The sequence below is a fragment of the Pseudooceanicola algae genome (assembly GCF_003590145.2).
Classification (GTDB): Bacteria; Pseudomonadota; Alphaproteobacteria; order Rhodobacterales; family Rhodobacteraceae; genus Pseudooceanicola; species Pseudooceanicola algae.
Window position 1 is genome coordinate 112762 of record NZ_CP060436.1, and the last position, 53863, is coordinate 166624.

Consider the following 53863-nt stretch of genomic DNA (forward strand, 5'->3'; position numbering starts at 1 on the left):
CGCGCAGCCCGATCCCGGTGCCATGGCCGCGCTTGGCGAGATGCGCGAGATCCGCGCCCAGATGACTGGCATGGCCGACCGTCTGGCGCTATTGGAAAAGCGTCTCAGGACCGTGCTGAAGGAAACCGCCGAATGACCGAACCCTTTCCCGTCGGAGAGCCCCGCGAAACCCGTGTGAAACGGATGCGCATGCGCTCCATGCGGCGCGGCATCAAGGAAATGGACATCATCCTGATGCGCTTTGCCGATGCCGAACTGGACGGGCTGTCGGCTGCGGAACTGGACGCCTATGACGCGGTGCTGTCGCAGAACGATCAGGACCTCTACCAATGGGTCTCGGGTCAGCAGGAGGCCCCGGCCAACCTGGCGCCCATGCTGGCACGGATCGCCGCAGTCTCCGGCTGACAGGGCGCCAGTCGCGGGCGGAGCGCGGAGAGGCATGTTGCATGGGATGTTAACCATGGAACGGCCTATCCATTTGGAATTAACGCAATTTTCGCGAATCTAGGTCAATTTCTGCCCAAGTTGTTTTGGACGGAGACTTGGATGAGCATTCAGAACGCGATCGGACCCCGGCCGGTGCCGCCGGACTACCTGGTGGGCTACCTGGATACGCTGGCGATGGTCGAACGGCTGCACCGGCTTCTGCTGGATGTCATCAAGGATGAATTCGAACGTGTCGGCGTGTTGGAGATCAATGCGGTACAGGCGCTGCTGCTGTTCAACGTCGGCGATAACGAGGTGACGGCAGGCGAGCTGAAAAGCCGCGGCTATTACCAGGGCAGCAATGTCAGCTACAACCTCAAGAAACTGGTCGAGATGGGGTTCATGCACCATGAACGCTGCGAAATCGACCGGCGCTCGGTCCGCGTCCGGCTGACGCAGAAGGGCCGCGAGATCCGCGATATCGTCGCCGGGCTGTTCGAACGGCAATCCGAAGGGATCGAAAGCCGCAACGTGATGGATTTCGGCACGATGGAATCGGTGAACGGCTCTCTGCGACGGCTGGAGCGGTACTGGACGGATCAGATCCGCTACATCTACTAGGGGGCGTGTCCCTGCTGCGCCGAAGGCAGCCGGATGGCGCGACCCGGTGGCGGGGCTTGCGGCCTAATGGTGCCCGTTCAGGGTTCAGTAACTTGCGAGACGGCCAGCACCTGAAGCTCTCTGAGCAGTTTGCGCGCCATGGCGGCATGATAGCCCTCAAAGCCCAGGGCGGTTTCCACGAAGGCATCCGGTCCCCGCAACACATAGGCGCGAAAATAGGCAGAAAGCTTCTGGATCCCCATGCTCTCACCACCGCGCCCTGTGCCGTCCCCCGACCCGATGGCGAGCGCATTCACGGTGATCCGCCCCATATCGACGCTGGCAGGGTGGGGGCGGGTATTGTGGACCCCATCGCCCGAGACATCCAGAACCAGGCTCCAGCAGTCGTCCTGTGCATCCAACTCGCGCCGGGCAAAATTCATCGCCGCGCCGAGCGCCGTCGAAGGCTCCATCGCTTGCCGTTGGGTGTGTCGCAACTGGTCCTGCAGGGCGGCGATATCCCCCGGCGACCGGATGCTGCGCCAGGGGGCCAGGACGCGCTGATCCGCCGGGCCGCTCCATTCAAAGACCATCAGGCGGGCCGGGGCCCCGGGTATGTCCAGCAGCGCGCGCCGAACCTCGGACTCGCCCAGGGCTGCTGCCAACCCATCCAGCTGCAACCGGTATTCGTCCGCGTCGACAGAGCCGGAGACATCCAGCCCGAGCGCCAAAGCCTTGCGGCAGCTTTCGGCACTGGCAGGGGCCACACTGGCGGCAAGGGTCGCCAGCAGCAGGGCTATCCGCAGCATCCGGGCGCCTTGATCTGGTCCGATCCGATCTGCAGATCGTTGATTTCGCGGAAAAGCTTCAATCCCATTGCCTGGCCGAAATCCTCGAACCCCCGGGCGATTTCCAAAAAGGCGCCAGGGCCGTGCAGAACCTGATCGCGATAGAAATCATACACCCCGTCATCGGGCCCGAGGATCGCCAACCCATTGACCACCACACCGGCAAAGGGGAAATTCGCATAGGCCAGATCAGGCCCGAAGCCTTCGTTGTTGATGCCATCCCCCGACAGGTCCAGCACCGCGCGGTCACATTGCGGGGCACGGGTCAGCATCCCGGCCCCGAAGCCAAGCGCATAGCCCGAGGCCGTCGGAAACCCGGTATGGCTGCGCTGCGCCGAGGCGATTTGGCTGGCGGCCCGCATCAGGTCGCCTTCGCTTCGAAGAAGGGTCCAGGGCAGGATGATTGCCTGTTGTTGCCGCCCGCTCCATTCATAGGCCGCCAGCGCCACGGGACCGCCACCGTTCAGCACCGCCTGACGGATTTCCGGCAACAGCAGCGCGGCCGCCAGCCCGTCGCGTTGCAGGACGTATTCTTCGGCATCAACCGACGCCGAGACATCCAGCGCCAGTACCAGGGCAAGGCGGCAAGGCGCCTCGCCTGTCTGTTCCTGCGCCTGCACGCCATGCGAGCACAGCATGGCCAGACAGCCGCCCACCAGTGCCAGCCCGGCCCGCGCCAGGCATGGCAGGGGCCGGGTCCGACGGGGCGCGCCGCTTACCAGTGGCCGGTGTTTTCCATGCTCACCCACGGTTCTGCCGGTTCAAGATTCCCCTCCTGCAGCAGTTCGATCGAAATATTGTCCGGTGAGCGCACAAAGGCCATGTGGCCATCGCGCGGCGGCCGGTTGATCGTCACACCTGCGTCCATAAGTTTCTGACAAGTCTCGTAGATATTCGCGACCCGGTAGGCGAGGTGGCCGAAATGCCGGCTGTCGCTGGGCAGTTCGTCGTCACCGTCCCAATTCCACGTCAGTTCGACCGGGCAGTCCTCCTGCCCTTCGGGGGCCATGAAAACCAGCGTAAAGCGCCCGCCTTCGTTTTCAACCCGGCGGATTTCCTTCAGGCCGAGCAAGTCGTAGAAGGCCATGTTCTCTTCCAGGTTCTTGACCCGGACCATCGTGTGCAGATACCGCAGCATTCCCGATTTTCCTTTCCAGTCTTTCGTCCCTCGGGCGGCTTGGCCTGCGGGACGTTTTGGTCTCTGAAAGCAAAGGTAGCAGCCCGACCGGCCATGTCGATACGTCAAAATTCGGCGCTGGCGGCCCTGTCGATGCCGTGCGCGGTTTTGCCTTGCGACCTTACAAGATAACGTAGCCCGAAATGTGACGTGAAAGGATTCGCCCATGCCGCTTTCCCCCGAACAGCAGGCCGAAATCGACGCCTTGCGGGCCGAACCGATGCCCACCCTGCGCGCCACCGTGCCGGGGATCGAGGCGCATCTTTACAAGGCGGTGCCGCTGCTCGACCATGGGTTCGTGCGGGTCATCGACTACATGGGCGACGATTCCGCGATCTGTCAGGCGGCGCGGGTGTCCTACGGCAAGGGCACCAAGTCGGTGCAGAACGACGAAGGGCTGATCCGTTACCTGATGCGGCACTGGCATTCGACCCCCTTCGAGATGTGCGAGCTGAAGCTGCACGTGAAACTGCCGGTCTTCGTCGCGCGCCAGTGGATCCGCCACCGCACGGCCAATGTGAACGAATATTCCGCGCGCTATTCGATCCTCGACCGGGAATTCTACATTCCTGAACCCGATGCCCTGGCCGCGCAGTCGGCGATCAACAACCAGGGGCGCGGCGAGGCATTGCAAGGCGAAGAGGCCGCCCGCGTGCTGGAATGGCTGAAGACCGACGCGATGCGCAGCTATGACCACTACGCCGAGATGATTTCCCAGGACGGCCAGCAGGGTCTTGCGCGCGAACTGGCGCGAATGAACCTGCCGGCGAATATCTATACACAATGGTACTGGAAGGTCGATCTGCACAACCTGTTCCATTTCCTGCGCCTGCGCGCGGATTCCCATGCGCAATACGAGATCCGCGTCTATGCGGATGAGATCTGCAAGCTGGTCGCCGATTGGGTCCCCTTCGCCTACAAGGCCTTCGAGGATTACCGCCTGGGCGCGGTCACCATGTCGGCCCAGATGGTCGATTGCCTGCGTCGGATGCTGGCCGGTGAAGAGGTCACCGAAGAAAACTGCGAGATGAGCAAGCGCGAGTTCCGCGAATTCAAGGCGATGCTCGGCTAGGCCCGCGCGGGGCGGCTAGCCTGATCCGGCCCGGAAATTCGGGTCGAAGTGATCCGGGGCTCTCCTTGTCGCGTAGTCTCTGAAACATCCGGAGACAGCCATGCAGATCCTGACCCTATATCTATCCACGGCCATCCTTTTTCTTGGTCTTGATGCCGTGATGCTGAAACTGGTCATGCGACCCTTGTTCGAGGCCCGTCTCGGCAATCAGCTTCTGGAGGATCCCAGGCTCGGTCCGGCGGGGATCTTCTACCTGTTCTATGTGGCCGGGCTGCTGTGGTTCGTGTCGCTGCCCGCCTTGGCCGAAGGTGGCATGGCGCGGGCCTTCTGGGGTGGGGCGCTGCTGGGGGCCATGGCCTATGGCACCTACGAGTTCACCAATTTCGCGACGCTGCGGGCCTGGGACTGGCGCATGGTGATGGTCGATCTGACCTGGGGCACGTTGTTGACCGGCCTGTCGGCAGCCCTTGGTGTCGGCCTGGTGGGGCGGTTGTTCCCCTGAGCTATTCATGCGGGACACGACCGACCCGGGTCGCTTTTGGCAGTTCCGCGATTCCCGTTCGGTAAATTGTCATGAATCTGTTACACTGCTGGGAAACTAGATCCGAGCAGACGAGCAGACATGTGAAACGCCTTCTGATCCCGATCCTTTGCGGCCTCTGGGCCGCGCCGGTGTTTGCCGCCTCGCCGATCGCCGAGGTGGTCTGCGACAGCCGCGCCGCGATGGAACAACGTCTTGTCACGCGGCTGGGCAGCACGCGTCAGGCCACCGGCCTGCGTGGTCCTGAACAGGTGATGGAGGTCTGGACGGATCGCAGTGGCGATTGGACGCTGGTGGTCAGCTATGCCAGCGGGACCTCCTGCATCGTCGCCATGGGCGAGGCCTGGGAAAACACGGCGCAGACATCGGCAGAGAAGACATCCGTGGCGGAACCGGGTGCGGATGACGCGTCAGATAGGCTGCCGGTCGAAAAGGATCCGGCCTGACGGCCCGGGATCCGTGGTTGGCCCCCAAACCGCCCTGGGGCGGAAGGATCTGAATCAGGGGCGCGTGAACGCCCCTGCGCAAAGCTGTGCGGGATTGCCGGAAAAGCCGGTTTCCGGCGGGATCGGGGCGCGTCAGGGCCGCTACGCGCCGAAATCTTGCAGGCCGTGACCAGAGCCGCCGGGACAGCACGCCGCCTGCCGCCGTTTCAGGACCCCCCGTTCAATATGAGGCGCCCCTGACTTGACCTGACGGGGGTCAGAGCAGTTTCAGATCTCCGGCCATCTGGCGACCGTCGCGACCTTCTGTCAGTTCGTAATCCACCTTCTGATTGTCCGCGAGACCGGTCAGCCCCGACCTTTCGACTGCGGAAATATGGACGAAAACATCCTTGCCGCCGGTTTCGGGTTCGATGAAACCGTACCCTTTCGTCGTATTGAACCATTTTACGGTGCCTACAGGCATTCCGTCTCTCCTCTTGCCGTTTTTCCCTGCAATTCAGGGCACTTGCCGCAGGGTGCGCGGGGTCCCGCCGAACCGGAACCGGGCGACCTTGCCACATGGTCAGGATTGCATTGCATTTGTAAAAAGCAAGCAAAACACGGGTAATGCTGCAGCACAGCACATGATTTGGGCGAAGTGATGCAATGGGGGCAAGAATGATTATCTACGGCATCAAGAATTGTGACACCTGCCGCAAGGCACTGAAAGAGCTTGGTAATCCAGAGCTTGTTGATATTCGGCACGATGGGCTGCCGGAAAACCTGTTGCGCCGCGCTGCCGAAACATTCGGCAACGACTTGCTGAACCGGCGATCCACGACGTGGCGTGGCCTGTCCGAAGACGAACGCGCCGCGCCGATGGAAGACCTGTTGCGCGCGCATCCGCTGTTGATGAAGCGGCCGCTGATAGAGGCGGGGGACAGGCTCTACCTCGGCTGGACGCCACAGGTGCGGGCGGCTCTGCTCGGGTAGGGGATTGCTGACCCCATGGCAGACTGTCCTGCGAAGATGCGGGACACGCGCGGGCCCGGGACAGTCCTAGCGGGCGGGCTGCGCCTTTGGCACATGGCGGAACAGCAGCCGGTCCAGCGACAGGGCACCGCCGCCCAGGATGCCGGGCACCAGCAACAGCATGACCCAGAGCGCACGCTGGTCAAGGATGATGCTGCCGGGATCGCGGTCGAACCATGCCCCGAGACTGGGCGCATCGGCGATCAACCCGTGGCCGTAGAGGTCGGTCAGGGTCTGCACCAGGATGAACCCGATCATCGCCAGGCTGGCAGGACGGCTCAGCAATCCCAGCAGGATCAGCATGGGCAGCAGGAATTCCGCCCAGGTGCCGCCGAGGGCAATGGCGCCTTGCAGCCAGCTCATCTGGCTGGCGTCGTAGCCGACCGCTTCGAAGGCTCGCGGAAAGATCTGCCCGTAGGCGCCGGCGCTCAGGTGCAGGAAGCCAAAACTCCCGTCGCCGATCTTGGTCAGGGCCGAGGCCCAGAAATAGCGCAGCAGTACGGCGGCAAACAGGAAGCGCGCCAGAAGCGGCAGCAGCGGGGTCAGCCGGGCAAGCGGGGCGGTGGGGTCGGTCATGGCAGGGTCTCCGCATTTTGGGGATGCTCGATGGTCACCCCGGTCACCGCCCTGGCGGCCAGCAGGCGGGACAGGAGGTCGGTGAACGCGGCAACCTCGGCATCATCTGTCAGCGCGACGCCGGCGGGGGCCCCGTCCAGCAGGGCGCGCAGCAGGCGGCTGGCCGATGGCGTCAGCGGCGTCGGGACGGGGTCGAAATCGGGGCGGGTGATCAGGATGTGCTGGGCGGCCGCGCCCGGTTGCGGCGCATCGGCTTGCCAGGCCTTGCGCCAGATGTCGTGCAGCGGCCAATCCGAGGTCAGCAGCCGAAGCGACGGGGCAAAGTGCAGGCGGGCGCTGGCCAGATCCTCGGGCGACAGGGCGGCCAGGTGCGCCGGGTCAATGGGCGCCGCATCGGCGGCGTGATAGGCACTGCGCAACGCGAGGTCGAGCCGGGCGATATCGGGCAGCCAGGGCATGCTGTCCAAGGCCCGCTGCGCTGCCAGATAGTCGGGCAGCGCCGCGCCGTAGCGAAAGATCCGTTGGTCGCGGGGCGGGTGGGCGCGTAGGAACGGCTGGGCCAGACGATGCAGATTGGCCTCTCCGATCAGGCGGCACAGGGTCGGAAAGCCTTCGACCAGTGCTCCGGCAAGGCTGCTGGCGACATTGTTGCGATAGACGTCGAAACGCCGCCCCGCAGCGCCGCCGCGTCCATCCCCCAGCCCTTCGGGCACCGGACAGGTGGGGTCCAGCAGGGCCGCGCGAAAGGCGGATTGTTCCGGTGCGCTCATGACAGGCACAACGCCGGCGTGGGCGCGGCAAGGGGACGGACCTGCGCCAGCGCCGCCTCTGCGCGCTGCGCCTCTGCCAGCAGTGCGGGCCAGTCGGGCACATCGTTGTCCCATTCAATCAGCAGCGGTTTGGGTCCCGACGCCGCGAGCACCCGGTCGAGCAGCGCCCAGACCGGGTCCGCGACGGGGCAACCGTGGCTGTCGATCAACAGGGGGTGGCCCGCTCCGTCGTCCTGCGTGTCATGGCCGCCAAGGTGGATTTCGCCCACGGCCTCCATCGGGATCGCGTCGACATAGGCTTGCGGGTCGAGATCGAGGTTCACCGCCGAGACAAAGACATTGTTCACGTCCAGCAACAGCCCACAGCCGGTGCGACGGGTCACTTCGCGCAGGAAATCGGTTTCCGACATCTCGCTGGCCTTGAAGGCAAGGTAGGAAGACGGATTTTCCAGCAGGACCGTCCGGCCAAGCGCCTCTTGCAGCTGGTCGATGTGGTGGGCGACGCGGGTCAGGGTCGCCTCGGTATAGGGCAGGGGCAGCAGGTCGTTCAGAAAGGCGCTGTCATGGCTCGACCAGGCCAGGTGTTCGGAAAAGCTGGCCGGTTGCAGCCAGTCGCACAGATGGCGCAGGCGGGCCAGGTGGTCGCGATCCAGCGGGGCTTCGCCGCCGATCGACAGGCCGACACCATGCACCGAGATCGGGAAATCCTCGGCCAGCTGGCGCAGTTGGGCCAGTGGGCGGCCACCGTCGCCAAGGTAGTTCTCGGCGTGGATCTCCAGCCAGCCGACCGGGGCGGGCCCGGCCAGGATGTCGCGGTAGTGCTGCGCCTTGTAACCGACGCCGGGGGTGGCGGGCAGGGCATTGCGGCGGGGATCGGACATGGCGGGCTTCCTTGCGGATGGGACGACCGGGTGGGTGGCAGGTCGGGGCAGAGTGTCGAGTAGGGATAAAGGTGGGGGCGCGGCGCGCGCAGGTGCGGTGCCCGCGCCGCGCCCCCTGGCGGGCTTAGCCCTCCATCGGCAGATCGCGATCCAGGGCGTCCATGGACCCCATGCGGGCATGGCCATCAGCCATCGCGGGCAGTTCGATGTCCATGCAGGTGCCGGCGTCGACCAGGGTCCAGGCATTGCCCTGGTAGTCAACTTTGGAGGTGCCGGCGCAGGTGGTGCCGGGACCGGCGGCGCAATCGTTTTCGCCTGCCAGGGAAACGCCGTAGCATTTTTCCTTGGCCATATCCTGGGCGTGGACGGCGGTGGTGCCGGCCAGAGCGGTGGCAAAGGCGCCTGCGACGGCGGCGAACTTGAGGGTGTTGGACATGGTAATGCTCCCTTTGGGGGTCAATGGTTTTGGCAGGACGACCGTCATGGCCTCCGTGCTTCTCCATTCGCGGCGGAGCGGAAAAAATTACAGCCGTCACGAAACCGTGAATGAATTGCGGAAAATCCCACTATCGCTGTAACGTCCGGCCAGAGTTCCGCGAATGGAGCAGGGAATGAGCGAACGTAATGCCCTCTGGGGTGACCTTCTGAGACGTGCGAACCGGGGCGATGCTGCGGCCTATGCGCGTTTCCTGACCGAGGTCGCGCCGGTGATGCGCAACATCGTGCGCGCGCGCAGCCCCGGTGCTGGCGTGGAAGAGGTCGAGGATATCGTCCAGGAGGTGCTGCTGGCCCTGCATGCCAAGCGCCATACCTGGCGGGACAGCGACCCGGTGACGCCCTGGCTGTATGCCATCGCGCGCTACAAGACCGCCGATGCGGCGCGGCGGCGGCGCGGGGGCGGGGCCCATGTGCCGATCGATGACCTCGCCGAGGTCCTGCCCGATGAAAATTCGGGTGATGGGACGGCGGCGGGGGATCTGACCCGGTTGCTGGACGGGATCGACGACCGGTCGGCCGGGATCGTGCGCGGAATGGGGGTGGAAGGCGAAAGCGCCGGTACCATCGGCGCCCGGCTGGGGATGAGCGAAGGCGCGGTGCGCGTCGCCTATCACCGCGCGCTGCAACGGCTGCGCCTGCGGGCAACCGGGCAGGACCCGCCGGGAGGGGCCCAGACCGGGGTCGCGGCAAATGCCGTCCCGCCCCGCGACGGGATCAAGAGAAGGAAGATGCGGCGCCCGCGGCCCGATCATTTGGACGAAAGAGGCAGATGAACACCGAAGACCTGATCCAGAGCCTAGCCGCCGAACCGGCCGCACAGCGCGGCGCCGGGCCCGAAGGCCGTCTGCTTCCCTTGCTTCTGGCCGGGCTGGCAATGACGGCGGCGATCTACTTTTCCTTTTACGGACCGCGCCCCGGCCTGATGGCCGTGCTGGGCGATCCGATGATCTCGGCCAAGACACTGCTGCCGCTGCTGCTGGGCCTTCTGGCGCTGGCGCTCGCGCTGCGCTCGGCGCGACCCGCGCAGCCCTTCGGCCTGCCCGGCGCGGTGATCTGGGCGGTGCCCATGGCGGCGGCGGCGTTGTTCGTGCTGGCCTATCTGACGACGGATCCCGCGCAGCGGATGACCGGGTTCATCGGCGGGTCCATCATGGTCTGCCTGCCCTCGATCCCGCTGCTTTCGCTGCCCATCCTTGCGGGGATGATCGCCGCCCTGCGGCGCGGGGCACCGGTGCATCCGGTGCGGTCCGGGGCGCTGGCCGGGCTGGCGGCGGCTGGTCTGGCCGCGGCGATCTATTCGACCTTCTGCACCGAGGACACGCCGCTGTTCTACGCGGTCTGGTACAGCACCGCCATCGGCATCGCGACCGGGATCGGCGCACTGGCCGGGGCACGCTGGCTGCGCTGGTAAGGCCCTGGACTGAGACACCAAAAAAGGCGCCCGGTGGGGCGCCTTTTTCATATGGTTCGCAAGGGTCTCAGCGCAGGTCCGGCGGTGTGATCTCGGCGGCGATCTGGGCGACAATTTCATCCAGCGTCTGGATCTTCGTCTGCTTCTCGCCAAGACGACGGGTCGAGACGGTGCGATCCTCGACCTCCTTCATCCCGCAGGCCAGGATATAGGGCACCTTGCCGACCGAATGTTCGCGGACCTTGTAATTGATCTTTTCGTTGCGCAGGTCGGCTTCGGCGCGGATGCCACGGGCCTTCAGGGCCGCGACGACCTCGAGGCAGTAGTCATTCGCATCGGTCACGATCCCGGCGACAACCACCTGTCGCGGTGCCAGCCAGAGCGGCAGCTTGCCGGCGTGTTCCTCGATCAGGATGCCGATGAAGCGCTCGAACGACCCCACCACGGCGCGGTGCAGCATGATCGGGTGGTGCTTTTCACCGTCCTGCCCGATGTAATGCGCCTCGAGCCGCTCGGGCAGGTTCGGGTCGACTTGCAGCGTGCCGCACTGCCAGTCGCGCCCGATGGCATCGGTCAGCACGAACTCCAGCTTCGGGCCATAGAAAGCCCCTTCGCCGGGGTTCAGCGTGTAGTCGTACCCGGCCGCCTTGCAGGCATTGCCAAGCGCGGCTTCGACCTGATCCCAGCTTTCCTCGGTGCCGACGCGCTTTTCGGGGCGGGTCGACAGCTTGACGCTCCAGCTTTCGAAACCGAGGTCGGCGTAAATCTTGGCGAGGAATTCGATGAACTTCTTCGATTCCGCCTCGATCTGGTCGACGGTGCAGAAGATATGCGCGTCGTCCTGCGTGAAGCCGCGCACCCGCATGATGCCATGCAGCGCGCCCGAGGGTTCGTAGCGCGCGCAGGAGCCGAACTCGGCCATCCGCAGCGGCAGGTCGCGATAACTTTTCAGGCCGTGGTTGAAGATCTGCACGTGGCAAGGGCAGTTCATCGGCTTCAGCGCGTTGATGGTCTTTTCGCGCGCGTGATCCTCGTCCACTTCGACGATGAACATGTTCTCCTGATAGTTGCCCCAGTGGCCGGATTGTTCCCAGAGCTTGCGGTTCACCACCTGCGGGGTGTTGACCTCGACATAGCCATCCACCCGCTGCTGGCGGCGCATGTAATCCTGCAGCTCGGTATATATGGTCCAGCCGTTGGGGTGCCAGAAGATCTGGCCGGGGGCCTCTTCCTGCATGTGGAACAGGTCCATCTCGCGGCCCAGCTTGCGGTGATCGCGCTTGGCGGCCTCTTCCAGCATCAGCAGGTGGGCCTTCAGCTTTTCCTTGCCGGTGAAGGCCACGCCGTAGATCCGTTGCAGCATGGGGCGGTCGCTGTCACCGCGCCAGTAGGCACCGGCGACCGACATCAGCTTGAAGGCATCGGCGGGCACCTGGCCGGTGTGCTGCAGGTGCGGGCCGCGGCACAGGTCCTGCCAGTCGCCGTGCCAGTACATCCGCAGCGGCTCGTCGCCGGGGATGCTTTCGATCAGCTCGACCTTGTAGGGTTCACCGCGGTCCTCGTAGTACCTGATTGCAACATCGCGATCCCAGACTTCCGTGCGAACCGGATCGCGAAGATTGATGATCTCCTTCATCTTCTTCTCGATCTCGCCAAGGTCCTCGGGCGTGAAGGGCTCGGCCCGGTCGAAATCGTAGTACCAGCCGTCCTTGATCACCGGGCCGATGGTGACCTTCACGTCCGGCCACAGCTCCTGCACGGCGCGGGCCATGATATGGGCAAGGTCGTGGCGCACCAGTTCGTTCGCGGGGCCGTCGTCCTTCATCGTGTGGATGGCGATCTGCGCGTCGGCCTCGATAGGCCATTGCAGGTCCCAGTGCTGGCCATTCACGCTGGCGGAGATCGCCTTCTTGGCCAGTGACGTGGAAATGCCGGCGGCCACTTCGGCAGGCGTCACGCCAGCCGCGTAGTCGCGCGCATTGCCATCGGGAAAGGTGAGTGAGATCTGGGACATGTCTGTCCTCCTCGTCAGTTTGGCGCCCACGGAACGCCCGGTTGCGGGTTATGTGTGAAAGGCGAATTGGCAGAGGAGGGGACCCAAGTCAAGCTTTCGGGGGTTGGGATCAGGCAGTGGCGCGGCCTGCGCCGGTGTCCAAGGATGATGTCAGCCCATAGCGGAGCCCATGAGCCAAGCCGAACACACCCCCCGCAGCCGTGAAACCACCCTGTTCGCCCGCCTCTCGGGTGGCGGAGACCCCGACGCCACCGAATCCGCCAACGGGCTGCGCATCGCCGCCTCGCTGTCGATGACCAAGATCAGCGACGGGCTGATCGACCCGAAGCTGGTGCTGAGCTGGTTGCTGTCGGCACTTGGTGCACCGGCGGTCTTTGCCGGGGCGCTGGTGCCGATCCGCGAAGCCGGCGCGCTCTTGCCGCAGATCCTGCTGGCCGGGGCGATGGGGCGTCTGGCGCGCAAGAAATGGATGTGGGTGGCGGGCGCGGCCCTTCAGGGCGTCGCGGCGTTGCTGATCGCCCTTGCCGGTCTGGGGCTTGAGGGCAGCACAGCCGGGGCCGCCATCTGTGCCGCGCTGGCCCTTCTGGCGCTGGCGCGGTCGGCCTGTTCGGTTTCCTTCAAGGTTGTTCTGGGGCGCAGCGTCGAAAAGACCCGACGCGGGGCGATCACCGGGATCGCGGGGTCGCTGGCCTCGGGTGCGGTGGTGATCTTTGCACTGCTGCTGATCTCGGGTCTGTTCGAGGCGCGCGGTCCGGTCCTTGCCGCAATCACCCTGGCCGGAGTCCTTTGGCTGGCGGCGGCGGGCCTTTTCGCCACCCTGGACGAAGAGCCGGGCAAGACCGGCGACAGCGCCCCGCCCCCCATCCTGGGGACCCTGCGCGAAGACCCCATGCTGCGGCGTTTCATCCTGGCGCGGGGGCTTCTGGTCACGACCGCTCTGGCCCCGCCCTATATCGTGATGATCGCGGGCGGAGAGGGCGGTGCGGTGCTGGGCCAGTTGGGCGCGCTTGTGCTGGCCTCGGCGGCGGCAAGCTTTCTGGCCTCCTACGTCTGGGGGCGCCTGGCCGACCGGTCGTCCCGCTGGGTGCTGGTCATTGCCGGGGGGCTCGGGGGGCTGGCCATGGCAGCCATGCCGGTGTTGGGCCTTCTGGGACAAGCTGATAACGCCTGGGTCGGACCGGCGGTGCTGTTCGTGCTGATGCTGGCCTATCACGGCGTGCGGCAGGGGCGATCCACCTACCTTGTCGACATGGCTCCGGAGGATAAGCGCGCGGCCTATTCCGCGGTCGCCAATACGCTGATCGGCTGCATCCTGTTGCTGGCCGGGGCGCTTGGCGGCAGCCTGTCCCTGCTGGGGCCAGAGGCCGCGCTGGCGGGCTTCGCCGCGCTATCGGCCCTTGGCGGCGGACTGTGCCTTGGCCTGCGCGAGGTCGAGACGGCCTGATATTGCGCGCCTCCTGCTGCCATGCCATGCAGGGGCGGCAAGCAGGAAAGAGGCCCGGATCATATGAGCGACGCAGAACGGATCACCACGCCCCAGGGACGCGAACTGGCTTATCACAAGACCGGAGGCGCGGGCGACACCCGCCCCGGCGTGGTCTTTCTGGGCGGGTTCAAATCCGACATGCAGGGCACCAAGGCGATCTTTCTGGAAAGCTGGTGCGCCGGGCTGGGCCTGCCGTTTCTGCGGTTCGATTACTCCGGGCATGGCGAAAGCTCCGGTGCCTTTCTGGACGGCTGCATCGGGGATTGGGCCGAGGACGCCGAATTCGCGATTTCCGAATTGACGACCGGGCCGCAGATCCTTGTCGGGTCCTCCATGGGGGGCTGGATCTCGCTGCTGATGGCGCGACGGTTGGCAGACCGGGTTGCCGGGCTGGTGACCATCGCCGCCGCCCCCGATTTCACCGAAGACAGCATGTGGGCCGGCTTCGACAAGGCGCAGCGGCTGGCACTGGAAATGGTGCAACAGGTCTCGCTGCCCTCGGATTACGGTGAACCTTACGTGATCACCCGCCGCCTGATCGAGGACGGGCGCGATCATCTGGTCCTGCGCGACCCGGTGCCGCTGGGCTTCCCGGTGCGCCTGCTGCATGGCACGGCGGATACGGATGTGGCGATGTCGGTGGCCCTGCGCTTGCTGGACAAGGCGGTGGGCGAGGACATCCACCTGCGCTTCGTCAAGGGCGCCGATCACCGCTTTTCGACGCCGGAATGCCTGTCGCTGATCGGCTCGGCCATCGAAGAGGTCCTCGCGCGGCAGTGATCCGCCGCGCGGCCTGCGCCAGACGTATTTATCCCGACTAGGCTGTGCGTTTGCGCTCGGGAATGATTTGCTGGGCGATACCGACGACCAGAAGGTAGAGGCTGACCAGGATCAGCGCGCCTTCGATCCAGCCTGGGGTGGCGAAATTCATCAGCGTCGCCACAAGCGCCAGCACGACCCAAAGCGTGGCCAGCGGCAGCGACAGCTTGCGCCAGCGCCGCGTACGTACGGGGTGGATGAATTTCAGCGGCAGGAACATGGCGACGGTCAGCAGCAGGATCAGCCCGACCATCGTCGGCCAGGGCGGTTCCACCGCGAAAAAGACCAGCACAACCATGTTCCAACACCCCGGAAAGCCGGAAAAGCTGTTGTCGGCGGTCTTCATCCGCGTATCGGCGAAATAGATCGACGAGGCGAAGGCGATGACCAGCACGCCGAACCAACCGGTCCAGCCCGGCAGCAGCCCGGATTGATAAAGCGCGAAGGCCGGGATGAAGACGTAGGTCAGGAAGTCGATGATCAGGTCCAGCAGCACGCCGTCGATCTGCCCTGCGTGGGTCTTGACGTCGTAGCGGCGGGCCAGCGGCCCGTCGATCCCGTCGACGGCGAAGGCGACCACCAGCCAGAGATACATGACCTCCCAGGCTTCGTTGGCGGCGGCGATGATAGCCAGCATGGAAAAGATCGCCCCGGTCGCCGTCAGAAGATGGACCGAGAATGCACTGAGGATCTGCTTGTTCATGGCGCGACTAACGCACAGGCGGTCAGTGGGTGCAAGCATGCCTACAGTTCAGCCGCGGGGATGCGCCTTTCGGTAGACATCCATCAGGCGGGCGGAATCCACCGCCGTATAGGCCTGTGTGGTGGCCAGGCTGGCATGTCCCAGCAGCTCCTGTATCGCGCGCAGGTCGCCGCCGGCGTTCAGCAGGTGTGTGGCGAAACTGTGGCGCAGCGCATGGGGCGTGGCCGAAGCCGGCAGGCCCATCTGTGCACGGGCCTTGGCCATGGCGGCCTGAATGGTCCGGGGGGCAAGTGCACCGCCCTTGACGGCGCGAAACACCGGCGCGCCCGGTTCCATGGGCCAGGGGCAGAGGTCGAGATAGACCTCGACCGCGCGGCGGGCCGGGGCGATCACAGGCACCACGCGTTCCTTCTGACCCTTGCCGAGAATGCGCAGACTTTCGCCAAGCGGCAGGGCCTCGGCCGTCAGGGAAAGTGCCTCGGAAATACGCAGGCCGCAGCCGTAGAGCAGGGTGACCACGGCGATGTCACGGGCCGAGATCCATTGCCGCGCATCCTGTTCGCCGACCTGCGCCAGTATCTGCGCGGCATCCGCTTCGGCCAGCGGGCGGGGCAGCTTGCGCTGATATTTCGGGGATCGTGCCGACAGCACCGCCGTCGCGTCGAACCCTTCGCGATCCGCCAGCCAGCGATAAAAGCTCTTGACCGCGCTCAGCTTGCGGGCAAGGGAGCGCGGCCCGACGCCGGAGGCACGGGACCGGGCCATCCAGGCGCGCATGTCACTGACCCCGACACGGGCCAGCGCCGCCATGCCCTGTGTCCCGCCTTCATGCAGGGCGATGAAGGCCAGAAATTCGCCCAGGTCACCGCGATAGGCCTCGACCGTGCGGTCGGACCAGTCCATCAGGGCGCTTTGCGTCTCCAGCCAGGTTTGCAGCGCATCCCGTGCCGCCGGAGAAATCGCAAGGCTGCCTTCGGCGCTCATGCCGCGCAGTTCTTGGGATGGGCAGGGCATTGGGTCATGTCAGGAAACGACGCATGCTCCGTTCGATCATGCCACCGAAGAAGCCCAGCAGTTCGGTCCCCTGCGAGGGCGAGAACTGATCGTCGTCGATCGAGCCGAGCACCAGCAGGCCCGGCAGGCGTTCAGACCCGAAATCAAGCCGCAGGCAGGCTTCGGACCGCATCGCGGCGGCTTGCGAACCATAAAGCCGCTCTGGCGCCTGCGACAGATGCCGCAGGACCACACGCCGCTCGGCAGAGCTGCGCGGGCCTTCGATGTAATCGGCGACGAAACCGGGTTTCACGATCTTCAGCACCTCGCCCAGACGGCGGATATTGGGATCTTCTTCCTCGTGGCGCACGGTTTCCACCACCAGCTTGATGAAATCCACGTCCAGCGTCTTGGCCACGTCACTGCCCAGGGCGCGCAGGAAGCCGTCGAATGTTTCCTCTTCCAGCAGGCGCAGGGTGGCGCGGTGGATCAGGTTGGTGCCCGCGACGTTTTCATAGGCGGCGGCGATGACGGTGCGATGGGCGTCCTCCAGCCGGTCGAGGCGCGCTTCGAGCCGTTCCATCGCGACGCCGCGCAGGTCGACGATATTGCTGCCCATGGCCTTGTCGTTGGCCGCGATCAGGGCGCCCATGATGTCACGGTCTTCGATGATGTCCTCGGGGCGCGCCAGGATACGGTCACGCAGGGTCTGGTCCAGTTCGGGAGTGCTGCTCATCTCTGCCTCTTTGTGCATTTTCACCAGATTAGCAGAGATTGTTCATATGTTGGGGGTTTTTTGACCGCCCCCTGCGCGGCGTCACTTTTTCGCCACCCAAATCAGTTGGCCAGACGCAAAAAAGGCCCGGCCTTTCAGCCGGACCTTTCCCATTTTGCAAAGCCTGCGGGATCAGAGGATCTTGATGCCCGCATCCTTGATGTCGGCCAGGAAGGTGGCCAGGCCCTTGTCGGTCAGCGGGTGGTTGGCCAGCGACTTGATGACGGCGGGCGGGGCGGTCATCACGTCGGCACCGACGCGGGCGCAGTCCAGCACGTGGTTCGGCGTGCGGATCGACGCGGCCAGGATCTCGGTGTCGTAGCCGTAGTTGTCGTAGATGATCCGAATGTCCTCGATCAGCTCCATGCCGTCGATGTGGATATCGTCAAGCCGGCCGATGAAGGGGCTGATGAAGGTCGCGCCCGCCTTGGCCGCCAGCAGCGCCTGGTTGCCCGAGAAGCAGAGCGTCACGTTGACCATCGCGCCGCCGTCCGACAGCACCTTGCAGGCCTTCAGCCCGTCGAAGGTCAGCGGCACCTTCACGGCGATGTTCTCGGCGATCTCAAGCAGCTTGCGGCCCTCGGCGATCATCGTCTCGGCATCGGTTGCGGTGACTTCGGCGGAAACCGGCCCGTCGACCAGGTCGCAGATCTCCTTGGTGACTTCCAGGATGTTGCGGCCCGATTTCTTGATCAGCGACGGGTTGGTCGTCACGCCGTCCACCATGCCAAGGGCGTTGAGCTCGGCGATGGCCTCGATATCGGCGGTATCTACAAAGAACTTCATGGGGACCTCATCCAGCTGGGGGGATTTATGGGATTGGAATTTCCTTGCCCCGGATTTACCCGATAGGGTGAGCCTCCGAAACCCCTATCCGTTACCGCAATCACTACCGGACATGAGCGCCTTGGCCGATCACCCGACAGATTCGCAACCTGCCTACGCCGCCCCGCAACCGCAGGGCTGGTACGACGAAGGCACGCTGGTCGCGGTGCTGACCACCCAGCCGCTGGACCGTACGCTGGATTACCGCGCGCCCGAAGGCGGCGTGGCGGCAGGGGCCTTCGTGCAGGTGCCGCTGGGGCCGCGGCAGGTGATCGGCGTAGTCTGGGGCAAGGGGCAGGGCGGTTTCGACCTGAAGAAGGCGCGCGCCATCACGCGCATCCTCGATGTGGCCCCGATGCGCGAGGAAATGCAGGATTTCCTGATCCGCGCCGGGGAATACACCCTGACCCCGCTGCCGACCATGCTGCGTCTGGCGACCCGCGCGCCGGGCCTGTCGGACCCGCCTTCGATGCGCAAGGTCTATGGCCTTGGCCCCGCGACGCCCGACCGCATGACAGAGGCCCGGACCCGGGTGCTGGCCGTGCTCGAGGATTTCGGCGGCGCGGGGTTCACGCTGAAGGAGCTGGCCGAGGCGGCCGAGGTCAGTGCCTCTGTCATCAAGGGGATGGTGGCGCAGGATGCGGTGCTCGAACTCGAAGCGCCGCGCGACACCGCCTATCCGCGCCTTGATCCGTCCCTGCCAGGCAAGCCCCTGACCGACAGCCAGACCCGGGCGGCCGATCAGCTGCGCACCGCCATTCAGGGCGGGACCTATGGCACCACACTGCTGCGCGGCGTCACCGGATCGGGCAAGACCGAGGTCTACCTGGAGGCCGTGGCCGCCTGCCTTGCCAAGGGCCGTCAGGCGCTGGTCCTGCTTCCCGAGATTGCCCTGTCGGCGGAATTCCTGACGCGGGTCGAACAGCGTTTCGGCGCCAAGCCGGTGGAATGGCATTCCGGGGTCACCATGACTGAACGGCGCCGGGCCTGGAAGATGATCGGGCAGGGTGGTGCGCAACTGGTGGTGGGCGCGCGGTCGGCGCTTTTCCTGCCGTTCCGCGACCTTGGGCTGATCGTCGTGGATGAAGAGCACGACAGTTCCTACAAGCAGGAAGACGGCGCGCTCTACAATGCGCGCGACATGTCGGTGCTGCGCGCCTCGCTCGCCGGGGCGCAGGTGGTGCTGGCCTCGGCGACGCCCAGCCTGGAAACCTGGGTGAATGCGAAGGCCGGGAAATACGCCCGCATCGACATGACCGACCGCTTCGGTGCCGCGGTCCTGCCAGAGATGCGCGCCATCGACATGCGGGCCGAGGCCCTTTCGCCGGGGCGCTGGATCTCGCCCACCCTGCAACAGGCGGTGCGCGACCGCATGGCGGCGGGCGAACAGGCGCTGCTGTTTCTGAACCGGCGCGGCTATGCGCCCGTCACGATCTGCCGGGCTTGCGGGCATCAGGTGCAATGCGATCATTGCGACGCGCGGATGGTCGAACACCGGTTCCTGAAACGCCTCGTCTGCCACCAATGCGGCGAAAGCAAACCGATGCCCACCGAATGCCCGTCCTGCAAGGTGGAAGGCAAGCTTTCGGCCGTCGGCCCCGGCGTCGAACGCCTGACAGAAGAGGCGGCAGAGGTCTTTCCCGAGGCCCGCATCGCGACGCTGTCCTCGGATCTCTTCGGTTCGGCCCGGGCGCTGAAGCAGGCGGTCGGGGTGATCGCCAATGGCGGCGCGGATATCGTCGTGGGCACACAGTTGGTGGCCAAGGGGCACAACTTTCCGCTGCTGACCCTGGTCGGGGTGATCGATGCGGACCTTGGCCTGCACGGGTCGGATATGCGTGCGGCCGAGCGGACCTTTCAGCTGATGCGCCAGGTCTCGGGGCGGGCAGGCCGGGCGGATCGGCCGGGGCAGGCGCTGCTGCAGACCTGTCAACCCGACCACCCGGTGATCCGCGCCATCCTGTCCGGCGCCGAAGAGGATTTCTGGAACGCCGAGGCCGAGGGGCGCGCGGCCGCCGGGATGCCGCCCTTCGGGCGCATGGCCGGGATCATCCTGTCGGCGGAAAAGGAAGATGTGGCGATGGCGGCGGGCGTGGCGCTGGCGCGGGCCGATCAGCCGCTGCGCCTTGCGGGCGCGGTGGTTTACGGCCCCGCACTGGCCCCGATTGCGCGGGTGCGCGGCTGGCACCGGGTGCGGATGTTGGTGAAGGCCCCCAAGGGGGTCGCGCTGCAACGCGCCCTGGGCGAATGGATCGCCGGGGTGCGCCTGCCCAAGGGGCTGCGCCTGTCGGTGGATGTCGATCCGCAAAGCTTCTACTGACGGCCAGGGCCTTGCGCGGGTCTTACGGTTTGCGCGACAGGATCGGCGCCATGGCCGCGACGCAAAGCGCGACACCCCCCAGCAATCCGAAGGCCAGCCGCAGCGAGGCCCATTCCGAGATCTGCCCGATCAGCGTCGGCCCCAGCAGCATCGCGCCATAACCCAGGGTCGAGACACCGGCGATGGCCTGTCCAGTCGGCACCTCCGGGTCGGCGGCGGCGCGGCTGAAGGCCAGCGGGATCAGCGCGGCATAGCCCAGCCCGGTCAGCACGAAGCCCAACAGCGCCGCTGGCCCCGTCGCGACCCCCACCGCCAGCGCCAGCCCGAGGGCGGCGGTCAGCGCGCTGGCACGGGCCACGATCACGGGGCCGGCGCGGGTGATCAAGCGGTCCACCACCAGACGCATCGCCACCATGGCCAGCGCGAACAGCGCATAGCCCAGAGCGGCCGGCGCCTCCGCCATGCCGGTGACTTCGTGCAGGAAGACCGCGCTCCAATCGGCCATGGCGCCTTCGCCAAGGCCTGCGGCCAGCGCAAAGATCCCGACCGGCACCAGGGCACCACGTGGCACGGCGAAGACCGGCGGGCGGCGACGAGGGCCGGTTTCGGGCGCTGGTGTGCGGCGCACTCCGACCGCGCCGCGCATCATCGGCCAGAGTGAAGCGAGGGCCAGGGCCGAGACCAGCGCGAAATGCGCCGCCACCGACAGGCCAAGCGCCGTCGCCCCGAAGCCGAGCGCCGCACCCGCCCCGGCCCCAAAGCTCCACATCGCATGGATCGAGGACAGGACCGACCGTCCCATCTGCTTTTCCACCTCGGTCGCCCAGGCGTTCATCGTGACATCCATCGACCCGTGGCTGGCCCCGAACAGCGCCAGAATGACCGCCAGGCCCCAGGGTCCCGGTGCCAGACCGATCAGCACCAGCGTCGCAAGGTAGGCCAGCGCGCACCAGGAGGTGACCCGCGCCGCGCCCAGCCGGTCGGACAGCCGTCCGGCCAGCGGAAAGGACAGCAGCGCACCGATGCCCATCACAAGCAGGTATAGGCCGAAGCGACCATTGCTCAGCTCATGGGTCTGCATCACAGCCGGCACCCGCGCCGCCCAGGATCCGATGAGCATCCCGTTCAGGGCAAATGCCGCAGCCGCGCTGCGCCAGGGGGTCAGAAAAGATGTCATTGGGGCTCCGTTGCCCGCGAAATCGGGGCTGATCTCTGGTGACGGTTTGTCGCCCCGGGCCGATGCCGGGCGCAAAAGGGGTGGGTCGATGTCAGGCTAGCGGGTTTTGCCGCCTGCCGAAATCCGAGACCCGGATGTTCATTTTTGTGCGAAGAATTATCTGTGCCTGTCCTTGTCCTGTCGCTAATGGAAAAGGATGAGAATGTCCCGCCCCCTGTCCGAAGCCCATGCCCAGCCGTTCTGGCGCCGTCCGGTCGCCCTGCTGGTGCTGATGGCCGTGGCACAGCCGATTTCCTTTGCCACCTGGTCGGCGCTGCTGAACAACTTCGTCATCGGCGCGGTGGGGTTCGACGGCCATGATATCGGCTGGTTGCATACAGTTCGTGAAATTCCGGGCTTTCTGTCCTTCGGGGTGATCTTCGTGCTGCTTTTCGTGCGCGAACAGGTGCTGGCGGTGGCTTCGCTGTGCCTGCTGGGGATCTCGACGGCGCTGACGGCCTATTTCCCTTCGCTCGGCGGCATTCTGACGATCACCTTCTTCAGCTCGATCGGCTTTCACTACTACGAGGCGGTGAACCAGTCGTTGCAGCTGCAATGGCTCAGTCGGGCCGAAGCACCGCGGGTGCTGGGCAAGCTGATGGCGGTGGGATCGGCCGCGACGCTGGTCAGCTATGGGCTGATCGTGCTGTTCTGGGATGCGCTGGGGCTAAGCTACAATATCGTCTTCATGACCGCCGGGGTGGTCACCACGCTGCTGGCCGTTGCCGCCTATTTCATCTACCCGCAATATGAGGCCCCCAATCCGCAGCGCCGCGAGCTGGTCCTGCGGCGGCGCTACTGGCTGTATTACCTGCTGCAATTCATGGCGGGCGCACGGCGGCAGATCTTTGTCGTCTTCGCGGGCTTCATGCTGGTCGAACGCTTCGGCTTCGACGTGCATCAGGTGACATCGCTGTTCCTGATCACGCTGGTGGCCAACATGGTGACCGCGCCGATGATCGGCCGCGCCGTGGGCCGGTTCGGGGAACGCCGGGTCCTGGTCTTCGAATACACCGGGCTGGTCATCGTCTTTGCGCTTTACGGGGGCATCTATGCCTTCGGCTGGGGGCTGCTGCTGGCCTCGGTGCTCTACGTGATCGACAACCTGTTCTTCGCCATGGCCATGGCGCTGAAGACCTATTTCCAGAAGATTGCCGACCCCGGCGATATCGCCCCCACGGCGGCGGTCGCCTTCACGATCAACCATATCGCGGCGGTCTTCCTGCCGGCGGCACTCGGCTACCTCTGGCTGGTGTCGCCCGGTGGGGTCTTCTTCCTGGCGACGGGCATGGCGGCGGTGTCGCTGCTGCTGGCGTTGCTGGTGCCGCGCCATCCCGAACCTGGGCATGAAACCGTGCTCTCCCCGTTGCTGGCGCGGATCAAACCGGCCGAGTGAGGCCCCAGGGGCGCGTTCCGGCGCGCCCGTCCCCGATCAACGCCGATCAGGCGCTGCCCATGCTGTCCAGCTTGACGCCCGGCATGCTTGTCTCTACCCCGCACGGGATCCCGTCCCTGCGAGGTAAGCCATGCCCACCTATACCGCCTATACAACCCTGACGAACAAGGCCGATGCCGAAGCTCTGGGCGAGGCGATGGATCGCCTGATGCCCGAACCCTACGGCATCGGGGTCTTCGAGATGGAAGATGGCTCCGGTCTGTGGGAGGTCGGCGGCTACTTCCACGAAGCGCCCGATCCCGCTGGTCTGGCGCTGCTGTCGGTGATGAACAATGCCAAACCCTTCGTGGTATCGGAGCTGCCGGAAACCGATTGGGTCGCCAAGGTGCGCCGCGATCTGGCGCCTGTCGAGGCAGGCCGCTTCTTTGTCTATGGCTCGCATGATGCCGACAAGATCCCGCATGGCGCGGTACCGTTGCTGATCGAGGCCGCGATGGCCTTCGGGACCGGCCACCATGGCACCACCCTGGGCTGCCTGAAGGCGCTGGACCGCTTGGACAACGAAGGCTTCCAGACCGAACGCACCGCCGACATCGGCTGCGGCACGGCGGTTCTGGCGATGGGGGCGGCGGCGATCTGGCCGGGCAAGCCCGTGGCCAGCGACATCGACCCGGTTGCGGTCGACGTGGCGGTGGCGAACCTGACGGCCAATGGCATGGAGGGATCGGTCACATGCATCGAGGCCACCGGCTTCGATCACCCGGAGCTTGCCGCCGGCGCGCCCTATGGCCTGATCTTCGCCAATATCCTGATGGCGCCGCTGATCGGGCTGGCGCCGGATATCGCCGCCCATCTGGAACCGGGCGGCTATACCATCCTGTCCGGCCTGCTGAACGAACAGGCCCCTTCAGTGCTGGAGGCCTACCAGGCCCAGGGGTTCAAGCTGCATTATTCCGAACAGATCCGGGAATGGACCACGCTGACCCTGCAAAAGGCCGTCTGATCACACAGATCCCGGCGCTTTCCCCGCCCTCCGGACAAGAAAAAACCGCCCCGGCCTGGCCGGAGCGGTTCTTTCCGTTCCCCTTGCGACCTTTCGGCCGCAGCAGCCGTCAGCGGCCGACGACGGAGTCGATATCGCCGCGGACGAGGCCGATGTCGTTCAGTTCGCGGTCGGTCAGGCGGGACAGGGCCTTGCGGGTGGCGCGGGCGTCGTTCCAGTTGATGACGGCGGTCATCACGCGGTAGACGGCGCTGGCGGCCGACAAGTGCAGGGAAGAATTCGGGTTTGTATGGGTCGCGGTCATCAGAGTTTCCTTTCAAGGGGAACCGGGTCAGGAATGTCGTTCGGCATAGGCCGTATCGGTCTGTTCTGAGCCGCAGGTAGAGTTTTCATTTCGCCCAATCAAGCGCCATTTTTTGCATGGCCGCATGCATTTTTTGCATGCCTGTGGCGATCTTCAGGAAATTGTAACAGATCCGAAGATTTCCCTTCACAGGCAGGTGAATTCGCGTCGCGAATCGCCTGTTTTCGACATGGATTTGTCTGTCCGCGACATCTCGTGACGCTTTGGTTCAAATTCCAAATTGCTTGGCGCATGTTCTTGCTTCGTGCTATTCCGTAAAAAAGTCCCCTCAGAACGGGAAAAATCGACGAAAGGGCAGGGCAGAGCATGCGGATTTTGGGCATCGACCCCGGATTGCAGAACCTCGGATGGGGTGTGATTCGTGTCGAAGGCAGCCGGATCAGCCATATCGGCAATGGCGTCTGTCACGGAACCGGGCCGGATCTGCCGCGCCGCCTGCTGGCGCTGCATGACCAGCTGAGCGAGGTTGTCGCGCAATATGAACCCGATGCGGCGGCGGTCGAACATGTCTTCGTCAACCGCGACGGGGCCGGCACGCTGAAGCTGGGTCAGGCCCGGGGCGTGGCACTTCTGGTGCCGGCGCGCTTCGGGCTGGAGGTCGGTGAATATGCTCCCAACAAGATCAAGAAGACCGTGGTCGGGGTCGGCCATGCGGACAAGGTACAGGTGCAGCATATGGTGAAACTGCAATTGCCGGGCGTGAAGCTGGCCGGGCCGGACTCGGCGGATGCACTGGCCGTGGCCCTGTGCCATGCGCATTACATGGCCTCTTCCCTGGCGGAAGCGATCCGGAGGCAGGCATGATCGGCAAGATTTCCGGCATTCTCGATTACAAGGCGCTGGATCACGTGCTGATCGACGTGCGCGGGGTCGGCTATATCGTGCATTGCTCGGACCGGACCCTCGCCGCCCTTGCCGGGCCGGGCCAGCCGGTCGCGCTTTATACCGACATGCTGGTGCGCGAGGACCTGCAACAGCTGTTCGGCTTCCCGACGCTGGTGGAAAAGGAATGGCACCGTCTGCTGACCTCGGTTCAGGGGGTGGGGGCCAAGGCGTCGCTTGCCATCCTCGGGGCACTGGGGCCGGATGGCGTCGGGCGGGCCATCGCGCTTGGCGACTGGAATTCGGTGAAGGCGGCCAAGGGCGTCGGGCCGAAGATCGCACAGCGCGTGGTGACCGAGTTGAAGGACAAGGCCCCCGGCGTGATGGCCATGGGCGCCGGGCCAACGGCCATCGGCGATGCGGTGGTCGAACCCGAGGCCCCGGTCGCCCCCGCGCCGCGCAAAGCTGCCCCAGCGCCGGCGGTCCCGGTGGTGAACGCGCAGGGGGATGCCCTGTCGGCGCTGACCAACCTGGGCTATCAGCCGGGCGAGGCGGCCTCGGCCGTGGCGACGGCGCTTGGGGACACGCCCGATCTCGATACCTCTGGGCTGATCCGCGCCGCCCTGCGCCTGCTTGCGCCCAAGGACTAGGCCCCGCAGATTGACGACAGCGGGGCCCAGCCCCGTTCGCCCCTCCGAAGGCCCCCATGAAAGGCCCCCATGACCGAGCCCGATCCCACCCTGCGTGCCGACCCGCTGCCCGAAGATGCGGCGGCGGATACGCGTGCCCTGCGGCCCCAGCACCTTGAGAATTTCATCGGGCAGGCCGAGGCGCGGGCCAACCTGTCGGTCTTCATCCAATCCGCGCGCCAGCGCGGCGAGGCGATGGACCACACGCTGTTCCACGGTCCGCCGGGCCTTGGCAAGACGACCCTGGCGCAGATCATGGCCCGCGAATTGGGGGTGAATTTCCGCATGACCTCGGGCCCGGTGCTGGCCAAGGCCGGGGATCTGGCTGCCATCCTGACCAACCTCGAAGCCCGCGACGTGTTGTTCATCGACGAGATCCACCGTCTGAACCCCGTGGTCGAAGAGGTCCTGTATCCTGCGCTCGAGGATTTCGAGCTCGACCTCGTGATCGGCGAAGGCCCCGCCGCCCGCACCGTCCGGATCGAGCTTCAGCCCTTTACCCTTGTCGGGGCGACCACGCGCCTTGGCCTGCTGACCACGCCGCTGCGCGACCGGTTCGGCATCCCGACGCGGCTGCAATTCTACACGGTGGATGAATTGCACGAGATCGTGACCCGCAATGCCCGGCTGATGGGCGTGCCCGCCGATCCAGATGGCGCGCGCGAAATCGCCCGGCGCGCCCGGGGCACGCCGCGGATCGCCGGGCGTCTGCTGCGCCGGGTGGTGGATTTCGCCGTGGTCGAGGGAGATGGCCGGATTTCGCGCGAACTGGCGGATTCCTCGTTGACCCGCCTTGGCGTTGATCACCTAGGCCTCGACGGCGCCGACCGGCGCTATCTGAACATGATCGGCGAGGGGTATCAGGGTGGCCCCGTGGGGATCGAGACCATGTCGGCCGCCCTGTCGGAAAGCCGCGATGCGTTGGAAGAGGTGATCGAGCCCTACCTGCTGCAGCAAACCCTGATCCAGCGCACCCCGCGCGGGCGGATGCTGACGCAGCGCGCCTGGCAGCACCTTGGCCTGACCCCGCCGCGCGCAGCGGGCCGAGCGGGCGAGGCCGATGGCCCGGACCTGTTCGGCGGGTAAGGGCGCGCGCTTTCACCTTGATCTCCGCCCCTCGGCCTGTGAAGCAGGGGCGCCACGAAAGGAGCCCCCAATGGCCGGATTTGCCCCAGACGCCCCCCGGATCGAAACGCTGTTCACCGACGAGCAGGGTCAGTTCCGCTTTGCCCGCTGGTCGCGGCCCATCGTGCCGGTGATCTTCGGGGCGGCCGACGAAAGCCTGCCGCCGCTGAAGGGCGCGATCGAGACCGTCGTCATGGCTGCGGGGCACAAGATGTCGGACAATGACGCGGACCTGGGCGCCAATCTGATGATCTTCTTCCTGAAGGACTGGCACGAACTGGCCGAGGTGCAGAACATGGATCAGCTGGTGCCGAACCTGCCGGATCTGCTGCCCCGCCTGCAGCGCGAGGATGCCGATCAATACCGGTTCTTCCGCTTTGATGCGGATAATTCCATCAAGGCGGGCTTTGTCTTTCTGCGGATGCGGGGGGCGCTGGTAAAGATGTCGGCAGCGGACCTGGGGCTGGAACAGATGCTGAAGGCGATGCTGCTCTGGGCGCCGGACGCCTTTGCCGAAAGCTCTGCCCTGGTGCGGGATGGGGAAACCGGGCAGGGGCTGCTGCGGCCCGACCTCGCCGCGATCCTGAATGCGGCCTATGATCCGGTGTTGCCCGGCTTCAGCGACGACGCCAGCCTGGCGCTGCGCCTGGCGGCAAGGGCGCAGCGGTTCTACAACTGACCGGGCAGGGGGGGGCCGGCTGGCGGGCAGTCCGCAAAGAGCGATGACCCCTCTTGCGGGGTCTGTTCCGGAATGGTTCACTGTGCCCGAACCCGGCCAAAGGACACCCGATGACCCATCGTTTCAGCCTGCGAGTCTATTACGAGGACACCGATCTTGCCGGTATCGTCTATTACGCGAACTACCTGAAATTCATCGAAAGAGCGCGCAGCGAATGGGTCCGCAGCCTTGGTATCGACCAGGCTGTAATGAAGTCCCGCGACGGCATCGTCTTTGCCGTCCGCCATATCGAGGCCGATTATCTGTCTCCGGCGAAATTCGACGATGAACTGGTCGTCGAAACCACGCCCGAAGCGGTGACCGGCGCGCGGATCGTCCTGAAGCAGGAGGTGCTGTGCGGCGGCGACATCCTGTTTTCCTCGCACATCACCCTTGTCGCCCTGTCGGACACCGGCCATCCGGTCCGTTTGCCGGCAGATATCCGCCTGATGCTGCACTAGCGAGGCGCAAGCGACAGCGCAGAAAGGGCGATCAACGGCAATTCATTGGCCTTTCGTCGCGGGCTGCTGTAATTTGCCGGGCAATCAGGCTGCAAGAGACAGCCGACACGGCAAAGAGCAGGCATATGGATCCAACTACCCTCGCAGCGGCGCAGGAGCTCGACTTCTCGATGCTCGGCCTGGTGGCCCGCGCCACACCGACCGTCAAGATCGTCATGGCCCTGCTGGTCCTGTCGTCTTTCTGGAGCTGGTCGATCATCATCCAGAAGTTCATCTCCTACCGCCGGGCCCGGCGCGAGGCGACGCATTTCGACCGGGCCTTCTGGTCGGGCGAACCGCTGGACGAGCTTTTCGACGAAATCGGGCCCGACCCTTCGGGACGCTCGCAGCGGATCTTCGCGGCCGGCATGACCGAATGGCGGCGCTCGCAACGCAATGACGGCCAGATGATCGCCGGGGCGCAGGCCCGCATCGACCGCAGCATGGATGTCGCCATCGCCAAGGAGGCCGAGGCGCTGCAATCCGGGCTGCCGGTGCTGGCGACAGTTGGCTCTACCACCCCCTTCGTCGGGCTGTTCGGCACGGTCTGGGGCATCATGCATGCCTTCGTCGGCATCGCCGAAAGCCAGAACACCAACCTGGCCGTCGTCGCCCCCGGTATCGCCGAGGCGCTTCTGGCCACGGCCCTTGGCCTGTTGGCTGCCATCCCGGCGGTGATCTTCTACAACAAGTTCTCGACCGATTCCGATCGCATCGTCGGCGGCTACGAAGCCTTCGCGGACGAATTTTCCACCATCCTCAACCGCCAGCTGGAGAGCTGAGCATGGGGGCCGCGATGCAATCTTCGGGCGGTGGCAAGGCGGGGCGCCGGGGGCGGCGTCGCGGTGGCCGCGCCCGTCCCATGGCCGAGATCAACATCACGCCCTTCGTCGATGTCATGCTGGTGCTGCTGATCATCTTTATGGTCGCCGCGCCGCTGATGGTCGTCGGGGTGCCGGTCGAATTGCCCAAGACCGCGGCCACGTCGCTGCCCTCCGAGCAGGAAGAGCCGCTGACCGTCACCGTCACGGCCGATGGCGGCGTGCTGATCCAGACCACCGAAACCGCCCGCGAGGACCTCGTGGCCAAGCTGCGTGCTGTTGCGGCGGAACGCAGCTCCGACCGGATCTACCTGCGCGCCGATGGCGCCGTTTCCTATGAACAGGTGGTGCAGATCATGGGTGCGCTGAACGGCGCGGGCTTTGCCAACATCGGGCTGGTCACGGATACCGGCGGCCCGGATCTGGGGGCTGAATCCGGTGCGGGGGCGCCGGGGACCGGCGCAGAAAATTAGATCGCCATGAACGCAGGACAAGTCATATCCGGGGCGGGCCATATCGGCCTGATCGGCTGGCTGCTGTTCAGCGGCCTGTTCCAGTCGACCCCGCCCGAGGTCGAGGTGACCCCGGTCTCCATCGTCACGGCCGAGGAATTCGCGGCGCTGCAAAACCCGCAGCAACCGCCGCCCGCGCCGGAACCGCAGATGCCCCGGCAGGAAACCCTGCAAGAGGCCGAGCCAGAGCCGCTGCCCCCCGAGGCGCTGACCGAAACCACCCAGCCCGATATGCCCGCGCCGGAACCAGAACCCACCGTCACGCCGCCGCAAACACCGCCCGAACCGCGCCCCCCGCAGGCGCGCCCGGAACCGCTGGTCCCGGTGCAGCCCGATACGCCCACGCCCCGGACGTAACCGCCGCGCTGCCCCCGAGCCGGCGCCGACACGGCCCGAAGCCCCGCCCGCCCCGCAGGATGCGCCCTGTGTGACCCCGAGCCGGTCGAGCGGCCGGATACCGACGTCCCGGTCGAAGATGTCGCCCGTGAAGAGGTCGCGCCATCCGACACGCCGGCCGAGATCGTGCAGCCCGAACAAGAGGCCGCCGCCCCGGAAGAAAGCACCACCCGCATCGTGACCGAAGCGGATGAACCTGCCGCCGCGCCGGAACCGGCGCCGCGCGCCCCGGAGCAATCCGTGCGGCCCAGGACCCGGCCCGCGCCGGTCATCGCGGCCGAGCCTGAACCCGAACCGCAACAGGCCCCGGCGAGCGATACCGCGACCGCGACCCCGGAACCTGAGCCCACGCCCACACCTGACCCCGCGCCCACGCCCGAACCCAAGCCGACCCCGGCCCCCACGCCCGCACCGGAACCGACCCCGAAGCCGATCCCGACACCCAGCAGGCGCTGATCGATCAGGCCCTGGCAGAGGCGCTTGGCGGACAGGGCAGCGATTCTCAGGCTCAGCCCCTGACGGCCGGAGAGATGAACAACCTCCGCCTGTCGGTCGAATCCTGCTGGTCGGTCGATCCGGGTTCACCGGCGGCGCAGGTGACCGTGACGCTGGCCTTCTCGATGGACCGCGAAGGCCGTGTTCTGCCCAATTCGATTGAAATGGTGGCGGCAACCGGTGGCGAAGCCTCGGCGGCGCGGACGGCCTTCTTGGATGCGCGCCGTGCCGTGCTAGCTTGCCAGAGAGAAGGCTATCCTCTGCCGGCTGAAAAGTACGACCAATGGCAGAACATCGAAATGACTTTTAACCCGGAAAACATGCGGAATCTGTAATGATCTCATCGCAACGAACCCGATCCCTTCTGACCTCTGCCGCAGCGGTTCTCGCCCTCATGGGGGCGGCCCTGCTGCCAGGGCTCGCCGCGGCGCAATCCTCCGGACCACTGAGGATCGAGATCACCGAGGGCGTGATCGAACCGATGCCCTTCGCGGTGCCCGATTTCGTCGTCGAAGGCGGACAGGCCGGTGATCTTGCCGCGCAGATCAGCCGCGTCGTTGCCTCGGATCTGGCCGGCACCGGCCTGTTCCGCGAAATCCCGCAAAGCGCGCAGATCGGGCGCGTGACCTCCTTTGGCGCGCCGGTGCAATTCCCCGACTGGAAGGCCGTCAACGCCGAGGCCCTGATCACCGGCGCGGTTGCCGTGCAGGGAAGTCAGGTCAATGTGAAATTCCGCCTGTTCGATGTCTTCGCAGGGCAGGAAATGGGCACCGGGCTGCAGTTCTCCGGCACCACGGACGGCTGGCGGCGCATGGCCCACAAGGTCGCGGACGAGGTCTATTCCCGGATCACCGGAGAAGGCCCCTATTTCGACAGCCGAGTCGTCTATGTCGCGGAAACCGGCCCCAAGGACGACCGGCGCAAGCGGCTGGCGATCATGGACTACGACGGTGCCAACACCCAGTACCTGACCGACAGCACCGCGCTGGTTCTCGCCCCGCGCTTTTCCCCGACCGGGGACCGGGTCCTTTATACCAGCTATGAAACCGGCGTGCCGCGGATCTATGTGCTGGACGTGGGCAACGTGCAGCGCCGGGTGCTGAACACCGGCGATGGCGACATGAGCTTTTCCCCGCGCTTCGGCCCGGATGGGCGCACCGTGGTTTATTCGCTGAGCCAGGGCGGCAATACCGACATCTACCGCATGGACGTGAATTCCGGCCAGCCGGTGCGCCTGACCAATGCTCCCTCGATCGAGACCGCGCCGAGCTTTTCGCCAGATGGACAGAACATCGTCTTCGAAAGCGACCGCTCCGGCACCCAGCAGCTTTACATCATGTCCGCACAGGGCGGAGAGCCGCGTCGGATTTCCTTTGGCGACGGGCGCTATGGCACCCCCGTCTGGTCACCGCGCGGCGACATGATCGCCTACACCAAGCAAAGCAAGGGGCGCTTCCATATCGGCGTGATGCGCACCGATGGCTCCTCTGAGCGGCTGCTGACCGCGTCTTTCCTGGACGAAGGCCCGTCCTGGTCGCCCAATGGCCGGGTCATCATGTTCGCGCGGGAAACCCAGGGCGCAACCGGGTCGTCGTCGCTTTATTCGGTGGATGTCACCGGGCGCAACCTGCAGCGCGTCCAGACCCCCGGCGGGGCCAGCGACCCGGCCTGGTCGCCGCTGCAACGCTGATCCTTTCCCCCGGAGGGCCCGGCGAAATGCCGGGCATTCCGTGGCCCCGTCACACGTGCTAAACTGATCCAAAGCAATAAACCCGAGGCTTTACAGATGATCTATCCGGCAAAGACCACTTCGTCGCGGGGCAAGCGGCCCCAGGCGCAGAATTCCGACACCAGCAAGTCCCGTTCCCTGCTGCCCAAGGCGCTGCTGCTTTGCGCCGGTCTGGCGCTGGCGGGCTGTACCGATCCCGACCGGTTCGATTACCTCGACGGGGCCAATGGCGCCGGTGGGGCCGGGGCAGGTGGCGCCGTGGTGCCGGGCAGTTCCAACGACCCGGCCTCGCCGCTTTATTTCCAGCAAACGGTCGGTGACCGGGTGCTGTTCCTGGTCGACCAGTCGACGCTGAGCCCGCAGGCCGAACAGGTCCTTGCCGGTCAGGTGCAATGGCTGAACCGCAACACCGACTACGATGCGGTGATCGAAGGCCATGCGGACGAACAGGGCACGCGCGAATACAACCTTGCGCTTGGCGCACGGCGGGCCAATTCGGTGCGCGAATACCTCGTGTCGCAAGGCGTCGCGCCCGGGCGCATTCGTACGATCAGCTATGGCAAGGAACGCCCCCTGGCGATCTGTTCGGAAGAAGCCTGCTATTCCCAGAACCGTCGTGCCGTGACCGTGCTTGCCGCCGGTGGTGCAGGCGTCTGATCGCCGCCCTGATCGCGTCATCTTCTTGCCGGAGGCCCCTGCCATGCGCCGGATCCTGATTTCACTCACCTGCTCCCTCGCATTTTGCGGGGGGGCTTCCCTGACCCTGGCGCAGACCGGGACCGTGCCTGCGACCGATGCCGCGGCCGCGCAGGATCAGACGCTGGCGGATATCCGTCAGCAACTGACCATGCTGAACGTGCAGGTCCAGACGCTGAACCGGGAATTGTCGACCACCGGCAGCGCCGGAACAGTGCTGACCGGGCAGGCGCCGCTTGACCGTCTGAATGCAATCGAAGGCGAATTGCGGCGGCTGACCAGCAAGACAGAAGAGCTTGAGCATCGCATCGAAACGATCGTCGCTGACGGCACCCGCCGGATCGGCGATCTTGAATTCCGCCTTGTCGAACTGGAAGGCGGCGATGTTTCCAAGCTGGGCGAGACCAGCACCCTTGGCGGCAGCGCGGCTGCAACCGCCTCTGGCACCGGCACCTCCGCGACGGCCGTGCCCCCGGGGCCCGTGCCGTCGTCCGCTGTTAACGGTGGCGCGGATCCGCAATTCGCCGTCGGCGAAGAAACCGATTTCCGCTCGGCGCAGACGCAACTCGATACCGGCAATTACGATGCGGCGCTGGATGGTTTCCAGTCCTTTACGGCCAATTATCCCGGCAGTCCGCTTTTGGTGGATGCAGAGCTTGGCAAGGCCCGCGCCCTGGAAGGTCAGGGGCAGACCAATGAAGCGGCCGCGGCCTATCTGCAGACCTTCACCCTGGCGCCCAAGGGCGATACCGCGCCGGTGGCCCTGTTCCGCCTTGGCGACCTGCTGAGCCAGCTGGGTGAAACCGCTGCCGCCTGTCGGACCTATGGCGCGGTCAGCCAGCGGTTCCCGGATACCTCGCAGGCCCGCGAAGCAGAAACGGCGGCGCAATCGCAAGGTTGTCAGTGACCGACCCGGATGCGCTTTTCCGCGAAATCGTCGCGGGGCATTTCCTGCCGGGGCCGCCGCAGGACATCGGTGTCGCGGTTTCGGGGGGCGGGGATTCCCTTGCCCTGCTGCATATTCTCGCTGAAATCGCACGGACCGAGGCGCTTGGCCTTCGGGTGGTCACCGTGGATCACGGGCTGCGACCCGCCGCACGGGACGAGGCCGAAAAGGTGGGCGAACAGGCCCGCGCCCTGGGTCTTGACCATGACATCCTGACCTGGACCGGCTGGAACGGAGAGGGCAATCTGCAGGATCAGGCCCGACGCGCCCGTTATCGCCTGCTGGCGGAATGGGCCAGGCTGCATGGCCTTCGCACAGTCGCCCTTGGCCATACCGCCGAAGACCAGGCCGAGACCTTTCTGATGCGGCTGGCGCGCTCGGCGGGCACAGACGGGCTGTCGGGGATGGCTGTGCGGCGGCGGGAAGGGTCGGTGACCTTCGTGCGCCCGCTGCTGGATCAACGCCGGACCGCCCTGCGCGGCTACCTTGAACGCAAGGGCATTGCCTGGATCGACGACCCTTCCAACGAAGACGACCGGTTCGAGCGCATCCGCATCCGCAAGGCGCTGGACGAATTGTCGGGCCTCGGCATCACCGTTTCCGCGATCAGCGAAACCGCCCGCAACATCGCCTCGGTGCGCAGCACACTGGCTTGGTACAGCTTTTCCGAGGCGCAGAAACTGGTCAGGATCGAGGCCGGTGATATCGTCATGGCGCGGGCCGGGTTCCGCATGTTGCAACCGGAAATCGCCCGTCGCCTGCTGATCCAGGCCCTGCTCTGGGTGTCGGGGGCGGAATACGCGCCCCGGCGCCGGTCGCTGGCCATGGCGCTGGAAGCGGTGCGGTCGGGGACGGGCATGACCCTGCACGGCTGCCACATCAGCCTTGACCAGTCCGACGTGCGCATCACCCGCGAAGCCGGGGCGGTGGCCGGTCTGACCGCCCGGCAGGGGCAGCATTGGGACGGACGCTGGCTGCTGATCGGGCCGTGGTTCGACGGCGCCGGGATCCGGGCCCTGGGCGAAGACGGTCTGGCGCAATGCCCTGACTGGCGTGGCGCGGGTCTGCCGTTCCGGTCGCTGGCGGGCTACCCTTCCATCTGGCAGGGTGATAGGCTGGTGGCAGCGCCCCATGCGGGCTTCGGCGAAGGCTGGACGGCGAAACTGCTCCGGGACGGGGACGCCTTCTTCTCGGCATTGCTTGCTCATTGAATGCGCGGGAATGAAACTTATTTAATCCCCTAAGGCCTTATGTTAGGCGCAAGAACACTAGTTTTCATGGGAGAGCTCACGTGGGCACCGCAAAAAACCTCGCCTTCTGGGCCGTGCTGCTGCTGCTGATAGTTGCATTGTTCAATTTGTTCAGCGGGTCAGGTAACACGCTGCAAAGCACCAACCGTCCCTATTCGACCTTTGTGTCCGAAGTAGACGACGGCTTCGTGACCTCTGTCACGCTGGATGGCGAAAAGGTTCTCTACAAGGGGACCGACGGTCAGGATTACGTGACGATCAAGCCGCAGGATGCGGAAGTCACCAACCTCTTGATCGACAAGAACATTCCGGTGTCGGCGAAAAGTCAGGAAGAAAGCGGTTTCCAGGCCTTCATCCTGTCGCTGCTGCCGATCCTGCTGCTGATCGGCGTCTGGATCTATTTCATGAACCGCATGCAGGGCGGCGGCAAGGGCGGCGCCATGGGCTTTGGCAAGTCCAAGGCGAAGATGCTGACCGAAAAGCATGGCCGCGTGACCTTTGACGATGTGGCCGGGATCGACGAAGCCAAGGAAGACCTTGAAGAGATCGTCGAATTCCTGCGCAACCCGCAGAAATTCAGCCGCCTCGGCGGCAAGATCCCCAAGGGCGCGTTGCTGGTGGGCCCTCCGGGGACCGGCAAGACGCTGCTGGCCCGTGCCGTTGCAGGCGAGGCCGGCGTGCCCTTCTTCACCATATCGGGCTCCGATTTCGTGGAAATGTTCGTCGGTGTCGGCGCCAGCCGTGTCCGCGACATGTTCGAACAGGCCAAGAAGAATGCCCCCTGCATCGTCTTCATCGATGAAATCGACGCAGTCGGTCGCCATCGGGGGGCCGGTTACGGCGGTGGCAACGACGAGCGCGAACAGACCCTCAACCAGCTTCTGGTCGAAATGGACGGCTTTGAAGCCAACGAAGGGGTCATCATCGTGGCCGCGACCAACCGTCGCGACGTGCTGGATCCGGCGCTGCTGCGCCCCGGCCGTTTCGACCGCCAGGTGACGGTGCCCAATCCCGACGTGAAGGGCCGCGAAAAGATCCTGAGCGTCCACGCCCGCAAGACCCCGCTGGGTCCGGATGTAGACCTGCGCATCATCGCACGCGGCTCGCCCGGTTTCTCGGGCGCGGATCTGGCGAACCTGGTGAACGAGGCCGCGCTGATGGCGGCCCGTGTCGGCCGCCGCTTCGTGACCATGCTCGACTTCGAAAACGCCAAGGACAAGATCATGATGGGGGCCGAACGGCGTTCCATGGTGATGACGCCGGCGCAGAAGGAAATGACCGCCTATCACGAGGCCGGTCACGCCGTGGTCGGCATGTCGCTGCCCAAATGCGACCCGGTCTACAAGGCGACGATCATTCCGCGCGGTCAGGCGCTTGGCATGGTGATGTCGCTGCCGGAAATGGACCAGCTGAACTACTTCAAGGACGAGCTGGAACAGAAGATCGCCATGACCATGGCCGGCAAGGCCGCCGAGATCATCAAGTACGGCGAAGGCACCGTTTCCAACGGTCCCTCGGGCGATATCATGCAGGCCTCGAACCTGGCCCGCGCAATGGTGATGCGCTGGGGCATGTCCGACAAGGTCGGCAACATTGACTACCAGGAGGCCGCCGAGGCCTTCCGCGGGGGCGGTGGCGCCGGTGGTTTCTCGATCTCGGCAAATACCAAGGAACTGATCGAGGAAGAGGTCAAGCGGATCATCGACGAGGGATATCAGCAGGCCTACAAGATCCTGTCCGAGAACAACGATGGATGGGAACGCCTCGCGCAGGGCCTTCTGGAATACGAGACCCTGACCGGTGCCGAGATCGCACGTGTCATGCGCGGCGAGCCGCCCCAATCCGAAGAGGACGGCGACGACGCGCCCGGCACGGGCAGCGCCCCTTCGGTCACGGCGATCCCCAAGACCAAGCCGCGCGGCAAGCCCGAAGGCGGGCTGGAGCCGGAACCGACCGCCTGAACCGAGGCATCAGCGACGACACGACAAAACCGGGGCCCTTGAGGCTCCGGTTTTTCGTTGGGCGGGCAGGGGGCAATTCCCCAGCGGGGGTGCATCGGAAGCGAGCGCGCGGTCCGTCGGCTCTTGCACGGAGGGCCCCGGGGCGGCATCGTCCCCCTATCCCGAAGCCCGAAAGGAGCCGCCCCGTGCCCGCCCTTGTGAAAACCGACTACATCGCCCGCGTTACCTGGCTGGGCATGGTCGCAGACCGCGAAGCCGCTCTTGCCTCGGGCGCGGTGCCCAGGATCACGGCGGGGTTCGACGGCCCCCGGGGCGAGGACCACGGCGGGCTGACCCGTCCGTCCTGTTCGCGGGTGCTGAATCAATATCCGAAACGTGGCACCGAGATCCGAAATGTGCGCCAGTTCTCGATTCTATCGGCCGAAGAACTGGCGAGGATCGCGGCCACCATGGGGCTGGACAGCCTCGATCCGGCCTTTCTGGGGGCGACGCTGGTTCTGGAAGGGATCCCGGATTTCACCCATCTGCCGCCATCTTCCCGGCTTCAGGGACCGGACGGCGTTACCCTGACGGTGGACATGGAAAACCTGCCCTGCACCCTGCCGGCGCGGGTCATCGAAGACGCGCTGCCGGGATACGGCAAGACGTTCAAACCCGCCGCCGAAGGTCGGCGCGGGGTGACAGCTTGGGTGGAAAAGGAAGGGGAGATTGCCCTCGGGGATCAGATGCGCCTGTTCATTCCCGCGCAACGTCCCTGGGATCCAATCTGAAAAGTAACCGACAAGGCCCGCGGAGGGGACGCGGGCCTTGTCGCGGCAGACTGAGATCAGCCGAGCAGGACCGCGGCAAGCAGAAGGGTTGCGGCGAAACTTGCGTGAAACACGATGGTGGCAGCGCTCATGTCATCTTACTCCTTGGCAGCATGTTATCCGTGGTCCTGTGTAGTTAACCCCGTCACGGCCCTTCGGTTCCATGGTGGTATTCCATACTTTCCGGACTGCGCAGCGATTACTGGAGGCGGGCATTAGGGCCGGGGCGACGTTACGGCAATGCGGCTCAAGCAACCCGCGCGCGATCGCACCCATTTGTGGCGCGCTTGCAACGTGTATACAGCCGGGGACGGGTTTCGCGTCGTTCGGGAAACAGGGAACGAAATGCCACGGTCATGCGGGCCCCGGACCCTTGCATTGCCGGGCCGCGCACGGTCTGCTGGGGGCCAAATGTCCCAATAGCAAGAGGTTGCAATGACGTCCCCCTCGGATATCGAGATCGCCCGCGCCGCCGGCAAGAAGCCAATCCGCGAGATCGGCGCGCGGCTCGCCATCCCCGAGGCGGCCTTGCTGCCCTATGGCCACGACAAGGCCAAGCTCGACAGGGATTTCATCTCTGGTCTGGAAACGCGCCCCGATGGCAAGCTGATCCTCGTGACTGCGATCACCCCCACCCCGGCGGGCGAGGGCAAGACCACCACCACGGTCGGCCTGGGAGACGGGCTGAATCGGATCGGCAAGCGGGCAGCGATCTGCATCCGCGAAGCCAGCCTCGGGCCCTGTTTCGGGATGAAGGGCGGCGCGGCGGGGGGCGGTTATGCCCAGGTCGTGCCGATGGAGGACATGAACCTGCATTTCACCGGGGATTTTCACGCCATCACCTCGGCGCACAACCTGCTGGCGGCGATGATCGACAACCATATCTACTGGGGCAACGCGTTGGAGATCGACCAGCGGCGTGTGGTCTGGCGCCGGGTGATGGACATGAACGACCGGGCGTTGCGCGACGTGGTGACCTCGCTCGGCGGTGTGACGAACGGGTTTCCGCGCCAGACCGGCTTTGACATCACCGTCGCTTCGGAAGTCATGGCGATCCTGTGTCTTGCGCAGGACCTGACCGATCTGCAGGCGCGACTGGGCGAGATCATCGTGGCCTATCGGCGTGACAAGACCCCGATCCGGGCGCGCGACCTCAAGGCGGATGGCGCGATGACGGCACTGCTGCGCGATGCGGCCCTGCCCAACCTTGTGCAGACGCTGGAAAACAACCCGGCCTTCGTCCATGGCGGCCCCTTCGCCAATATCGCCCATGGCTGCAATTCCGTCATCGCCACCCGTACGGCGCTGAAACTGGCCGACTACGTGGTGACCGAAGCGGGCTTTGGTGCCGACCTCGGGGCCGAGAAGTTCATGAACATCAAGTGCCGCAAGGCCGGGCTGTCGCCGGATGCGGTGGTGCTGGTGGCCACGGTACGCTCGCTCAAGATGTCGGGCGGGGTCGCCAAGGCGGATCTGGGGGAAGAGAACGCGCAAGCGGTCGAGGCAGGCCTTGCCAACCTGATCCGCCACCTTGAGAACCTGCGCGGTTTCGGCGTGCCGGTGGTGGTCGCCGTGAACCGCTTTACCGGCGATACGGAGGCCGAGCTGGACATCTTGACCCGTCGCGTCACGGAAGCGGGGGCAGAGGTCTTTCTGTGCAACCACTGGGCCAAAGGATCCGCCGGGATAGAGGCGCTGGCGACCCGTGTTGCCGACCTGGCCGACAGCGGCACGGCAGATTTCGCGCTGACCTATCCTGACGACACGGCCCTGCTGGGCAAGATCGAGGCTGTGGCGCAGCGCATCTACCGGGCCGAAGGGATCGACGCAGATGACCGTATCCGCGCCCAGCTTGTGGAATGGGAGGCCGCCGGCTTTGGGCACCTGCCGGTCTGCATGGCCAAGACGCAATACAGCTTTTCGGCCGATCCGACGGCGCGGGGCGCCCCCACCGGCCACCGTATCCCGATTCGCGAGGTCCGTCTGTCTGCCGGGGCCGGTTTCATCGTCGCGATCTGTGGCGATATCATGACCATGCCGGGCCTGCCGCGCCATCCCGCAGCAGAAAACATCGGCCTGAACGCCGCGCTCGAGATCGACGGGCTGTTCTAGCGCGGCATCGGGATCGGGCGCGGGCGCGGGCCGGTCAGGATCGCCAGCGCTCCGGGCTGCATCAGGCTGGTCAGCGCCGGGTCCCGGCTGCGCAGCCCGCCGGTATAGGTGCCAAAGGCCGGCAGGATGATCCGCGCGCCATCGGCCAGGAAACAGGGCCGGGCAGGCCCGCGCAGCCCGGCCTTGGGGTGGTAGTGGCCCGAAACCTCTCCCCGCGCCTCGGGCTGGGCGATATGGCGGAAGCACAGCGGGGCTTGCACCATGTCCCGCAGGTGGCTGCCGCCAAGGTTCAGAGGGCCGGGATCGTGGTTGCCTTCGATCCAGATCCAGCGCCGCCCGGCCTGCAGGCGCGCCAGCCACAGGTGGTCGGCCTCGCCAAGCGCGCGGACGGCGGCGGCATCGTCGAAACTGTCGCCAAGGCAGATGATCGTCGAGGGGGAGAGCGCCTCGATCTCGGCCTCCAGCCGGGTCAGCGTATCGCGGATCTCGTAGGGGGGCAGGGCGCTGCCCGCCCGGCGTGCGATGCGTTCGCTTTTCCCCAAATGCAGGTCAGAGACGCAAAGCAACCGCTGCTCCGCCCACCAGAGCGCGCCGGACCCGCGCGCCGTCAGCGTCGTTCCGGCGAAAGTGAAATCATAGCCGTTCATGGCACCCGTGTTGGCGCGGGACGGCGCGGGTTGCAAGCGGCTCACAGCAATCCGGCGGCGCGCATCAGGCGGTCGGATTCCGCCGCCTCCAGCCGGTCGCGGCCCTCGCCGACGACCGGGACTCTGCCGACCTCAAGGAACAGGGGCGCGGCCAGCGGGCTGACGCGATCCAGCCGGACATGATCGATCCGCCCGGCGATGCGGCGGGTCAGATCCTCGATCCGGGCGAAATCGACCAGACCCCGCATCGCCTCGTCCCGCGTGATCTGCATCAGCAGGTGGTCGGGGTCGTATTTCAGCAGGGTGTCGTAAAGGATGTCCGACGAAAAGGTCGCCTGCCGCCCGGTCTTTCGCGCCTGCGGGGTGTTGCGGTTCATCAGACCGGCAACGGTCGCGGCGGATCGAAAGGTCCGCTTCATCACCGCATTGCCCGCCAGCCAACCGTCCAGCCCGTCGCGCAGCGCCTCGGGGTCGAACAACGGCTCGGGGTCCTGCACGTCCTCCAGCCCCCAGATCAGCGTGGCGTAATCCGTGGCAACAAAGCCAAGCGGTGCGAGGCCCTGTTCCTCCATCCGCTTGGTCAGCAGCAGGCCGAGGGTCTGCATCGCATTGCGACCGGCAAAACCGTAGGCGACCAGGTGGTGACGCCCGTCATGGGGAAAGCTCTCCAGCAGTAGCCGGCCGGGTTCGGGCAGGCGCGAGACCTGGCGCTGCAGGGTCAGCCATTCGGCGGTATGGGCGGGCAGGCCAGGCCAACTGTCCTGCTGGAACAGGCGCAGGATGCGTTGGGACAACTGCGTCGAGGTGGCGAACTTGGTGCCGGAAAACACCGCGACCTTGGGCTTGCGGCCCGCGTCGCGGCTGACCTCGACCACCAGATCGCGCAGGCCTTCATAGCGCACGATCCGCCCGCCGATCAGGAAGGTGTCCCCCGCCGTCAGCGAGGCGGCAAAGCCCTCTTCAACCTCGCCCAGAGGTTTGCCACCGCCGCGTTTCAGCCGGACCTTCAGCATGTCGCTGTCCTGGATCGTGCCGATGTTCATCCGGATCAGCTGACTGGCGCGGGGGTCGCGCAACTGCCATTGGCCGTCGGGGCGCTGTTTCAGGCGCTGCCACTGGTCGTAGGCGCGCAGGGCATAGCCCCCGGTCGCCACATAGTCGAGACAGGCCTCGAACCTGTCGCGGGTCAGGGCCGCATAGGGCCCGGCACGGCGGAATTCATCGAACAGCGCATCGGCGTCAAAGGGCCCGGCGCAGGCGGTGATCAGGATCTGCTGGCAGAGCACGTCCAGCGGCCCCGGCCCGCGCGGATCGCCGTCCAGATCATTGTCGCGCGCGGCCTCCAGCGCGGCCAGGCATTCGACCACCTCAAAGCGGTTGGCGGGCACCAGCAGCGCCTTGGAGGGCGCGTTGTAGCGGTGATTGGCCCGCCCGATGCGCTGTACCAGCCGTTTGACGTTCTTGGGCGCGCCGACCTGGATCACCAGGTCCACGTCGCCCCAGTCGATCCCAAGGTCGAGACTGCCGGTGCAGACAACGGCCCGCAAGCGGCCCTGCACCATGGCCTTTTCGACCCTTTCGCGCTGCACCCGGTCAAGCGAGCCATGATGGATGCCGATTGGCAGGCCTTCGCTATTGGCCATCCAGAGATGATGGAAAAAGATCTCGGCCTGGGCGCGGGTATTGTGGAAGATCAGGGTGATGCGATGTTTACGCACCTGTTCCAGCACTTCTTCCATCGCGTGAATGCCACCGCCCCCGGACCAGGGCGGCGGCGCGGCCGTTGACAGCATCGCGATGTCGGGCGCCGGGCCGGGGTCGGCCATCAGCACGTGACAGGGCTGCGGTGCACGGGCCATGAAGCGGGCGAGGGCGGGCGGGTCCTCGACCGTGGCGGACAGGCCGACACGGCGCAGGCCGGGGCAGAGGCTGTCGAGCCGCGCCAGCGCCAGCATCAGCTGATCTCCGCGCTTGCTTTCGGCCAGGGCGTGGATTTCATCGACCACAACGCGCTGCAACCCGGCAAAGATCCGCGGCGCGTCTTCGTAGCTGGTGAGCAACGCGAGGCTTTCCGGTGTGGTCAGCAGGATATGGGGCGGATCGGCCCTTTGCCGTCGCTTGCGGGTATAAGAGGTATCGCCGGTGCGGTCCTCGATCCGGATCGGCAGGCCCATCTCGGCCACAGGCGTTTCCAGGTTGCGCCGGATGTCCGAGGCCAGCGCCTTCAGCGGCGAGATATAGAGGGTATGCAACCCGCTGTGATCGCCCCCGGCCAGTTCCAGCAGGCTCGGCAGGAAGCCCGCCAGGGTCTTGCCACCCCCGGTGGGTGCCACCAGCAGCAGGGACGGATCGTGCGCGCGCGCCAGCATCTCGGCCTGGTGGGGGTGCAGATCCCAGCCACGCGTGGTGAACCAGTCGCGGAACTGCGGCGGCAGGGAAGGGGGCAATTGCGTCGTCATGCGGGAAACCTAGGCCGGGCCTTGCGGGCTGACGACCCTAATGCGCCGATTTGTGCAGCCCGGCGCGCAATTCCGCGATGGTCGGGGCAAGGCGCGACTGGCCCTTGGCGCGGCTTTCCTCGGACCAGGTGGAAAAGCGGTCGAGCAGCGGCAGGAAGGTCTCGACCTCGGCATCGGTCCAGCCGGACAGGAAATCGCCCAGAAGCAGGAACTTGATCGTGCGCACGGCATTGACCGTGGCGCGGCCCTTGTCGGTCAGTTCGACGATGGTACGGCGGGCATCCTGCTGGCTGACCCCGCGCGCCAGAAGCCCCTGACCGATCAGTTCCGACACCAGTCGCGAGGCGCGCGAGGGGTCGATATGCAGCCGCGTCGCGATGGTCGAGACCATGGTTTCGCCGGTCTCGGTGCCGAATTCATTGCTGGGGGCCCAGGTGGCGATCAGCACGTCGAGCTTGGGCAGGTCGATGTCCAGCCCCAGTTCGGTCAGTGCCATTTGGCCCAGTTCGCGCTTGTCGATACGGCGGCGCCATTGCTGCAGAATCGCGTCCACCTCAAGCGCCTTGTCGGTCATGCGTCGCGTGATGCCCGCATGTTCCAGGAATGCCGCCATGTCTTCGTCTCGCGTACCGATGGGCCTGTCCTCCGGGTGGGTCATATTGCGTGCTATTGACATGCAAATGCGCAGTGCACATATTTACTTTAAACCAATTTATCAAGCCGCCGCCGGCGATTCCACGCCGTGTCGTGCCGCTTTGCCGGAATTCTGGAAGAAACGAACAATGAGCGATCATTCCCCGGCTGCGGCCGGCCCCGACGATACGGAAATCCAGGCCCTGCCAGAGCGCGGCCGGATGTACGTTGTCCTGTCCACCGTGGCGCTGACGCTGTTCCTGGCCTCGACCGGGCAATCCATCGTCTCGACCGCGCTGCCGGAAATTGTCAGCGATCTCGGCGGCTTGTCCTATATCACCTGGGTGGTGACGGCCTATCTGCTGGCCTCGACCGTGGGCGCGCCGATCGCGGGCAAGCTGGGCGACATGTACGGACGCAAGATCGTGCTGCAATGTGCCATCGGCATCTTCCTTGTCGGAGGCTGGGTCGCCGGGTCGGCCTGGAACATGCCGGTCCTGATTCTGGGCCGGTCGATCCAGGGCGCCGGGGGTGGGGCGCTGATCGTGGTTTCGCTGGCGGTTGTCGCGGACATGCTGCCGCCGCGCGAAAGGGCCAAGTGGCAGGGCGCCTTTTCCGCCGTCTTCGGCCTGTCGACGGTGCTTGGCCCGCTGGTCGGCGGACTTCTGGTGCAGACCGTGGGCTGGCACTGGATCTTCTTCGTCAACATTCCCTTCGGCATCGCGGCCTTTGTGGTGCTGACCCGGACGCTGGAAAGGCAGACGGTCCATGCGCCCCATACCCTCGACTTTGCCGGGGCGGGGTTGCTGATGGTCTTCCTCAGTTCGGTCGTGCTGATGGCCAATATCGGCGGCACGATGCTGCCCTGGATCTCGATTCCGGTCATCGCGCTGATCGGGCTGATCGCCCTGTCGCTTGCCGGTTTCCTGTTCGTGGAATCCCGCGCAGCAGAGCCGGTCATCCCGCTGCTTCTGTTCCGGGTGCGCAATTTTCAGGTGGCCAATGGCGTCAACCTGCTGGTCGGCATGGTGATGTTCGGGACGATTTCCTTCATCCCGATGTACCTGCAGGTGGTCAAGGGGATCGCGCCGGCGGACAGTGGCGTCTACCTGATTGCGATGATGGCCGGGCTGATGACGGCCAGCGTGTCCTCGGGGCGGATCATCACGGCCTTCGGACGCTACCGTTTCCTGCCGATGCTGGCCACGGCGATCCTGTGCGGGGCCATGTTCGCCCTGTCGCGGATGACGGTCGAGACCCCGCTTTGGCAGTTGGCGCTGAACCTTTATTTCATCGGGCTGGGGATCGGGCCGAACCTGGCGGTCGGCGTCGTGGCGATCCAAAGCTCGATCCCGCGCGAGCACATGGGCGTCGGCACGGCCTCGGCGAACATGTTCCGGCTGACCGGGGGCGCGGTGGGCACCTCGATCTTCGGGGCGATGTTCAACCACGGCATGCAGCTGCACGTGGCCCCGCTGCTGCCGCAGATCGAAAGCGTGCGCCAGATCACCACCACTTTCGTGGCCGAGCTTGAAACGGGTGTGAAGGCCGAGGTGATCGAAGCCTTTGCCCAGGCGATTTCCCCGATGTTCCTGTTCGGCGCGGTAATGGCCGGGCTGGCCTTTCTGGTTTCGACACGGCTTGTGGAGCAGCCCCTGGCGGGTCCCGCGCCTGCCCGGCAAGCGCCCGCAGAGTAACCATGCACCCGGAACGACAAAGGCGCCCCCTGGGGCGCCTTTTCGTGTTTCGCAGGTCCCGGGTTCGTCCGGGACGTCGGAGCTGGATCAGATCAGAGGATGGTGGCTTCCGTGGCAGCGCGCATTGCCTCTTCTGTCACGCCATCGGCCAGCTCGACGATCTTCAGACCGCCCTCGGCCACGTCCAGAACGCCGAGATTGGTGATGATCCGGTCCACCACACCGGCGCCCGTCAGCGGCAGGGTGCAGGCCTTCAGCAGCTTGGACTCTCCGGCCTTGTTCTGGTGATCCATGACCACGATCACGCGGCCGACGCCGGCCACCAGATCCATCGCGCCGCCCATGCCCTTTACCAATTTGCCCGGGATCATCCAGTTCGCAAGGTCGCCGTTTTCGGCCACTTCCATCGCGCCCAGGATCGCTGCGGCGATCTTGCCGCCCCGGATCATGCCGAAACTGGTGGCACTGTCGAAATAGGCCGTCTTGGGAAGCTCGGTGATCGTCTGCTTGCCGGCATTGATCAGGTCGGGATCCTCTTCGCCCTCATAGGGGAAGGGGCCCATGCCCAGCATGCCGTTTTCGGATTGCAGGGTGATGTCCTTGTCGCCGACGTAATTGGCCACCAGCGTCGGAATCCCGATGCCGAGGTTCACGTACATGCCGTCTTCAAGCTCTTCAGCCGCGCGGGCGGCCATCTGGTTGCGATCCCAACCGGTGTTTTCGCTGGACATCATGCTTCCTCCCGGCTGCGCGTGGTGACTTTCTCGATCCGCTTCTCGTGGTCGCCCTTGATGATGCGGTTCACGTAGATGCCGGGCAGGTGGATGTTGTCGGGGTCCAGTTCGCCGGGCTCGACGATCTCTTCGACCTCCATGACGCAGATCTTGCCGCACATGGCCGCCGGCGGGTTGAAGTTGCGGGCCGTCTTGCGGAAGATCGCATTGCCGGTGGTATCCGCTTTCCAAGCCTTCACGATGGACAGATCGGCAAAGATGCCGGTTTCCATGATGTAGGTTTCGCCGCTGAAATCCTTGTGTTCCTTGCCCTCGGCAATCTGGGTGCCGACGCCGGTCTTGGTGTAGAAACCGGGGATGCCGCAGCCTGCGGCGCGCATCCGTTCGGCCAGCGTGCCCTGGGGATTGAACTCGAGCTCAAGCTCGCCGCTCAGGTACTGACGCATGAATTCGGCGTTCTCGCCCACGTAGGACGAGATCATCTTTCTCACCTGACGCGTCTGCAGCAGCTTGCCGATGCCGAACTCATCGACCCCGGCATTGTTGGAAGCAAAGGTCAGATCCTTCGTGCCTGCGTCCTTGATTGCGTCGATCAGCAGTTCGGGAATGCCGCATAACCCAAACCCCCCTGCGGCGATGAACATGCCGTCGAACAAGAGCCCGTCAAGGGCCTCGGCGGCGGATCCATAGACTTTCTTCATTGCGTCCTCCAATCGCTTTCGGTCACTTTGTGATCGTTACAATCAGTGAAGTCAAACAATTGCGGTGCTGCGGCATTTCACGCCGCCCTGCAGCAATCGGGTCAGATGACCCGGACCTGGGTGCCGATCGGCGTGACCGAGAACAGCTCTGCAATGGCGAAGTTATACAGGCCGATGCAGCCGTCCGAACTGGGGCGGCCGATCTTGCGCGTGTCATGGGTGCCGTGGATCAGGTAGGCGGGCCAGCCAAGGTACATGGCGTGCGTGCCAAGCGGATTGTCCGGACCCGGCGGCATGTAATGCAGGTCGGGGTTGCGTTCCATCATCGAGGCGGTGGGGGTCCAGTCGGGCCCGACGCGCTTGCGCACCACGCTGGTATAGCCGCGCCGCGTCAATTCTTCGGAGGCCGGAACAGAGGTCGGATAGATGCGGTAATCGCCCTCCGCGTTCCAGTAATGCAGCGCCCGCGACGCGGTATCGGCGACGATGGCGGATTTGCCCAGACTGTCGAAATGATCCTGCCAGCTTTGCTGTGCGAATCCGGACGTATTGCGGCGTACATGCGGCGAGGCGGCACGTTCCGCATCCGTCGGGGCGGCGTCCTGCGCCAGCAGAAGGGTGGGGGAAACCACGGGCAGCAAAGCGGCGGAGGCCCCCGTCAGGATAAGTTTTCGGCGGCTGAGGGTCATGGGAGTCTCCGTTCGCTTGGTGGCCCGAGGGGGCGTCGATCAGCGCCAATCTGGCGGTTCCGGCCCGGAGAGCCAATTCACGTCCGGGTTACCGGCGCGCGGCGTCATAAATATGCGACCACGTGAATGTGAAAAAGGGGTCCCGAAGGACCCCTGTCTGTCAGGTTGTTCTTTTCCGCTGTCCGGCGCCGTCACTCGGTCGGGGTGTCGGGCGTGGCCGCAGTCTTTGTCGCAGCCTTCGTTGTCGTCTTGGCGGCAGGCTTCTTCGCGGCCGTGGTCTTCTTTGCCGTCGCAGCCTTTGCCGGGGCCTTCTTGGCCGCCGGTTTCTTTGCAGCGGGCTTCTTGGCGGCGGCTTTCTTGGGCGCGGCCTTCTTGGTGACCTTCTTGCCGGATTTCGCCGCGCGTTCCTCGATCAGCTGCACGGCTTCTTCCATGGTCAGCTTCTCGGGGTCGCTTTCCTTGGGCAGGGTCGCGTTGATCTTTTCCCACTTCACGTAAGGCCCGTATTTGCCTTCCATGATGGCGACCGGGCCGCCCGCGTTCGGGTGTTCGCCGATCTCGCGCAGGGTCTTGGCCGCGCCGCGCCCCTTTCGGGAGGCCAGCTTTTCGGCCAGCAACTGCACCGCGTGGTTCATGCCCACGGTCCAGACGTCCTCCAGCCCTTCGAGGTTGGCATTTGTGCCGCCCCGGTCGGATGTGCTTTCGGCGTGCTTCAGATACGGTCCGTAGCGCCCGATATTGGCCCAGACGTTCACGCCGTCCTCGGGGTGCGGGCCGATCAGACGGGGCAGGGCCAGCAGGCGCACGGCGTCTTCCAGGCCGAGGTCCTCGGGGTTCCATTCCTTCGGCACCGACTGGCGCGGCGGCTTCTTGTTCTCTTCGCTCAACTCGCCCCGTTGGCAATAGGGACCAAAGCGCCCCTTCATGACATAGATCTTGTCGCCCATGTCCTCGCCCAGAAGCTTGCCTTCGGGCGGGATCGCGCTGGCCTCGGCTTCGGGGTTGGGCGGGCCGAAGGGGCGGGTATAGCGGCACTCGGGGTAGTTCGAGCAACCGATGAAGGCGCCGCCCGAACGCGCGGTGCGCATCGACAGCTTGCCCTGGCCGCAGTTCGGGCACAGGCGCGGGTCGGTGCCGTCGGGCGTCGGCGGGAACAGGTGCGGCGAGAGGACCTCGTTGATCTTGTCGAGCACCTCGGTGATGCGCAGTTCGGAGGTATCGGCAATCGCGGCCGAGAAATCGCGCCAGAAGCGCCGCAGCACCTCCTTGTAGTCGCGGTCACCGGCCGAGACGTCGTCGAGTTCCTCTTCCAGGTCGGCGGTGAAATCGTACTCGATGTATTTCGCGAAGTAGTTCGACAGGAAGGCCGTCACCAGCCGCCCCTTGTCCTCGGGGATCAGGCGGTTCTTGTCCTTCAGCACATAGCCACGGTCCTGGATCGTGGTCACGATCGAGGCATAGGTCGAGGGCCGGCCGATGCCGAGCTCTTCCATCCGCTTGACCAGCGTCGCCTCGGTGTAGCGGGGCGGGGGCTGGGTAAAGTGCTGATCCGGCGTGATCTTGCGCTTTTCGGCCGGCTCGCCCTGCTTGATCATCGGCAGGCGCTTGTCGTCGTCATCCACGACGGCGTCATCGCGGCCCTCTTCGTAGATCCGCATGAAGCCGTCGAACAGCATGACCTGCCCCGTGGCGCGCAGTTCGACCTGGCCGTCGGCGCTTGCGACATCGACGGTGGTGCGTTCAAGCCGCGCGGCCTCCATCTGGCAGGCCAGCGTGCGCTTCCAGATCAGGTCGTAAAGCTTGCGCTGGTCGTTGTCGGAAATGTGCAGCGCCGCCGCGTCCTTCGTCATGTCGGTCGGGCGGATGCATTCGTGCGCTTCCTGCGCGTTCTTGGCCTTGTTCTTGTAGACCCGCGGGCTGCCCGGCACGTAATCGGCGCCGTAGCGGTCCTTGATCGCCTCGCGCGCGGCCGTCACCGCTTCGGGCGCCATGTCGATGCCGTCGGTCCGCATGTAGGTGATGTGCCCGGCCTCGTACAGCCGCTGCGCCGTGCTCATCGTCTGACGTGCACCCATCGAGAACTTGCGGCTGGCTTCCTGCTGCAGGGTCGAGGTCATGAAGGGCGGCGAGGGGTTGCGCGCGCCGGGCTTGGCCTCGACCGATTTGACGCTCAGGTCGCGGCTGGTCACGGCCTGCACTGCGACACTGGCCGAGGTTTCGTTACCGATGTCGTAGCGGTCTAGCTTCTTGCCGCCCAGAACCGTCAGGCGGGCTTCGTATTCATTGCCGCCGGGCGTGCCGAGCAGCGCCTTCACGGTCCAGTATTCGCGCGGCTTGAAGGCCTCGACCTCCATCTCGCGCTCGACGATCAGGCGTAGGCAGACCGATTGCACCCGGCCGGCGGATTTCGCGCCGGGCAGCTTGCGCCACAGGACCGGGGACAGGTTGAAGCCGACAAGGTAGTCCAGCGCGCGGCGGGCAAGGTAAGCCTCCACCAGCGGGGCGTCGACCTCGCGGGGGTTCTTCATCGCCTCGGTGACGGCGGTCTTGGTGATCGCGTTGAAGACCACGCGGCTGACCGGCGTATCCTTGTTGATCGCCTTTCGCTTGCGCAGGGCCTCTTCGAGGTGCCAGGAAATCGCCTCGCCTTCGCGATCGGGGTCGGTTGCGAGGATCAGCGCATTGTCGTCCTTCAGCGCGTCGGCGATGGCCTTGACGTGCTTCTTGCTGTCCGAAGCGATCTCCCACAGCATTTCGAAATCGTTGTCGGTATCGACCGAACCGTTCTTGGGCGGCAGGTCCCGGACGTGCCCGTAAGAGGCCAGGACCGTGTAATCAGAGCCCAGGTATTTGTTGATCGTCTTCGCCTTGGCAGGGGATTCAACAACGACGACGGGCATCAGGATTCCTTTCGCATGGCGGCGCGACTCGGGGATTGCGCCTTGGCGGCGGAACATGTGTGGTCAGCGGCCCGGTTGTCAATGGAGCCATTTTGCTGCGGGTGCAAGGCCGCTTTGCTGGGGTTTTCCACTGCGACGGGCGGATCGGCGCCGGCAGGACAGTGAGACAATCCCTGCGATTGCTTGGGCAGGAGCGGTGGAAAGACGCCTGCGCCGGGCGCGAAACCGAAGCGCGGGGGCTTTTGCGAATCGGCTTGGCGTACAGCAGATGGGCAGCCCTTCAGCGGACAAGCGCGATCATCCCGCCGGGACACCGTTCTATGCGGCCCTGAAGCTCCAGATCCGTCAAAAGGGGGGCCACATCGCGCGCTGCGGCCGAGACATCCCGGATCAGGGTGTCCTCGGCCAGGGGCGCCGCGCCCAGCCGGTCGAGGATTGCCGCGCGCAGCGGGGCGCTGTCGGGTTTGCGCGGCGTATCGGTTGGGCCTTGGCGAACAGGTGCGCGCAGGGTTTCGGGGGCAGCGGTGGGGCCAAGCGCCTCGATCACGTCGCGGGCGTTCCGCACCAGGGTTGCGCCGTCGCGGATCAGCATGTTGCAGCCTGCCGCGCGGGGGTCGAAGGGATGGCCGGGTACGGCCAGCACGTCGCGGCCCTGGTCAAGCGCGGTGCGCGCGGTGATCAGGGAACCGGAGCGCGCGGCGGCTTCGACAACGACCACGGCGCGGGCCAGCCCGGCGACCAGGCGATTACGGGTCGGGAAATGCCGCGCCATGGGCTTCATGCCGATAGGTTGTTCGGAAACACGCAGGCCCGACCGAACGATGCGCGAGGCGAGGTCGGCGTTTTCCTGCGGGTATATCGTATCGACGCCCCCCGCCTGCACGGCCACGGTGCCGGATTTCAGGCTGGCTTCGTGGGCTTCGGCATCGACCCCCCGGGCAAGGCCCGAAACCACGACGAATCCTTCTTCGGACAGTTCAGCGGCCAGGCTGCGCGCCATGCGCAGCCCCAACGACGACGCCGACCGCGCACCGACCACGCCGACCATCGGGCGCGACAGCATTTCCGGGCGTCCCAGCACCCAAAGAAGGGGGGGCGGATCGGCAAGGTCCAGCAATTGCACCGGATAGCCCGGCCCGCCGAGGAACAGCAATTGCGCCCCGTTGCGATGGCCCCGGTTCAACTCCTGTTCGGCAGTGGCAAGGGAGCAGGGGGCATAGCTTTCCACCCCGGCGTCGCGGGCAATGCCGGGCAGCGCGTCAAGCGCGGCTTCGGCGCTGCCGTGCTCTGTCAGGAGCCGGTAGAAGGTCGCGATACCGATGCGGTGAGAGCGCAAGAGACGAAGCCATGCCAGCCGAGCATCTTCCGTGGTGGGTGGGAGTGGGGGGTGAGTGGAAGGATGTGTATCCACGACCGTCATGACTCCGTCTGCTTGCAGTACCGTCTTACGATCGTGGTGGTTAATTTACGGTAAATGCCAGAAGGCCCGGAAGGCTACGGCCTGTGCGGCGGTCTGACGCAGGGTCGGCCCGCCGCGTGTTCTGTCAGGACGCAGAGCCCCCGACGGTCAGTCCGCCGATCAGGACGGTCGGCTGGCCGACGCCCACGGGAACCCATTGCCCGGCCTTGCCGCAATTGCCCATGCCGGGGTCCAGCGCCATGTCGTTGCCAAGGGCGCGGATCTTCTTCATCGCCTGGGGGCCGTCACCGATCAGCGTGGCGCCCTTGACGGGGGCGACACGCTTGCCGCCCTTGATCAGGTAGGCCTCGGTGCAGGAAAAGACGAACTTGCCGCTGGTGATGTCGACCTGGCCGCCGCCGAAGCCGACCGCATGGATGCCGTCCTTCATGTCCGCGACGATATCATCGGGATTGGCCTCGCCGCCCAGCATGTAGGTGTTGGTCATGCGCGGCATCGGCGCATGGGCATAGCTTTCGCGGCGCCCGTTGCCGGTCGGCTCGACGCCCATCAGGCGCGCGTTCTGGCGGTCCTGCATGTAGCCGACAAGGATGCCGTCCTCTATCAGCACGTTCTTTCCGCTCGGCGTGCCCTCGTCATCCACGGTGATCGACCCGCGCCGGTCGGGAATCGTGCCGTCGTCCAGCACCGTGACACCGCGCGCGGCGACCTGCTGACCGATCAGCCCGGAAAAGGCCGAGGCGCCCTTGCGGTTGAAGTCTCCTTCCAGACCGTGGCCGACGGCTTCGTGCAGCATGACGCCGGGCCAGCCCGGACCCAGCACCACGTCCATGATGCCGGCAGGGGCGGGAATCGCCTCGAGGTTCACAAGGGCCACGCGCAGCGCCTCGCGCGCCTTCGCCTGCCAATCGGCCGCCAGCAGCAGCCCGTCGAGCGCAATCCGCCCGCCGCCGCCCGCCGTGCCCGTCTGGCGCTGCCCGTCCTGTTCCACGATGACCGAGACATTGACCCGCGTCATCGGGCGCACATCGCGCAGGATGCCGCCTTCGGGGCGGAGAATCTCGATCTCCTGGCAGGAGGCGGCGATGGTGGCCGAAACCTGCACCACACGGGGATCGAGATCGCGGCAATAGGCATCGATCTCGCGCAGGGTATCGACCTTGACCGGGAAGGAGTGGCCGGCGATCGGATCGAGGTCCGCATAAAGATGTCGGTTGGTGGCGCGCGGGGCAGGGGCCATCGCGCCGCCGCCATCGCCCACGGCCAGCCGGGCGGTGGCCACGGCCCGCTTCAGCGCAGATTCGGAGATTTCGGTGGCATGGGCATATCCGGCCACCTCCCCACGCACGGCCCGCAGGCCGAATCCCTCGGCGGCGTCATAAGAGGCGGTCCTGACGCGCCCATCGTCGAAATGCAGCATTTCGGAGCGCCGGCGTTCAAGAAACAGCTCTCCGTCGTCGGCGCCGGCGGTCGCCTCGTGCAACAGGCGCAGCGCGGCACCTTCGTCGAGCATGGTCTCGAAGGGGCGGAAGGGGGTATCGGGCATGAAAAGCGGCCTTTCTGGTCATGGCGGACAGGGCAGGATACGAAAATTCTTGATCTAAATCAAAAAAGCGTCCGTTTGCCGCAAGACCGATTATTGTTCTAAGGGCTAGAATATGGTTTTAAACGTCGACAGACAACGGGAGCGATCCCGGCTGACCATAGCGACACGCAGCAATTGATCAGGGTGACCGATGCGACTCTTGAAATCTTTCCTGGCCTTTCTGGCCGCAGTCACGGCCCTTCCCGCTTTCGCGCAAGAGCTGGAGACCATCGGCAAGCCCCATCGTGGCGGCATCGGCTTCCAGCCTGCCGCGACAGAGCTGGCCCGCGACCTGCACTGGCTTGACGGCATGCTGTTGGTGATCATCACGGTTATCGTGGTTTTCGTCACCGGCCTGCTGATCTACTGCATCGTGCGGTACAACCGCCGTGCAAATCCGAAGCCTTCGACCTTTACCCACAACTCGCCGCTTGAAATTGCATGGACGATCGTGCCGATCGTGATCCTGCTCTTCGTGCTGGCCTTCTCGCTGCCGACCCTGTTCAAGCAACAGGAAATCCCGGATGGCGATATCCATATCAAGGTGACCGGCAACCAGTGGTACTGGAGCTATGAATACACCGACGACGAGATCGTCTACGACGGCTTCATGCTGCCGAAAGAGGATCTGGCGTCGCATGGCTAC

At 65.5% G+C, this 53863-nt stretch carries 57 protein-coding genes (2 of these 57 running past the window's edge); 33 read left to right on the top strand and 24 right to left on the bottom strand.

Annotation, left to right across the window (positions count from 1 at the left end; translation table 11 throughout):
• The 3 genes from PSAL_RS00490 to PSAL_RS00500 form a co-directional block, all read left to right on the top strand.
• On the top strand, positions 1-136 hold the 3' portion of the coding sequence (locus PSAL_RS00490; RefSeq protein WP_119839129.1) for a helix-turn-helix domain-containing protein. The gene continues 260 nt to the left of window position 1, outside the view; 136 of the gene's 396 nt are visible here — the last part of the coding sequence; its start codon lies beyond the left edge, outside the window; it ends in the stop codon at positions 134-136.
• Positions 133-405 (top strand): FAD assembly factor SdhE, encoded by a 273-nt coding sequence (locus PSAL_RS00495; RefSeq protein WP_119839128.1) that lies wholly within the window; start codon positions 133-135, stop codon positions 403-405. Before PSAL_RS00490 ends, PSAL_RS00495 begins: the two co-directional genes overlap by 4 nt.
• Positions 406-546: 141 nt before the next feature.
• Positions 547-1047 carry a MarR family winged helix-turn-helix transcriptional regulator gene (locus PSAL_RS00500; RefSeq protein ID WP_119839127.1) on the top strand — a complete coding sequence of 167 codons (501 nt, stop codon included), beginning with the start codon at positions 547-549 and terminating at the stop codon, positions 1045-1047.
• A 77-nt stretch (positions 1048-1124) separates the two neighbouring features.
• Here the strand turns inward: PSAL_RS00500 and PSAL_RS00505 are convergent, their stop codons facing one another.
• The 3 genes from PSAL_RS00505 to PSAL_RS00515 are packed head-to-tail and all read right to left on the bottom strand — an operon-like array spanning position 1125 to position 3012.
• A complete protein-coding gene (locus PSAL_RS00505; RefSeq protein WP_119839126.1) occupies positions 1125-1835 on the bottom strand; it encodes a DUF1194 domain-containing protein in 711 nt (236 codons plus the stop codon).
• Positions 1823-2623: a DUF1194 domain-containing protein gene (locus tag PSAL_RS00510; protein ID WP_331274415.1), complete on the bottom strand. Its 801-nt coding sequence runs from the start codon at positions 2621-2623 to the stop codon at positions 1823-1825. Before PSAL_RS00510 ends, PSAL_RS00505 begins: the two co-directional genes overlap by 13 nt.
• Positions 2590-3012, bottom strand: a complete 423-nt coding sequence (locus PSAL_RS00515) for a VOC family protein (RefSeq protein WP_119839125.1) — start codon at positions 3010-3012, stop codon at positions 2590-2592. The genes PSAL_RS00510 and PSAL_RS00515 overlap by 34 nt, the downstream gene beginning before the upstream one ends.
• A 205-nt stretch (positions 3013-3217) precedes the next feature.
• On the opposite strand from PSAL_RS00515, the gene thyX reads away from it, so the two are divergent.
• The 3 genes from thyX to PSAL_RS00530 all read left to right on the top strand — a co-directional run bounded on the left by thyX (position 3218) and on the right by PSAL_RS00530 (position 5110).
• Complete coding sequence (thyX, locus tag PSAL_RS00520) at positions 3218-4123, top strand: FAD-dependent thymidylate synthase (protein WP_119839124.1); 906 nt, start codon at positions 3218-3220, stop codon at positions 4121-4123.
• 100 nt (positions 4124-4223) lie between these two features.
• Positions 4224-4625, top strand: a complete 402-nt coding sequence (locus PSAL_RS00525) for a DUF2177 family protein (protein ID WP_119839123.1) — start codon at positions 4224-4226, stop codon at positions 4623-4625.
• Positions 4626-4747: 122 nt separating this feature from the next.
• Positions 4748-5110 carry a hypothetical protein gene (locus PSAL_RS00530; RefSeq protein ID WP_231388567.1) on the top strand — a complete coding sequence of 121 codons (363 nt, stop codon included), beginning with the start codon at positions 4748-4750 and terminating at the stop codon, positions 5108-5110.
• A gap of 256 nt (positions 5111-5366) precedes the next feature.
• Here the strand turns inward: PSAL_RS00530 and PSAL_RS00535 are convergent, their stop codons facing one another.
• Positions 5367-5573 carry a cold-shock protein gene (locus tag PSAL_RS00535; RefSeq protein WP_119839122.1) on the bottom strand — a complete coding sequence of 69 codons (207 nt, stop codon included), beginning with the start codon at positions 5571-5573 and terminating at the stop codon, positions 5367-5369.
• 194 nt (positions 5574-5767) lie between these two features.
• Here PSAL_RS00535 and PSAL_RS00540 point away from each other — a divergent pair, with 194 nt between their 5' ends.
• Positions 5768-6082, top strand: a complete 315-nt coding sequence (locus PSAL_RS00540) for an arsenate reductase family protein (RefSeq protein WP_119839121.1) — start codon at positions 5768-5770, stop codon at positions 6080-6082.
• A 66-nt stretch (positions 6083-6148) separates the two neighbouring features.
• Here the strand turns inward: PSAL_RS00540 and PSAL_RS00545 are convergent, their stop codons facing one another.
• From PSAL_RS00545 to PSAL_RS00560, 4 genes are all read right to left on the bottom strand, one after another.
• Positions 6149-6697: a hypothetical protein gene (locus PSAL_RS00545; RefSeq protein ID WP_119839120.1), complete on the bottom strand. Its 549-nt coding sequence runs from the start codon at positions 6695-6697 to the stop codon at positions 6149-6151.
• Positions 6694-7467, bottom strand: a complete 774-nt coding sequence (locus PSAL_RS00550) for an HvfC/BufC N-terminal domain-containing protein (RefSeq protein ID WP_119839119.1) — start codon at positions 7465-7467, stop codon at positions 6694-6696. The genes PSAL_RS00545 and PSAL_RS00550 overlap by 4 nt, the downstream gene beginning before the upstream one ends.
• Positions 7464-8348 (bottom strand): MNIO family bufferin maturase, encoded by an 885-nt coding sequence (bufB, locus tag PSAL_RS00555; protein WP_119839118.1) that lies wholly within the window; start codon positions 8346-8348, stop codon positions 7464-7466. The genes PSAL_RS00550 and bufB overlap by 4 nt, the downstream gene beginning before the upstream one ends.
• A 124-nt stretch (positions 8349-8472) precedes the next feature.
• Positions 8473-8784: a BufA1 family periplasmic bufferin-type metallophore gene (locus PSAL_RS00560; RefSeq protein ID WP_119839117.1), complete on the bottom strand. Its 312-nt coding sequence runs from the start codon at positions 8782-8784 to the stop codon at positions 8473-8475.
• Positions 8785-8959: 175 nt separating this feature from the next.
• On the opposite strand from PSAL_RS00560, the gene PSAL_RS00565 reads away from it, so the two are divergent.
• A complete protein-coding gene (locus PSAL_RS00565) occupies positions 8960-9619 on the top strand; it encodes a sigma-70 family RNA polymerase sigma factor (RefSeq protein ID WP_119839116.1) in 660 nt (219 codons plus the stop codon).
• Positions 9616-10257: an NrsF family protein gene (locus PSAL_RS00570; RefSeq protein ID WP_119839115.1), complete on the top strand. Its 642-nt coding sequence runs from the start codon at positions 9616-9618 to the stop codon at positions 10255-10257. The genes PSAL_RS00565 and PSAL_RS00570 overlap by 4 nt, the downstream gene beginning before the upstream one ends.
• A gap of 67 nt (positions 10258-10324) precedes the next feature.
• Here PSAL_RS00570 and thrS read toward each other — a convergent pair whose 3' ends face one another.
• Positions 10325-12271, bottom strand: a complete 1947-nt coding sequence (gene thrS / locus PSAL_RS00575; protein ID WP_119839114.1) for a threonine--tRNA ligase — start codon at positions 12269-12271, stop codon at positions 10325-10327.
• 169 nt (positions 12272-12440) lie between these two features.
• On the opposite strand from thrS, the gene PSAL_RS00580 reads away from it, so the two are divergent.
• Together PSAL_RS00580 and PSAL_RS00585 are read left to right on the top strand one after the other, a co-directional pair.
• The gene (locus PSAL_RS00580; protein ID WP_119839113.1) at positions 12441-13715 is read left to right on the top strand and encodes an MFS transporter; all 1275 of its coding nucleotides are present in this window, start codon (positions 12441-12443) and stop codon (positions 13713-13715) included.
• Positions 13716-13778: 63 nt separating this feature from the next.
• Positions 13779-14537, top strand: coding sequence for an alpha/beta hydrolase (locus tag PSAL_RS00585; protein ID WP_119839112.1), 759 nt, complete (start codon positions 13779-13781; stop codon positions 14535-14537).
• Positions 14538-14574: 37 nt separating this feature from the next.
• Here the strand turns inward: PSAL_RS00585 and PSAL_RS00590 are convergent, their stop codons facing one another.
• The 4 genes from PSAL_RS00590 to fsa form a co-directional block, all read right to left on the bottom strand.
• Positions 14575-15279, bottom strand: a complete 705-nt coding sequence (locus tag PSAL_RS00590) for a CDP-alcohol phosphatidyltransferase family protein (protein WP_119839111.1) — start codon at positions 15277-15279, stop codon at positions 14575-14577.
• 48 nt (positions 15280-15327) lie between these two features.
• Positions 15328-16263 (bottom strand): tyrosine recombinase XerC, encoded by a 936-nt coding sequence (locus tag PSAL_RS00595; protein WP_119839110.1) that lies wholly within the window; start codon positions 16261-16263, stop codon positions 15328-15330.
• Between the two features lie 34 nt (positions 16264-16297).
• Positions 16298-17008, bottom strand: a complete 711-nt coding sequence (locus PSAL_RS00600) for a DUF484 family protein (RefSeq protein WP_119839109.1) — start codon at positions 17006-17008, stop codon at positions 16298-16300.
• Between the two features lie 171 nt (positions 17009-17179).
• The gene (gene fsa / locus PSAL_RS00605; protein ID WP_119839108.1) at positions 17180-17833 is read right to left on the bottom strand and encodes a fructose-6-phosphate aldolase; all 654 of its coding nucleotides are present in this window, start codon (positions 17831-17833) and stop codon (positions 17180-17182) included.
• A gap of 112 nt (positions 17834-17945) precedes the next feature.
• Here fsa and PSAL_RS00610 point away from each other — a divergent pair, with 112 nt between their 5' ends.
• A complete protein-coding gene (locus PSAL_RS00610) occupies positions 17946-20192 on the top strand; it encodes a primosomal protein N' (protein ID WP_119839107.1) in 2247 nt (748 codons plus the stop codon).
• A 22-nt stretch (positions 20193-20214) separates the two neighbouring features.
• Here the strand turns inward: PSAL_RS00610 and PSAL_RS00615 are convergent, their stop codons facing one another.
• Positions 20215-21369: an MFS transporter gene (locus tag PSAL_RS00615; protein ID WP_119839106.1), complete on the bottom strand. Its 1155-nt coding sequence runs from the start codon at positions 21367-21369 to the stop codon at positions 20215-20217.
• 196 nt (positions 21370-21565) lie between these two features.
• On the opposite strand from PSAL_RS00615, the gene PSAL_RS00620 reads away from it, so the two are divergent.
• On the top strand, positions 21566-22804 hold the full coding sequence (locus PSAL_RS00620; protein ID WP_119839105.1) for an MFS transporter: 1239 nt from the start codon (positions 21566-21568) through the stop codon (positions 22802-22804).
• A 130-nt stretch (positions 22805-22934) separates the two neighbouring features.
• On the top strand, positions 22935-23807 hold the full coding sequence (locus tag PSAL_RS00625) for a 50S ribosomal protein L11 methyltransferase (protein ID WP_119839104.1): 873 nt from the start codon (positions 22935-22937) through the stop codon (positions 23805-23807).
• A 109-nt stretch (positions 23808-23916) separates the two neighbouring features.
• On the opposite strand, the gene PSAL_RS00630 is transcribed toward PSAL_RS00625, so the two are convergent.
• The gene (locus tag PSAL_RS00630; protein WP_119839103.1) at positions 23917-24111 is read right to left on the bottom strand and encodes a DUF1127 domain-containing protein; all 195 of its coding nucleotides are present in this window, start codon (positions 24109-24111) and stop codon (positions 23917-23919) included.
• A gap of 366 nt (positions 24112-24477) precedes the next feature.
• Here PSAL_RS00630 and ruvC point away from each other — a divergent pair, with 366 nt between their 5' ends.
• From ruvC to PSAL_RS00715, 17 genes are all read left to right on the top strand, one after another.
• The gene (gene ruvC / locus PSAL_RS00635; protein WP_119839102.1) at positions 24478-24975 is read left to right on the top strand and encodes a crossover junction endodeoxyribonuclease RuvC; all 498 of its coding nucleotides are present in this window, start codon (positions 24478-24480) and stop codon (positions 24973-24975) included.
• Complete coding sequence (ruvA, locus tag PSAL_RS00640) at positions 24972-25643, top strand: Holliday junction branch migration protein RuvA (protein WP_119839101.1); 672 nt, start codon at positions 24972-24974, stop codon at positions 25641-25643. Before ruvC ends, ruvA begins: the two co-directional genes overlap by 4 nt.
• 69 nt (positions 25644-25712) lie before the next feature.
• Positions 25713-26768 carry a Holliday junction branch migration DNA helicase RuvB gene (ruvB, locus tag PSAL_RS00645; RefSeq protein ID WP_119839100.1) on the top strand — a complete coding sequence of 352 codons (1056 nt, stop codon included), beginning with the start codon at positions 25713-25715 and terminating at the stop codon, positions 26766-26768.
• 70 nt (positions 26769-26838) lie between these two features.
• A complete protein-coding gene (locus PSAL_RS00650) occupies positions 26839-27486 on the top strand; it encodes a hypothetical protein (protein WP_119839099.1) in 648 nt (215 codons plus the stop codon).
• Between the two features lie 110 nt (positions 27487-27596).
• Positions 27597-27986: a tol-pal system-associated acyl-CoA thioesterase gene (gene ybgC / locus PSAL_RS00655; protein ID WP_119839098.1), complete on the top strand. Its 390-nt coding sequence runs from the start codon at positions 27597-27599 to the stop codon at positions 27984-27986.
• Between the two features lie 125 nt (positions 27987-28111).
• The gene (gene tolQ, locus PSAL_RS00660; protein WP_119839097.1) at positions 28112-28807 is read left to right on the top strand and encodes a protein TolQ; all 696 of its coding nucleotides are present in this window, start codon (positions 28112-28114) and stop codon (positions 28805-28807) included.
• Positions 28808-28809: 2 nt separating this feature from the next.
• On the top strand, positions 28810-29319 hold the full coding sequence (gene tolR, locus PSAL_RS00665; protein WP_119839096.1) for a protein TolR: 510 nt from the start codon (positions 28810-28812) through the stop codon (positions 29317-29319).
• A 6-nt stretch (positions 29320-29325) separates the two neighbouring features.
• Positions 29326-29715, top strand: a complete 390-nt coding sequence (locus PSAL_RS00670) for a hypothetical protein (protein WP_196941884.1) — start codon at positions 29326-29328, stop codon at positions 29713-29715.
• 165 nt (positions 29716-29880) lie between these two features.
• Positions 29881-30210, top strand: coding sequence for a hypothetical protein (locus tag PSAL_RS00675; protein WP_196941885.1), 330 nt, complete (start codon positions 29881-29883; stop codon positions 30208-30210).
• Positions 30211-30284: 74 nt separating this feature from the next.
• Positions 30285-30584, top strand: a complete 300-nt coding sequence (locus tag PSAL_RS00680) for an energy transducer TonB (protein WP_196941886.1) — start codon at positions 30285-30287, stop codon at positions 30582-30584.
• On the top strand, positions 30584-31939 hold the full coding sequence (gene tolB / locus PSAL_RS00685; protein ID WP_119838611.1) for a Tol-Pal system beta propeller repeat protein TolB: 1356 nt from the start codon (positions 30584-30586) through the stop codon (positions 31937-31939). Before PSAL_RS00680 ends, tolB begins: the two co-directional genes overlap by 1 nt.
• Before the next feature lie 96 nt (positions 31940-32035).
• Positions 32036-32635: a peptidoglycan-associated lipoprotein Pal gene (gene pal / locus PSAL_RS00690; RefSeq protein ID WP_119838612.1), complete on the top strand. Its 600-nt coding sequence runs from the start codon at positions 32036-32038 to the stop codon at positions 32633-32635.
• Between the two features lie 43 nt (positions 32636-32678).
• Positions 32679-33581, top strand: a complete 903-nt coding sequence (gene ybgF / locus PSAL_RS00695) for a tol-pal system protein YbgF (RefSeq protein WP_119838613.1) — start codon at positions 32679-32681, stop codon at positions 33579-33581.
• Positions 33578-34831 (top strand): tRNA lysidine(34) synthetase TilS, encoded by a 1254-nt coding sequence (tilS, locus tag PSAL_RS00700; RefSeq protein WP_119838614.1) that lies wholly within the window; start codon positions 33578-33580, stop codon positions 34829-34831. Before ybgF ends, tilS begins: the two co-directional genes overlap by 4 nt.
• 80 nt (positions 34832-34911) lie before the next feature.
• Positions 34912-36831, top strand: a complete 1920-nt coding sequence (ftsH, locus tag PSAL_RS00705; RefSeq protein ID WP_119838615.1) for an ATP-dependent zinc metalloprotease FtsH — start codon at positions 34912-34914, stop codon at positions 36829-36831.
• Positions 36832-37016: 185 nt separating this feature from the next.
• Positions 37017-37601 carry an MOSC domain-containing protein gene (locus PSAL_RS00710; RefSeq protein WP_119838616.1) on the top strand — a complete coding sequence of 195 codons (585 nt, stop codon included), beginning with the start codon at positions 37017-37019 and terminating at the stop codon, positions 37599-37601.
• A 474-nt stretch (positions 37602-38075) separates the two neighbouring features.
• Entirely contained in the window at positions 38076-39752 is a 1677-nt protein-coding gene (locus PSAL_RS00715) for a formate--tetrahydrofolate ligase (RefSeq protein WP_119838617.1), read from the top strand.
• On the opposite strand, the gene pdeM is transcribed toward PSAL_RS00715, so the two are convergent.
• From pdeM to PSAL_RS00730, 3 genes are read right to left on the bottom strand one after another with little or no spacing between them, the layout of a single operon-like run.
• Positions 39749-40399, bottom strand: a complete 651-nt coding sequence (gene pdeM / locus PSAL_RS00720) for a ligase-associated DNA damage response endonuclease PdeM (protein WP_119838671.1) — start codon at positions 40397-40399, stop codon at positions 39749-39751. The two genes, PSAL_RS00715 and pdeM, sit on opposite strands and share 4 nt — an antisense overlap.
• Before the next feature lie 41 nt (positions 40400-40440).
• Positions 40441-42858, bottom strand: coding sequence for a ligase-associated DNA damage response DEXH box helicase (locus tag PSAL_RS00725; protein WP_119838618.1), 2418 nt, complete (start codon positions 42856-42858; stop codon positions 40441-40443).
• A gap of 37 nt (positions 42859-42895) precedes the next feature.
• Positions 42896-43516, bottom strand: a complete 621-nt coding sequence (locus PSAL_RS00730) for a MarR family winged helix-turn-helix transcriptional regulator (protein ID WP_231388568.1) — start codon at positions 43514-43516, stop codon at positions 42896-42898.
• Between the two features lie 124 nt (positions 43517-43640).
• On the opposite strand from PSAL_RS00730, the gene PSAL_RS00735 reads away from it, so the two are divergent.
• Entirely contained in the window at positions 43641-45188 is a 1548-nt protein-coding gene (locus PSAL_RS00735; RefSeq protein ID WP_231388569.1) for an MDR family MFS transporter, read from the top strand.
• A 92-nt stretch (positions 45189-45280) separates the two neighbouring features.
• Here PSAL_RS00735 and PSAL_RS00740 read toward each other — a convergent pair whose 3' ends face one another.
• From PSAL_RS00740 to tldD, 6 genes are all read right to left on the bottom strand, one after another.
• On the bottom strand, positions 45281-45919 hold the full coding sequence (locus PSAL_RS00740) for a CoA transferase subunit B (protein WP_119838620.1): 639 nt from the start codon (positions 45917-45919) through the stop codon (positions 45281-45283).
• Positions 45919-46623 (bottom strand): CoA transferase subunit A, encoded by a 705-nt coding sequence (locus tag PSAL_RS00745; protein WP_119838621.1) that lies wholly within the window; start codon positions 46621-46623, stop codon positions 45919-45921. Before PSAL_RS00745 ends, PSAL_RS00740 begins: the two co-directional genes overlap by 1 nt.
• A gap of 101 nt (positions 46624-46724) precedes the next feature.
• Positions 46725-47312: a L,D-transpeptidase gene (locus tag PSAL_RS00750; RefSeq protein ID WP_119838622.1), complete on the bottom strand. Its 588-nt coding sequence runs from the start codon at positions 47310-47312 to the stop codon at positions 46725-46727.
• Between the two features lie 191 nt (positions 47313-47503).
• Entirely contained in the window at positions 47504-50212 is a 2709-nt protein-coding gene (gene topA, locus PSAL_RS00755) for a type I DNA topoisomerase (protein ID WP_119838623.1), read from the bottom strand.
• Positions 50213-50492: 280 nt separating this feature from the next.
• A complete protein-coding gene (gene dprA / locus PSAL_RS00760) occupies positions 50493-51632 on the bottom strand; it encodes a DNA-processing protein DprA (RefSeq protein WP_119838624.1) in 1140 nt (379 codons plus the stop codon).
• 124 nt (positions 51633-51756) lie between these two features.
• Positions 51757-53178, bottom strand: coding sequence for a metalloprotease TldD (gene tldD / locus PSAL_RS00765; RefSeq protein ID WP_119838625.1), 1422 nt, complete (start codon positions 53176-53178; stop codon positions 51757-51759).
• 190 nt (positions 53179-53368) lie between these two features.
• On the opposite strand from tldD, the gene coxB reads away from it, so the two are divergent.
• Positions 53369-53863, top strand: partial view of a cytochrome c oxidase subunit II gene (gene coxB / locus PSAL_RS00770; protein WP_119838626.1) — the 5' portion only. It continues 339 nt past the right edge of the window; 495 of the gene's 834 nt are visible here — the first part of the coding sequence; its start codon is at positions 53369-53371; its stop codon lies off the right edge, out of view.

What these genes read in the sequence shown, in the direction of transcription:
- PSAL_RS00495 (WP_119839128.1), top strand. Translation starts at nt 133, where the DNA reads ATGACCGAACCCTTTCCCGTCGGAGAGCCCCGCGAAACCCGTGTGAAA.
- PSAL_RS00500 (WP_119839127.1), top strand. Translation starts at nt 547, where the DNA reads ATGAGCATTCAGAACGCGATCGGACCCCGGCCGGTGCCGCCGGACTAC.
- PSAL_RS00505 (WP_119839126.1), bottom strand. Translation starts at nt 1,835, where the DNA reads ATGCTGCGGATAGCCCTGCTGCTGGCGACCCTTGCCGCCAGTGTGGCC.
- PSAL_RS00515 (WP_119839125.1), bottom strand. Translation starts at nt 3,012, where the DNA reads ATGCTGCGGTATCTGCACACGATGGTCCGGGTCAAGAACCTGGAAGAG.
- thyX (WP_119839124.1), top strand. Translation starts at nt 3,218, where the DNA reads ATGCCGCTTTCCCCCGAACAGCAGGCCGAAATCGACGCCTTGCGGGCC.
- PSAL_RS00525 (WP_119839123.1), top strand. Translation starts at nt 4,224, where the DNA reads ATGCAGATCCTGACCCTATATCTATCCACGGCCATCCTTTTTCTTGGT.
- PSAL_RS00535 (WP_119839122.1), bottom strand. Translation starts at nt 5,573, where the DNA reads ATGCCTGTAGGCACCGTAAAATGGTTCAATACGACGAAAGGGTACGGT.
- PSAL_RS00540 (WP_119839121.1), top strand. Translation starts at nt 5,768, where the DNA reads ATGATTATCTACGGCATCAAGAATTGTGACACCTGCCGCAAGGCACTG.
- PSAL_RS00545 (WP_119839120.1), bottom strand. Translation starts at nt 6,697, where the DNA reads ATGACCGACCCCACCGCCCCGCTTGCCCGGCTGACCCCGCTGCTGCCG.
- PSAL_RS00550 (WP_119839119.1), bottom strand. Translation starts at nt 7,467, where the DNA reads ATGAGCGCACCGGAACAATCCGCCTTTCGCGCGGCCCTGCTGGACCCC.
- bufB (WP_119839118.1), bottom strand. Translation starts at nt 8,348, where the DNA reads ATGTCCGATCCCCGCCGCAATGCCCTGCCCGCCACCCCCGGCGTCGGT.
- PSAL_RS00560 (WP_119839117.1), bottom strand. Translation starts at nt 8,784, where the DNA reads ATGTCCAACACCCTCAAGTTCGCCGCCGTCGCAGGCGCCTTTGCCACC.
- PSAL_RS00565 (WP_119839116.1), top strand. Translation starts at nt 8,960, where the DNA reads ATGAGCGAACGTAATGCCCTCTGGGGTGACCTTCTGAGACGTGCGAAC.
- PSAL_RS00570 (WP_119839115.1), top strand. Translation starts at nt 9,616, where the DNA reads ATGAACACCGAAGACCTGATCCAGAGCCTAGCCGCCGAACCGGCCGCA.
- thrS (WP_119839114.1), bottom strand. Translation starts at nt 12,271, where the DNA reads ATGTCCCAGATCTCACTCACCTTTCCCGATGGCAATGCGCGCGACTAC.
- PSAL_RS00580 (WP_119839113.1), top strand. Translation starts at nt 12,441, where the DNA reads ATGAGCCAAGCCGAACACACCCCCCGCAGCCGTGAAACCACCCTGTTC.
- PSAL_RS00585 (WP_119839112.1), top strand. Translation starts at nt 13,779, where the DNA reads ATGAGCGACGCAGAACGGATCACCACGCCCCAGGGACGCGAACTGGCT.
- PSAL_RS00590 (WP_119839111.1), bottom strand. Translation starts at nt 15,279, where the DNA reads ATGAACAAGCAGATCCTCAGTGCATTCTCGGTCCATCTTCTGACGGCG.
- PSAL_RS00595 (WP_119839110.1), bottom strand. Translation starts at nt 16,263, where the DNA reads ATGAGCGCCGAAGGCAGCCTTGCGATTTCTCCGGCGGCACGGGATGCG.
- PSAL_RS00600 (WP_119839109.1), bottom strand. Translation starts at nt 17,008, where the DNA reads ATGAGCAGCACTCCCGAACTGGACCAGACCCTGCGTGACCGTATCCTG.
- fsa (WP_119839108.1), bottom strand. Translation starts at nt 17,833, where the DNA reads ATGAAGTTCTTTGTAGATACCGCCGATATCGAGGCCATCGCCGAGCTC.
- PSAL_RS00610 (WP_119839107.1), top strand. Translation starts at nt 17,946, where the DNA reads ATGAGCGCCTTGGCCGATCACCCGACAGATTCGCAACCTGCCTACGCC.
- PSAL_RS00615 (WP_119839106.1), bottom strand. Translation starts at nt 21,369, where the DNA reads ATGACATCTTTTCTGACCCCCTGGCGCAGCGCGGCTGCGGCATTTGCC.
- PSAL_RS00620 (WP_119839105.1), top strand. Translation starts at nt 21,566, where the DNA reads ATGAGAATGTCCCGCCCCCTGTCCGAAGCCCATGCCCAGCCGTTCTGG.
- PSAL_RS00625 (WP_119839104.1), top strand. Translation starts at nt 22,935, where the DNA reads ATGCCCACCTATACCGCCTATACAACCCTGACGAACAAGGCCGATGCC.
- PSAL_RS00630 (WP_119839103.1), bottom strand. Translation starts at nt 24,111, where the DNA reads ATGACCGCGACCCATACAAACCCGAATTCTTCCCTGCACTTGTCGGCC.
- ruvC (WP_119839102.1), top strand. Translation starts at nt 24,478, where the DNA reads ATGCGGATTTTGGGCATCGACCCCGGATTGCAGAACCTCGGATGGGGT.
- ruvA (WP_119839101.1), top strand. Translation starts at nt 24,972, where the DNA reads ATGATCGGCAAGATTTCCGGCATTCTCGATTACAAGGCGCTGGATCAC.
- ruvB (WP_119839100.1), top strand. Translation starts at nt 25,713, where the DNA reads ATGACCGAGCCCGATCCCACCCTGCGTGCCGACCCGCTGCCCGAAGAT.
- PSAL_RS00650 (WP_119839099.1), top strand. Translation starts at nt 26,839, where the DNA reads ATGGCCGGATTTGCCCCAGACGCCCCCCGGATCGAAACGCTGTTCACC.
- ybgC (WP_119839098.1), top strand. Translation starts at nt 27,597, where the DNA reads ATGACCCATCGTTTCAGCCTGCGAGTCTATTACGAGGACACCGATCTT.
- tolQ (WP_119839097.1), top strand. Translation starts at nt 28,112, where the DNA reads ATGGATCCAACTACCCTCGCAGCGGCGCAGGAGCTCGACTTCTCGATG.
- tolR (WP_119839096.1), top strand. Translation starts at nt 28,810, where the DNA reads ATGGGGGCCGCGATGCAATCTTCGGGCGGTGGCAAGGCGGGGCGCCGG.
- PSAL_RS00670 (WP_196941884.1), top strand. Translation starts at nt 29,326, where the DNA reads ATGAACGCAGGACAAGTCATATCCGGGGCGGGCCATATCGGCCTGATC.
- PSAL_RS00680 (WP_196941886.1), top strand. Translation starts at nt 30,285, where the DNA reads ATGAACAACCTCCGCCTGTCGGTCGAATCCTGCTGGTCGGTCGATCCG.
- tolB (WP_119838611.1), top strand. Translation starts at nt 30,584, where the DNA reads ATGATCTCATCGCAACGAACCCGATCCCTTCTGACCTCTGCCGCAGCG.
- pal (WP_119838612.1), top strand. Translation starts at nt 32,036, where the DNA reads ATGATCTATCCGGCAAAGACCACTTCGTCGCGGGGCAAGCGGCCCCAG.
- ybgF (WP_119838613.1), top strand. Translation starts at nt 32,679, where the DNA reads ATGCGCCGGATCCTGATTTCACTCACCTGCTCCCTCGCATTTTGCGGG.
- PSAL_RS00715 (WP_119838617.1), top strand. Translation starts at nt 38,076, where the DNA reads ATGACGTCCCCCTCGGATATCGAGATCGCCCGCGCCGCCGGCAAGAAG.
- pdeM (WP_119838671.1), bottom strand. Translation starts at nt 40,399, where the DNA reads ATGAACGGCTATGATTTCACTTTCGCCGGAACGACGCTGACGGCGCGC.
- PSAL_RS00725 (WP_119838618.1), bottom strand. Translation starts at nt 42,858, where the DNA reads ATGACGACGCAATTGCCCCCTTCCCTGCCGCCGCAGTTCCGCGACTGG.
- PSAL_RS00730 (WP_231388568.1), bottom strand. Translation starts at nt 43,516, where the DNA reads ATGACCCACCCGGAGGACAGGCCCATCGGTACGCGAGACGAAGACATG.
- PSAL_RS00735 (WP_231388569.1), top strand. Translation starts at nt 43,641, where the DNA reads ATGAGCGATCATTCCCCGGCTGCGGCCGGCCCCGACGATACGGAAATC.
- PSAL_RS00740 (WP_119838620.1), bottom strand. Translation starts at nt 45,919, where the DNA reads ATGTCCAGCGAAAACACCGGTTGGGATCGCAACCAGATGGCCGCCCGC.
- PSAL_RS00745 (WP_119838621.1), bottom strand. Translation starts at nt 46,623, where the DNA reads ATGAAGAAAGTCTATGGATCCGCCGCCGAGGCCCTTGACGGGCTCTTG.
- PSAL_RS00750 (WP_119838622.1), bottom strand. Translation starts at nt 47,312, where the DNA reads ATGACCCTCAGCCGCCGAAAACTTATCCTGACGGGGGCCTCCGCCGCT.
- topA (WP_119838623.1), bottom strand. Translation starts at nt 50,212, where the DNA reads ATGCCCGTCGTCGTTGTTGAATCCCCTGCCAAGGCGAAGACGATCAAC.
- dprA (WP_119838624.1), bottom strand. Translation starts at nt 51,632, where the DNA reads ATGACGGTCGTGGATACACATCCTTCCACTCACCCCCCACTCCCACCC.
- tldD (WP_119838625.1), bottom strand. Translation starts at nt 53,178, where the DNA reads ATGCCCGATACCCCCTTCCGCCCCTTCGAGACCATGCTCGACGAAGGT.